Raw genomic sequence first — 54,111 nt, 5'->3', positions numbered from 1 at the left:
TCCGAGGCGAGCGTCCGCACCCCCCAGCCGGAGAACAGTCGTGGCCCGAGCAGGTGCTCGACCACCTTGCCGGCGCGGGACTCGTCCACGATGCCGCTCCACAGCAGGTGCCCGATGTTCGAGGTCAGCGCGTCCACCTGCCGGCCGTCGGCGTCCAGCGCGAGCGCGTAGTGCTCGCGGTCGGCGATCCAGAAGTCGCGGTCGAACCGCCGTTTCAGGTCGGCGGCCTGCCGCTCCAACTCGTCGGCGAACTCCGGGTCGTTCCAGAGGTCCCGAGCCAGCCGGGCGGCCCGGAGCTTCGCGTCGTAGGCGTAGCCCTGCAACTCGCAGGTGGCCCGGGGAAAGCCGGGCAGGTGACCGTCGGCGTACGAGATGGCGTCCCAGGAGTCCTTCCAGCACTGGTTCTGCAGGCCGGTCTCCGGGTTGCGGGTCTGGTACCAGAGGTAACCGGTGCCGAGTAGGTCACCGTAGGTGTCGATCCACTGCAACGCGGCGCGGATCTGCGGTTCCAGCTTGCGGACGAGTGCCGCGTCGCCGGTCCACCGCTCGTACTCGTCGACCAGGATGATGAACAGGGGCGTCGAGTCGGCCGACCCGTAGTACGGCGAGTGTGGCTGCTCCTCGAAGCCGGCGGTCTCCCCGTACCGCAGCTCGTGCAGGATCTTGCCGGGTTCCTCGTCCCGGAAGTCGTCCACCCGTTGCCCCTGTAGTCCGGCCAGCATCAGGATGGTCGGCGGGACCAGTTCCGGCAGGAACGGCAGCACCTGCAACGAGGTGATGATGCTGTCCCGGCCGAACAGGGTCATGAACCAGGGGAGTCCCGCGGCGATCAGCCGTACGCCCAGGGCGATCGACTCGTAGCGCAGCGCGGCCAGGTCGTTGAGGCTGCGCCGGTACGCCCCGGCCAACGGCTCGCAGTCGCAGCCGAGCTTCGGCGCCCGGTCGATCAGCTCCTGCTGTTCGGCCCGGATCGCGTCCGCGCTGCGGCTGCCGCCGTACGGGAGGGTGGCCCGGATGTCCTCGCCCCGGGCACCGAAGACGACGCTGGACACGTGCAGTTTGGTGGTCCAGCTGTCGTTGCGGGCTATCCGGATCCGGAAGGTCATTCCGGTGTCGTCGACCTGCGCCGGCGCGGTGGTGCTGACCACCATCTCCCGGTGGAACGCCTCCCGCCGGTAGGACAGCCGCAATTCGTTCTCGGCGACAGTGACTGTGGTCCGTCCCCGTTTCTGCCGAGAGTTCTTGATCTCGAACAGGTCGGCGAAATCGGCCCCGATCTCGATCCGCAGGGTGCACTCGACCTCCGCGCCGAGGTGGTTCAGCACTGTCAGCTCCTCCTCGAAGCTGCCCACGATCGCCCGGCTGCGGATCACCGACGCCTTGGCGTCCAGATAGTGCGTGGGTTCGCCGGGGGCGAGGAAGAACCGGGTGCGGTACGACTCGGCGTCGTCGACGGAGAGGGCGTGCAGCCGTTCGCCGTCCAGGGTGAGCACCCACGTGGACAGGAAGCGGGTGTCGAAGGAGAACAGCCCGGTGGGGAAGTCGTAGGACGGTTCGATGTCGCCACGCCGGTCGCTGACCAGGAAGGTGTTGCCGTCGAGGATGCTGACGAGGTCCTTCACCGAAGTCGCCCGGCTGCTCGGCGGGCCGTTTCGCGGGGGTCGCGGGTGCCGGGCGGGTTCGGGAAGAACCGGCGGAAGGCGAGGAAGAGGACCACGTTCCCGCTGAACGTGCTCTCGTTGCGCAGCACCGCCGCGACCCCCTGGGCCTCGCCGTTGATCAGCCGGTCGAAGAGGGCGGCGCTGCTGTACCAGATCGCGTCGGCCGGCCCACGCCCTCGGGTGACCTGCACCGACCCTGGCCTCATCCGGACCAGCCAGTGTTCGGTGCGGTGGTCGTCGCCGAGGTCGATCTGGAGGGTGCCATCGGCCAGGCCGCCCAGAACCTCGGCCGAGCGCGACGGTAGTGCCTCGAAGAACCTCTCCGCCGCCTCGGTCACATCCGAATCGTAGGCAGCCGTCCGGGATGTCGGGTCGGTATCGACACTCCGCTCGGATCGGCAGGCCGCCGCCGTGCGGTCAGTAGACGAGGGCCTGCGCGCCCTCGGCCAACGCCTCCTCGACGAAGACCGCGGCACCGGCGATCCGCACGCCGGGGAGCACGTCGTCCGGGCCGATCTCCCGTCGGGCCGCGCACTGCGTGCAGGCGGTCACCCGGCCGCTGGTCAGGATGACGTGCAGCAACTCGGCCAGGGGCGCGGAGTGCGGCAGGTCGAACTGCTGGGCGCGACCGGGCAGCGCGAACCAGGTTGACTCACCGGTCAGCCACAGCGACACGTCCACCCCGGCCGCTACCGCCGTCGCGGCGACGGTGAATGCCTGCGCGCACCGCTCCGGGGCGTCCGCCCCCGCGGTGGCCTTCACGACGAGATTGCGGGCCATGTGGCCCAGCATAAGATGGTCGGGATGGTTACCGAGATCGGGTTCGTCAGCCTGCTGGTCGCTGGCCTGGGCGGGCTCGCCGGTGGCCTGGTCTACCTTGCCGTACGCATGTCGAGAGGACGCTGGTGAGCGAGAACCCGCTGCAGCCGCCGTGGCTGAACGCGCCGCCGGTCGAGGAGTACCCGTTCGAGGAGAGTCACGACCTGCGGGTCGGGCCGAAGCTGCACCCCGCGCTGGACGCCCTGCTGCCGTACATCGGTCTGTGGCGCGGTCGGGGCAAGGGCGGCTTCCCCACCATCGAGGACTTCGACTACGCGCAGGAGATCCGGATCAGCCACGACGGCCGACCGTTCCTGCACTACGAGTCGCGTGCGTGGATCCTCGACGAGCAGAGCAAGCCGGTCCGTCCGGCCGGCCGCGAGGCGGGCTGGTGGCGACCGGTGCTGGTGGACGGGCGGGCGACCGACGAGCTGGAGGCGCTGATCACCACGCCGACCGGGGTGATGGAGCTGCACCTGGGCAAGCGCACCGGCACGCAGATCGAATTCGCCACCGACGCGGTGGTCCGGACTCCGACCGCCAAGGAGGTCACCGGCGGGCACCGGCTCTTCGGCATCGTCGAGGGCGCGCTGCTCTACGCGCAGGAGATGGCCGCCATGGGGCACGGGCTCAGTCCGCACCTGTCCGCCCGACTCGTCCGGGTCGGCGGCTGACCGCTACCCGACGGGGAAGCCCAGCAGTGAGTGCAGGGCGGGGGTGCGCGGGCAGCGGTCCCGGCGCACCCCGTCCAGCGTGTGGACCTCGGCGGCTCCGCGCAGCGACGAGGTGAACCAGACGCCGTCCGCCGCGTGCAGTTCGGCGGGGGTGACCATCCGTTCGCTGGCGCGCAGGCTCAGCTCGCTCGCGTGGGCGAGCAGCCAGGCCGCTGTGGTGCCGGCGAGGATGCCGGTGCTGGCGGCCGGCACCGTGCAGAGTGTGTCGCCGGTGAGCCACACCACATTGGCGGTCGGACCCTCCAGGACGTACCCGTCGGAGGAGGTCCAGAGCACGTCGTCCACGCCGGCCCGGCGGGCCCAGCGGCGGGCGGCGCTGTTGACCGCGTACGACGTCGATTTGATGCCGGCCGGCAGCCAGCCCAACCCGCCGCGGGCGGCGGCGGGCAGCCCCAGCGGCAGGGTGGCCACGGTGATTCCGTCCCGCCGGGCGGCCCTGGAGGCCGCCGGCACCGGGGCCAGCGTCGCGTAGATCGTGGGTGAACCGCCGGCCTCCGGGCCCCGGGTGCAGACCAGCCGAAGTGCCCCCTCCGCAGCTGCTGGCCAGCCTGTCCGCACCTGGTCCAGCAGGTCGATCAGCGCGCTGGTGGGTGGCAGGGGCAGCTCGACGGCGGCGGCCGCCGTGGCCAGGCGGGCCAGGTGTTCGTCGCGCAGCCACGGCTGGCCGTCGCGCAGGTGCATGGTCTCGAAGAGGCCGTCGCCGTGCAGCACCCCGAGGTCGTCACCGCGGAGCACCGGGTCACTGGGCGGCACCGGGCCACGCCCCAGGACGGCGATCCGCGCGGTCGGGTCGGCCGCGCCCTTCCCGACGGACGGCATCACCATGACCGTCGAGCGTAGTGGTGATCGATCGCGGTACGGGGAACAGCCTGGTGGCCGAACTATGATCGGAGCGTGTCCGAATCCTCCCTCGCGGAAATGCTGCGGGCCCGTGGGCTGCGACTGACGGCCCAGCGGCAGCTCGTTCTCCAGGCGGTGCTCGATCTGGGCCACGCCACCCCGGAGCAGGTGCACACCGCAGTCCGGGAGGTGGCCGCCGGCGTCAACATCACCACCATCTACCGCACGCTTGAGCTGCTGGAACGGCTCGGTCTGGTCACCCACACGCACCTGTCGCACGGCTCACCGACCTATCACGCCGCCGGTGAGCACCAACACGTCCACCTGGTCTGCCGGGAGTGTGGCGCGATCGACGAGATCGATCCGGAGCTGCTCCGCCCGCTCGCCGACCAGTTGGCCGCGCAGCGCGGGTTCCGGGTGGACATCGGGCACGTGTCACTCTTCGGCGTCTGCGTACGCTGCGAGAACGGGGACGAGAAATGATCGACATCGCGGGCGCGGTGGCCGTCGAGAGCATCGACGAGGCCAGCCGTGACCAGCCGGATCCGGCGCACGTCGCGGCCGGTGTGCGGGGGGTGGCCGCGCACTACGGCGACCCGCTGCGCGAGCAGCGCACCCTCGACACCGCTGTCGGTCTGGTCGACAGGTCGCACCGGGGGGTCATCGCGGTGCCCGGGGAAGAGCGCGCCAGCTGGCTGCACACGGTCACCTCGCAGCACCTGACCGCGCTCTCCGCGGGCGAGGGCACCGAGTTGCTGGTGCTGTCCCCGCACGGCCATGTCGAGCAGCACGCCATGGTCGCCGAGGACGGCGAGACCACCTGGCTCGACACCGAGCCCGGTGCGACCGAGGGCCTGCTGACCTACCTGGAGAAGATGCGGTTCTTCAGCAAGGTCGAGCCACGCGACGCGACGGCCGAGCGCGCGCTGTTGTCGCTGGTCGGGCCGGCGGCCATGGAGGCGCTCGGCACGCTCGGCGTGACCGGGCTCGCCGCACCGGACGTGGTCGCGGTGCCGGGTCCGAAGTTCCCGCACGGTGCCGTGCCACCCCGGTCGAGCGCGCGGTACGACGTACGACCGCTGCCGATCGGCGGCTGGGCCCGACGTGGTCCGCTCGGGGTGGACCTGCTGGTGCCCCGGTCGGCGATGGACCAGGTGGTGGCGGAGTTGCGCGGGGCCGGGGTGCCGCTCGCGGGGCTGTGGGCGTACGAGGCGATCCGGGTGGCCGCCCGGCAGCCCCGGGTCGGGGTGGACACCGACCACCGGACCATTCCGGCCGAGGTCGACCTGATCGCCCCGGCCGTGCACCTGGACAAGGGTTGCTACCGGGGGCAGGAGACGGTGGCGCGGGTGCACAACCTGGGCCGGCCGCCGCGTCGCCTCGTACTGCTGCATCTGGACGGGGTGACCACCGACCAGCCGCCGGTGGCCGGTACGCCGGTGACGCTCGACGGCCGGGCGGTCGGCTTCGTCGGCACCGCCGTGCTGCACCACGAGCTGGGCCAGATCGCCCTCGCGGTGGTGAAGCGCAACGTCCCGGACGGCGCCACGTTGCTGATCGGCGAGACCGCGGCGGCGATCGACCCCTCCTGAGCGGGCCGTCTAGGATCGCCGGCATGACGACAGGGACGTTGATCACGGTGGCCCCGACCGGCGCTGAGTCGGCCAAGGCGGAGGTGCCGGCGCTGCCGGTGACCCTCGACGAGTTGCTGCTCACCGCCAAGGAGTGCGAAGCGCTCGGCGCCGCCGTGATCCACGTCCACATCCGCGACGACGAGGCCCGACCGACGCTCGACCCGGTGCGGCTGGCCGACACCGTGGCGGCGCTGCGGGAGAGCACCGACCTGATCGTGCAGCTCTCCTCCGGCGGTGCGGTGACCGACCCGGAGGCCACCCGGCTCGCCGTGCTCGACGCCGGTCCGGACATGGCCTCCTGCACCATGGGCACCGTCAACTTCGGCGACGACGTCTTCCTCAACCGTTGGGAGTTCATCGTCGACCTGCACACCCGGATGCAGGAACGCGGGATCGTGCCGGAGTACGAGATCTTCGACCTCGGCCACCTGTCCGCGTTGCAGCGGTTGCTCGGCAAGTACGGGCTGCCGGCCGGCGGGCACGTGCACGTCGACTTCGTGATGGGCGTGCCGGGCGGAATGCCGGGCACCACCGAAACTCTTGTCGCGGCCCACCGGATGCTGCGGGACCTGCCCGAGGGCACCACCTTCTCGGCCACCGGCGTCGGCCGGAGCACCATCGCGGTGCTGCTGGCCTCGCTGTCGACCGGCGGTCACCTGCGGGTCGGCATGGAGGACACGGTGACGTACGCGAAGGGCCGTCCGGTGGAGTCCAACATGCAGTTGGTCGCCCGCGCCGTGGGTTTCGCCCAGCTCGCCCAGCGCCCGCCATTGACCACCACCGAGGCTCGCGAACTGCTCGGGCTGTAAGGGCAGGTCTGTCCCGCGCCCCTGTCACCCGGGCGGTGGACCTCCTGGTCACCCCGCCGCCGGGCACCCCCGGACCGTCGGTACCGTCCACCGCGTGACGAAGACGTACGAGGGTGGCGCGCCGCTCGCCGAGGTGGTCCGGTCCGGGTTCGTGGAGGGTGCGCACCGCGGCTCGGTGGTGGTGCTGGACGCCGCCGGCGTCGCGGTGGCGTCCGCCGGGGACGTGACCTCGCCGATCTTTCCCCGCTCGGCCAGCAAGCCGATGCAGACGATCGGGATGCTCCGGGCCGGTCTGGCCCTGACCGACCCGGCCGACGTGGCGCTGGTCTCGGCGAGCCACGCCGGCGAGGAGTTCCACCTGGCCCGGGTCGGTGCGCTGCTGGAGCGCGCCGGGCTGGACGCGTCGGCGCTGCACTGCCCGCCGGACCTGCCGGTGGGGGCCGCGGCCCGGGAGGCGGTGCTCCGGGCCGGTGGCGGCCCCACCCGGGTGCAGATGAACTGCTCCGGCAAGCACAGCGGGATGCTGTTGACCTGCGAGGCCGCCGGATGGTCGCGGGAGGGCTACTGGCGGCCGGAGCACCCGCTTCAGCAGCGGCTGCGGGCTGCCATCGAGGAGTTCACCGGCGAGCAGGCGGCGGCGGTGGGGGTCGACGGTTGCGGCGCACCGGTCCTCGCGGTGTCGCTGACCGGTCTGGCCGGGGCGTACCTCCGGTTGGTCGACGCCGAGCCCGGCTCGGTGCCGCGCACGGTGGCCGACGCGATGCGGGCGCACCCGGAGATCGTGGGTGGCACCCAGGCCGACGACACCCGGCTGATGCGTGGTGTCCCGGGTTCGCTGGCCAAGGTCGGTGCCGAGGGCGTGATCGCCGTGGCGCTGCCGGGCGTCGGCGCCGTCGCGTTGAAGATCGACGACGGCGCCGACCGGGCTCGGATGCCGGTACTGGTCTCCGCGCTGCGCCGCCTCGGCGTGGACGCTCCGGTGCTGACCGAGTACGCCGAGGTGCCGCTCTTCGGTGGTGGGGTACCGGTCGGGGCGGTCCGCCCGCTCTGGTGAGCGCCCTAGCTCAGGAAGTCGAGCAGTGCGGCGTTGACCGGCTCCGGGCGCTCCAGCGGCAGCAGGTGGGCGGCGTCCGGCACGTCGGGCAGTCGTAGCGCGCCGGGGACCTCGGCGGCGATCCGGTCGGCGAGCCGACTGATGTCCGGCACGTCGGCAGCGCCGGCGGTGACCAGGACGGGGATCTTCAGCTCACCGAGACGACCGATCGCCGGTGGCGACAGCTCCCCCACCTCGACCGCGCCGAGCGCCAGCTCCGCGGCGAGGGCACGCTGGTCCATCTCCTGCGCGAACGCGACCAGCTCCGGGTCGACGTCCTCCGGCTGGCGTCGCGGGCCGACCACCCAGAACCGCACCTCACCGGCCGCGCCGGCGACGAAGTCGTCCGGGTCGACCTCGCCGACCAGGTCGTCCCAGAGGTCGTTCGCCTCGTCCGACCACTCGTTGCCGGAGACCGCCGTGTCGAACAGCGCGAGCGCGCTCACCCGGTCGGGGTGGGCCAGCGCGGTGTCGATGGCGACCGCCCCACCGAAGGAGCAGCCGACCAGGGCGGCCCGGGGCAGGTCGAGCGCGTCCAGCAGCCCGGCCACGTCGTCGTGGTGCGTGAACGGGGCCGGCGGCAGCTCGCTGTCTCCGTAGCCGCGCAGGTCCGGGACGATCACCCGGTGCCGGGTGGCGAGCGCGGCCACCTGCCCCCGCCACATCCGCCGGTCGGCGATGCCGGCGTGCAGCAGGACGACGGGCGAACCGGTGCCGGCCTCGTCGTACGCGATGCTTGCTCCGTTGACTGTGATCTTGTCCACGGTCGGACCGTACGGATCGGCCGAGCGGCGCGCAAACGGGATCCTGAGACGTTGCTAACTATGGTTAGCGTTTTGCTTGCAAGAGCTAGCAAGGGCGGTTAGCGTCGCTGCCATGGCCACACCCAAGGACCTTCCCGACGTCGGCGGGTTCATCCGCGATCTGCGGCGCAACGCCAAGATCTCGCTCCGGCAGCTCGCCGAGCAGGCGGGGGTCAGCAACCCGTACCTCAGCCAGATCGAGCGCGGCCTGCGCAAGCCCAGCGCCGAGGTGCTCCAGCAACTGGCGAGCGCGCTGCGGGTCTCCACGCCGGCGATGTACCTGCGCGCCGGTCTGCTCGACGACAAGGAAGGCCACGGGGTGCTCGCCGCCATCGCCGTGGACGCCGACCTGACGATGGCGCAGAAGCAGTCGCTCAGTCAGATCTACGAGACGTTCCGCCGGGAGAACACCCGACTGGCCGAGGCCCAGGCCGAAGCCGGGACGGCGCAGGCCGCGCAGCCCGGCAGCCAGCCCGGCAGCCAGGCCGCGGACCTGGCCAATGTGGCCGCCACCGGCCCCACCACCGTCGGCGGCACCCCGACCGAGGCCGTGCTCGAGTCGGTCGCCGTCACCGAGGCGGGCACCGCCCCCGCCCCGGGCAGCACCAGCATCCCCCAGAAGAAGAAGGCCGCCGAGGCGGCCGAAGAGGAGACGTCATGAGCGAGCCGAAGACCAACCGCATCCCCACCCCGATCTACGCCGCAGCCGGTGCCGGTGAGCTGGCCATCGAGCAGTTGCGCAAGCTGCCGGCCGTGGTCGGCGTCCTCAGCACCCGGGTCGTCGCCGACCTGGGCGGCCGGGCCGTGCTGACCGGCTTCGAGCTGAAGCAGAAGGCCACCGAGACGCTGCGCACCGCCAACGAGACCGCCGACCTGGCGAAGTTGCGCGAGGCGGCCGACATCGACAAGCTGCGCGCCGCCGCGACCCGCAACGCCGCCCTGGTGGTCGCGAGCGCCCAGGTCGCCCAGGAGCGCGCGTTCGCGGCGTACGGCGCGCTGGTCGCCCGCGGCGAGCGGGTCGTCGGCGCCGGCGTGCTGGAGGCCGCCGAGACGGTCAACGCCGACATCGAGGCCACCGAGGCGGTGACGCCGGCCGCCACCCCGACCGCCGCCACCCCCACCGACGCGCCGACCCCGGCCGACGTGGCGGAGATCGCCGAGGCCAAGCCGGCCGCCGTCAAGAAGGCCGCCCGCGCGCCGAAGGCCGCCAAGCCGGTCGAGACCCCGTCGGCGAAGCTTCCCCGGGCCACCAAGCGGACCCGTCCGGCAGCCGAGTAGTTCACCGTGGCCGCGACCCCGGTGGCGTCCTTGTCGGACGTAGCCGGGGTCGTGGACATAAACTGGCCGGCATGGCCAACGCCGCGCCGATCTTCGCCTTCGCCGTCCGTGAAGTGATCCAGCTGATCCTCCTCGTCTTCGCGCTGATCGTTCAGGGCGTCGCCCTGGTGCACGCGATCACGCAGCGCTCCGACGCCTTCCCCGCCATCGGGACGCTGCCCAAGGGTGGCTGGATCGCCATCCTGGCGGTCTGCCTCGCGCTCACCCTGCTCGGCTTCGGTCCGATCAGCCTCTTCGGACTGGTCGGCATCGCCGCCGGTCTGATCTACCTGCTCGATGTCCGAATCGGCCTTCGCGAACTCGGTGACGGCAAAGGGTTCTGGTGAGAGGTTTTCGCTGGCCGCCCCCGCCCGACAGCGGGCCCCGCACCTGGGGTCCCGGGCCGGGTGGGCCGCGTACCGGCCGACCGGCGCTGCCGGAGCCGGAGACCGAGCTGATCACCACCCCGCACGGCGTGCGGCTGGAACGGCTGGTCACCGGCACCGGTGATCCGGTCACCGTGTTCGCGCACGGGCTGGGCAACGGCATCGCCACCACCCGACCGTTCGGCAGCGGGGTGAACGGTCGCAAGGTGTTCTTCCAGTTCCGTGGGCACGGCCGTTCCGAAGCCCCGGACGGGCCCTGGGACTATCTGGACCTGGCCCGGGATCTGCGGGCGATCGCCGACCTCGGCGGCGCCAGCCGGGCGTTCGGCGCGAGTCTCGGCGCGGGTGCCCTCTGCCGACTCCTCGTGGAGAGCCCGGAGCGCTTCGACAAGCTGGTCTTCTTCCTGCCGGCGGTCCTCGACGAGCCACGCGGGCCGGCCGCCCGGCAGCGCATCACCGACCTGCTGGAGGCGGTGGAGAGCGGGGACGCCTCGGCGGTCGCCGACATCGTCACGCTGGAGTTGCCCCCGGCGGTGCGTAACACCCCGGCCGGCTGGGCCTACCTGCGACAACGCCTCGACCAACTGCTCCGCGACGGTCTCGCCGACGGTCTGGCCACGCTCACCGAGCAGACACCGCTGCGCCAGATCGGTGACCTGACGGCGGTCACCGCACCGGCGCTGGTGATCGGTTGCGCCGGCGACGACCTGCACCCGGTCGAGGTCGCCGAGCAGCTCGCCGTGGCGCTGCCCCAGGCCACCCTGCACGTGTACGACCGGCCCGGCGTGCTCTGGTCGGAACGCGCCGATCTGCGGGACCGCATCTCCGGCTTCCTGAACGAGTAACCTGCCCTGTCATGGGCGTCACACAGCACGGCCGGACGCACCGGCTCGACCTCGCCGACCCGACCCTGCGCGAATGGACGGGCACGGTCCTGCACTCCGATGCCGAGCAGGGCATCGTGTTGGACCGCTCGGCGTTCTACCCGGGCGGCGGTGGCCAACCACCCGACCACGGTGTGCTGCTCTGGCAGGGCGTACAGACCCGGATCGTCGGCACCCGCAAGGGCGACGACCCCTACCTCATTCCCGCCGAGGGTGACCCGCTGCCACCGGTCGGCACCGAGGTCGTCGGCGCGGTGGAGGACGAGCGCCGCACCCGGCTGATGCGTACCCACTCGGGGCTGCACGTGCTCTGCGGTGTGGTGTTCCGCGACTTCGGCGCGCTCGTGACCGGCAACTCGATGGAACCGGGCGAGGCCCGGATGGACTTCAACCTCCCCGAGGTGCCCCCGGACTTCAAGAGTCGCATCGAGGAGCTGGTCAACGCCGAGGTGGCCGCCGACCGCTCGGTCGCCACCCGGGTGCTGCCGCGCACCGAGGCGCTGGCCCTGCCGGACATCATCCGTACCCAGTCCAACCTCATTCCGCCGGATGAGCAGGAGGTCCGGATCGTCGACATCGTCGGGCTGGACGTGCAGGCCGACGGCGGCACCCACGTCGCCTCCACCGCCCAGATCGGCAAGGTCCAGGTGGTGAAGGTGGAGAGCAAGGGCCGGGCCAACCGCCGGGTCCGGGTCCGACTGGTCGACTAGATCCAGTACCGAATTCGGACGTCGGTTGTCAGGTATTCCTGACAACGTCGCTGGCATGACACAACCGCTAACCGGAAAGATCGCGCTCGTCGCCGGTGCCACCCGTGGTGCCGGACGGCAGATCGCCGTGCAGCTCGGGGCGGCCGGGGCCACCGTCTACGCCACCGGCCGCAGCACCCGGGCCGGCCGCTCCGAGATGGATCGACCGGAGACCATCGAGGAGACCGCCGAGCTGGTCAGCGCGGCCGGCGGCACCGGCATCGCCGTCCAGGTCGACCACCTGGTGCCCGACCAGGTCCGCGACCTCATCGCCCGGATCGACGCCGAGCACGGTCGACTCGACGTGCTGGTGAACGACATCTGGGGTGGTGACCCACTGGTCACCTGGGACAAGCCGGTCTGGGAGCAACCGCTCGACGCCGGCTTCCGTACCCTGCGACTGGCCATCGACACGCACATCATCACCAGCCACTTCGCGCTGCCGCTGCTGATCCGCAAGCCCGGTGGCCTGGTGGTGGAGATGGGCGACGGCACCAAGGCGTACAACGACGAGAACTACCGGCAGTCGGTCTTCTACGACCTGGCGAAGGTCTCGGTCAACCGGCTCGCCTTCATTCAGGCGCACGAACTGAAGCCACACGGCTGCACGGCCGTGGCACTCACCCCCGGCTGGATCCGTTCCGAGGCGATGCTGGAGCATTTCGGCGTCACCGAGGAGAACTGGCGCGACGGGGCCGCCACCGACCCGAACTTCCTCATCTCGGAGACCCCGGCCTTCGTCGGCCGGGCGGTGGCCGCGCTCGCCGCCGACGAGGAGAAGGCCCGCTGGAACGGCAGGTCCGTCGACGCCGGCAGCCTGTCCAAGGTGTACGGCTTCACCGACCTCGACGGCAGCCAACCCGAGGGCTTCCGCTACATCACCGAGGTGGTCGACGCGGGCAAGCCGGCGGACGTGACCGGCTACCGGTAGAGCGCGGCGAGCCGCTCGGCGCTCTCCGCGAACAACTGCCGCAGCTCGGGTGGTTCGAGGACCTCGACCTCCGGGCCGAGCCCCAGCAGTTGGTGGTACGCCACCGGGACCGACTCGACGGGCAGCCGCGTCACCACCCAGCCCTGCCCGTCGGGTTGGCCGGCGGCGGCGACCAGTTCGTCGTACACATCGGGGGCATTGACCAGGTGCCGGAGCTGGCGCAGGCCGGCGGGGCTCAGCCGGACGGCGACCTCGGCCCGCAGCATGGTCCGCAGAAACGACCCGGCCTGCTCGCGCCAGTGCCCGGCCAGGTCGAAGCCCTCGTCGCGGTCGAAGTGTTCGTCGCCCACCTCGACCCCGGTGACCCGGTCCACCCGATAGGTGCGCACATCGTTCCCGACCCGGCCGACCAGATACCAGACCCCGCTCTTGAGCACCAGGCCGTACGGCTGGACCTGGCGGGTCACCTCCTGGTCGCCGCGTCGGTAGCGCAGCTCCACCACGGTGTCGCCCCAGACCGCGCGGGCCAGCTCGGGCAGCCAGAGCGGTGGCGCGCTCTGCCGGAACCAGCCCGGTACGTCCAGGTGGAACCGCTGCCCGGTCCGGGCCGGCGCGTCGCGCAGGGCGGGTGGCAGCGCGGCGAGCACCTTCAGCTCGGCGGACGCGACGGCGTCGGCGAGCCCCATCTCGCCGGCCGGTCCGGGCAGCCCGGCGAGGAAGAGCGCCTCCGCCTCGTCCCGGGTCAGTCCGGTCAGCCGAGTGCGGTACCCGCCGAGCAGGCGGTAACCGCCGGTCCGCCCCCGATCGGCGTAGACCGGCACGCCCGCCGCGGAGAGCGCCAGAACGTCCCGATAGACGGTCCGCTCGGAGATCTCCAACTCCCGTGCCAACTCGCTCGCGGTCATCGACCCGCGCGACTGCAACAGCAACAGCAACGAGATCAGTCGGGACGCGCGCATCCGCCCATCCTGCCCGGTGCCGGTCACCGCCCGCCGGGCGTCAGCAACCCCCGGTCGTACGCGGTGGCCACCGCGGCAGCCCGGTCGTTGACCCCGAGCTTGGCGTACAGGTGCAGCAGGTGCGTCTTGACGGTGGCCTCGCTGATGAACAGGCGGGACGCGGCCTCCCGGTTGGAGGCACCCCGGGCCACCAGGGTGAGCACCTCCAGCTCCCGTTGACTGAGCGGTTCCTCGGCGGGAGCGCGCAGCCGACCCATCAGCCGGCCGGCGACGCTCGGCGCCAGCACCGACTCGCCCCGGGCCGCGGCCCGGACCGCCCGAACCAGATCCTCCCGAGGTGTGTCCTTGAGCAGGTAACCGGTCGCACCGGCCTCGATCGCCGGCAGCACGTCCGCATCCGTGTCGTAGGTGGTGAGCACCAGCACCCGGGCGGTGCTGCCGGCGCGAGCCAGCCTGCCGATGGCGGTCACCCCGTCCATGCCGGGCATCCGCAGATCCATCAGCACCACGTCGGGCCGGAGCGACGCGACCAGAGCCAACGCCTCCGAGCCGTCCGACGCCTCGCCCACCACCTCGAAATCGGGGTCACCGGTGAACATCCCCCGCAGGCCGTCCCGCACCACCGGGTGGTCGTCGACGATCAGCAGCCGAACCGGGGCGATCAACCGGCACCTCCGGGCAGCGCGGGAACGGACGCCGAGATGGCGGTGCCGCCGCCCGGTTCGGATTCGACGGCCAACTCGCCACCGACCCTTGTCACCCGTTGCCGCATGGCGGTCAACCCGTACCCACCGCCCGGCTCACGGGGCAGCGGGTCCTCGGTGAGGTCGAAACCCGCCCCGTCGTCACGGACGTCGAGGGTGACGACGTCCGTCATGTACGACAGGGTCAGCCCGACCCGTGACGCGAAGGCGTGCCGGGCCACGTTGGACAGCGCCTCCTGGGCGGCCCGCAGCAGGGTCACTTCGATCTCCGGGTGCAGCGGGCGGGGGGTGCCGGTGGTGCCCACGTCGGCCCGTATCCCGTGCAGCGCCGTCCAGCGCCCGCCCAGATCGACGAGGGCGTCCGGTAAGCGGGCCGTCTCCAACGGTTCCGGACGGACCGCCTGCACCGAACGGCGAGCCTCGGTGAGACTCTCCCGGGCCAGGGCGAGCGCGTTGTCGACGTGCCGGCGCCAGTCGGCGGACCGGTCGCGGGTCTGCTCGGCCGCCTCCAACTGGGTGATGATGCCGGTCAGTCCCTGCGCCAGGGTGTCGTGGATCTCGCGCGCCATCCGTTGCCGTTCGTCGAGCACGCCGGCTTCCCGGGCCTGGGAGAGCAGCTGGGCGTGCAGGCCGGCGTTCTCACTGACCGTCTCGGTGAGTTGGCGGTTGGTCTCGCCGAGTTCCGCCACCAACCGCTTGCGTTTGGCGTCCTCCTGCTCGGCGATCATCGCGAACCAGCTCACCGAGCCGGCCACCACCAGGTTGAACAGCACCAGCACCAGCCAGAGCGGCCAGTGCGACACCACCACCGACAGGCCACCGCCCTGCGAGGTGGCGACGAGAGCGGCCGTGGTGACCACCCCGGCGACCCGCCAGCGCCCGGGCAGCACCGGAAAGGCGTGGATGTAGCCGATCCAGGCGAAGAAGCCGTACCACGGGCTGGCGGCCACCAGTGCGGCGGCGAACGTGAGCAGGCCGGCGTAGTAGACCGCCATCAGCGTGCGCCGGCTGTGCCAGCCGGGGTGCAGAGTGACGAACCAGGCGACCCAGCATCCGGCTGCCACGGCGACAGCAAGGGTGGGCAGTGCCCCGAGATGTCGGGGTGCCGGTGCGACGAGGGCCAGCAGGGTGCCCAGGGCCAACCCGCCGAAGGGGAACACCCGGTAGAGGCCCGCCTCACGCTCCCGCCAACTCGCCAGACGGTCGTGCCCACCGTTGCTGGTCATCGCATCTCCGCTCACTCCCAGCGGAACAGTTTCGCCGCGCCGGCACCGGCCGCCACGGCGATCACCGCCATTATCCCCAGGTGCAGCGGTTGCGGCGGGGTGCCGGTCCAGGCGTCGAGGAGCGCCTGCACTCCGGGCGGCGTGTAGTCGCCGATCCGCGCCACGAAATCCGGGAGCAGGAACCGGGGCAGGTAGACGCCGCCGAAGAACATGGTGACCAGGAACAGCGGCACGGCCAGGGCCTGTGCCGCCTTCGTCGTGCGGGCGACGGCGGCGACCAGCAGGCCCAGCGACAGCAGGGCGGCAGTGCCGAGGATGAACGCCAGCGTGAAGCCGAGCGGGTGCCGGGGGAACGGCACCCCGAACGCGAGCCGGGCGACGACGACGAGCAGCAGCGCGCTGGCCAGGATCCCGGCCAGGGCCAGCACCAGTTGGGCGGCGAGCAGAGCTGCCGGATGCGCCGGGGTGGTCGCCAGCCGACGCAGCACGCCGCGTTCCCGGTAGGTCGCCAGCACGGCGGGCAGGATGTTCACCCCCACCATGGCGAGGGTGACCACCAGCAGCGACGGGGCGAAGTAGCTGACGAAGGTCTGCCCGTCGAAGGTCGGATCCGGCTTACGCAGCGTGGGGATCAACCCGAGCACCACCAGGATCAGGGTGGGCAGCCCGATCGTGGTGAGCAGCGTCGGCAGGTCCCGCAGGTAGAGTCGCGCCTCGGTTCTCAGGATGTTGCGGAAGGCGTGCATGCCGGCTCCCTCTCAGTTGGCGGGCCGGTGCCCGGTCAGCTCGACGAAGGCGTCGTCGAGGGTGGACTGCTCCAGCCGCAGGTCCGCGGCGACGATCTGGTGGCGGGCGAGCATCGAGGTGACGGCGTGCAGCAACTCGCCGGTGCCGGTCACCACCACCTGGCTGCCGGTCCGCTGCACGGCGGTCACCTCGGGCAGATCGCTGAGGAGTCGGTCGTCGACCGGAGTCGAGGGCCGGAACCGGATCCGTTGCTCCGGAGCCACCGCCGACACCAGGCCCGCAGGGCTGTCCAGGGCGACCACCCGGCCCCGGTCGATCACCGCGACCCGGTCGCAGAGCCGTCCGGCCTCCTCCATGAAGTGGGTGACCAGCACGATGGTCACCCCACTGTCCCGGACCTGTTCGATAAGGCCCCAGGTGTCCCGGCGAGCCTGCGGGTCCAGCCCGGTGGTCAGCTCGTCGAGGATGGCGATCTCCGGGTTGCCGACCAGGGCCAGCGCGATGGAGAGCCGCTGCTTCTGGCCACCGGAGAGCTTCTTGTACGCCGTGTTCCGCTTCTCGCCGAGACCCAGCTTGTCGATCAACTCCGCCGGATCAGCCGGGTTGCGGTAGAACGAGGCGTACAGGTCCAGTGCCTCGGCCACCCGCAACCGGTCCGGCAGTTGACTCTCCTGAAGTTGCACGCCGACCCGCTGACGCAGTTGGGCCGCGTCCCCGCGAGGGTCGAGCCCGAGGACCGACACCCCGCCCCCGTCGGGGACACGCAGCCCCGCGACACACTCCACAGTGGTGGTCTTACCGGCGCCGTTCGGACCGAGGACGCCGAAGATCTCCCCGGCCTCCACGGCGAGCGACACGTCGTCCACCGCCACCAGGTCGCCGTACCGCTTCCTCAGGTGGGTCACCTCGATGACCGGCATCGTGTCGCCTTCCGCCGCCGCTGACTTCGTACCCCTCAAGGGTTGTCGGGTTGGCCCGGCGGCGAATCGACCGGTCAGCGACGAACCTCGGCGTCCCCGGTGGATCGCTGCCGTCCGTCAACCGGTTGATGTGTGGGCGGCGGGCCGCTGCTAGGCGTTCTGTCCGGCGGATCCGATCACGGCTGGTTAGGCTGCTCGATCGTGGATGCCAGCAGAATCGCCAGCCCGGTGACCGGGGTCGTCGGACGTTTCCTCGCCGGTGCGGGGCTGCTCCTGCGTGGGTTGGGCCTCTACGTCCGCAGCCCGGGGCTGATGCTGCTCGGCATCGTGCCGGCGCTGATCTCCGGCCTGCTCTTCCTGGCCGCGCTCGCCACGCTGGTGTACTTCGTGGACGACCTCGCCGCGCTGGTCACCCCGTTCGCCGACGACTGGTCGACGACCGGCCGCAGCCTGGTCCGGGTGATCGCCGGGCTGGCCTTCCTGGGGGTCGGTGGCCTGCTCGGCGTGCTCACCTTCACCGCCGTCACCCTGGTCATCGGCGACCCGTTCTACGAGAAGATCTCCGAGCAGGTCGAGCAGCGGTACGGCGGCACGCCGGGCGCGGTGGACGTGCCCTTCTGGTCGTCGCTGCGCCGTAGCCTCGCCGACTCGGTACGCCTGCTGGCGCTCACGGCGTTGGTCGGCATCCCGCTCTTCGTCGCCGGCTTCATCCCGGTGGTCGGCCAGACGGTCGTCCCGGTCATCGGGGCGGCCGTGGGCGGGTGGTTCCTCGCCGTGGAATTGGTGGGTGCACCGTTCTACCGACGGGGAATGCGGCTGCCGCAGCGCCGGACCATCCTGAAGGCCGACCGACCCACCGCGCTCGGCTTCGGAGTGGCCGTCTTCCTGTGCTTCCTGATTCCGCTCGGCGCGGTGCTGATCATGCCGGCTGCGGTCGCCGGTGCCACGCTGCTGGCCCGTCGCTCGATGGGCCAGCCGATCGAGGAGACCTGACATGGAGATCAGCCTGGTCGAGGGAGACATCACCACCCAGCGGGTGGACGCCGTCGTGAACGCCGCGAACTCGTCCCTGCTCGGAGGCGGTGGGGTCGACGGTGCCATCCACCGGCGCGGCGGGCCGGCCATCCTGGCCGAGTGCCGGGCACTGCGGGCGTCCCGCTACGGCAGGGGCCTGCCCACCGGTCAGGCGGTGGCGACAACAGCCGGGGAACTACCGGCCCGCTGGGTGATCCACACCGTCGGGCCGGTCTGGTCGGCTAGTGAAGACCGCTCGGCGCTGCTGCGCGACTGCTACGCCAACAGCCTCCGAGTGGCCGACGAGCTGGGCGCGAGCACTGTGGCCTTCCCGCTGATCTCCGCCGGCATCTATGGCTGGCCGCTCGACGACGCGGTCGGCCAGGCGCTGGCGGTGCTGCGCGCGGCCACCCCGACCACCGTCACCGAGGCCCGCCTGGTCCTCCTGGGCGCCCACACGTACGCCGCCGCCCGCCAGGTTTCCGAGGCCGACTGACCGCCCCGCCGCCCGCGCCCTCGCGCCCCGCCCGCGCCCGCGCCCCGCCGATCTTGCAGTTTGGGTGGTAGATATATAGGGCGATGTTCCTTTTGTCGGGACAGAAAGTGCAAGATCGACGCAGGGGTGGGCCGTCAGGTCAGGTCGGCCAGGCAGGACCACTCGGCTGCCACAGGTCGGTAGCCGAGCCGGGTGTTGATCGCGAGCATCGGCCCGTTCGCCTCGTCGTTCGAGGTGTACGCGACGCGCACGCCGTCCGTGGCGGCCCGGTGCAGCGCCGCCGTCTTGGCGAGCCGGGCCAGCCCTCGTCCCCGGTACGCCGGGAGGGTGCCGGTGAAGTCCGACCACATCCGGTCCCCGTCCCGCTTCACCAGGCTGAACGCGGCGATCTCACCATCGACTTCGGCGGCGACGCTTGCCGTCTTGTCCAGGCCGAGGTTGTCCCAGACGTCGTACTGCCAGGTCTCGTAACTGATCGAGTCGACAGGTACGTCGCCCGGCTCGTCCAGCGCAGCGGCCACGTCCGCCGCGTAGAGCCGGTGCGGGTCCAGGTCCGCGATCTGGAGCAGTCGTACGCCCGGGGGTGGCTCCGGCAGCGCGGGCGCCGGGGTCAGATCGAGCGCCGAGAAACGCAGCTCACGACTGGGCTCGTAGCCGTGCCGACGGGCGAACGGCAGAGCCTCCGGCTGGGCGAAGGCGCGTACACGTCGGACTCCCAGCGGGGCGAGGTGATCTGTCGCGGTCGTCAGCAGCGCGGTGCCGATGCCCCGCCGTCGGTGTTCCGGGTGGACGTGCAGGAGGTTGATGTCACCGAAGTCGGCCGTCGAGGTCGAATCGTTGCGTTGCGCCGTCACCCATCCGACGACCGCGCCGTCGACCTCGGCCACGAAGGCGGCCCAGTCCCTGCCCGGTACCGGCTTGGCGATCATCTTCCGGGTCGACTCGACACCGCGCACCAGGTACGGAAAGACCAGGCTCCGCAGAGCCACCACACCCGGGGCGTCGTCCGGCTGCGCCAAACGGATGCGCATGTCAGGCCCCCGTCCGTACGGCGGCGACCGCCTCGACCTCGACGAGTTGGTCGGGATAGCCGAGCACTGCTACCCCGAGCAGGGTGCTGGGCGGGTCGTGGTCGCCGAAGAAGTCCCGCACCACCTCCCAGACGGTCACCAGGTCGGCCTGTTGCGACGACGCCACGTACACCGTGGTCTTGACGACGTCGGTGAGCCGCGCGCCGGCCGCGTCGAGCGCGGTCGCCAGGTTCGTCATCACCTGCCGGGCCTGCGCGACGTGATCGCCCGGCGCGACCGTGCGCCCTTCCGCGTCCAGCGGGCATGCCCCGGCGGTGAACACCAGCCGGGTAGGTGACTCGACGGTGGCCGCGTAGGCGTACTCGGCGGTGTCGGAGAGGGCGGGGACGTGCAGCAGCGCGACAGGATCCGGCATGCCGGCGAGGCTAACGAGGATCGCCCGTCCGAGCGACGCATTAACCACACGGGCCGCGACCGAGCACCAAGGCAACAACTTCGGGGATGTAGTGGCCTCCCGGCGCGTGGAGACCACTGTTTCCCTGAAGTTGCGCGGATCTTGAAGCGTAAGCGGGCCGCAGGCGGGGTCAGGCGGAGGCGCGGCGGATCAGCTCGGTGGGAAGCATGATCGCCTGCTCGATGCTCTCCCCGGCGGCCAGCCGGAGTAGTTGGCGGGTCATCCGGCGGCCGAGTTCCACTATCGGCTGCCGGACGGTGGTCAGCGGTGGCTCGGTGTAGGCAGCGGTCTCGATGTCGTCGAAGCCGACCACCGCCACGTCGTCGGGCACCCGCCGGCCAGCTTCGCGCAGCGTCCGCAGTGCGGCGTGCGCCATCAGATCGGAGGCGGCGAAGACGCCGTCGAGGTCGGGGTGCTCGGCGAGCAGGCGGCGCATCGCCGCCGAACCGGACTCCCGGGTGAAGTCGCCGATGGCGACCATCTCGGGCAGCCCCGCGTCGGCGACCGTGCTGCGGTAGCCGCTGAGCCGTTCGATTCCGGCGACCATGTCCTGCGGCCCGGCGATGGTAGCGATCCGTCGACGACCGCTGTCGATCATGTGTCGAACGGCCTCGGTCACCCCGCTCACGTGGTCGACGTCGACGTACGGGACGGGCACGTCGCCGAGCGGGCGGCCGCTGACCACCACCGGGATGCCGAGTCGGGCCAGCGTGCCGGGCAGCGGGTCGGCACCGTGCAGCGACGCGAAGAGCACGCCGTCGACGTGCCGGCCGGTGGTGTACCGCTCGACCCGGTGGTGCCCGGCCGGCGAGCCGGCGAGCATCAGCACCAGTTGCTTGTCAGCCGCCTCCAACTCCTGACTGACGCCGCGGATGATGCCGGGGAAGACCTGGTCGTCAGAGAAGACCCGGGTGGCCGCCTCCGGCATGACCAGGGCTATCGAGTCGGTGCGCTGGGTGACCAGGCTGCGGGCCGCCAGGTTGGGGACGTACCCCAACTCGGCGACCGCCCGGGTGACCGCCTCGCGGATCGGTTCGGCGACGGTGGTGGAGCCGTTGACCACCCGGGAAACGGTGGCGCGGGACACTCCGGCCCGCGCTGCCACCGCTTCGAGCGTCGGCCGCTGCGCCGTCGTCATCGCGCTTTCCCCCCGCTCGTCACAGCCCGTTCCGGGAGATCACCTCCTGGTACCACCGGGCGCTGGCCTTCGGTGTGCGCCGCTGGGTCAGGTAGTCGACGTGCACGATCCCGAACCGCTTGCGGTAGCCCTCCGCCCACTCGAAGTTGTCCAGGAATGACCATACGAGATAACCGCGCAGGTCCACGCCCCGGGAGATCGCCTCGTGCGCCGCACGGAGGTGCCCGTCGAGGTAGGCGATGCGATCGGCGTCGATCACCTGTGCCGAACCGTCGGGCGAGTCGGCGCCCGGCTTGTCGGGGAACGCCGCGCCGTTCTCGGTGATCAGCAGCGGCACTCCGGGGTAGTCGGTGGCGATCCGTTCCAGCAGCCGGGTCAGCCCGGCCGGTTCGATCATCCAGCCCATGTCGGTGAGCGGGCCGGTGGGCGGCACGAAGTGCACGGTGCCCTCGGTGCCCGGGTAGGCGGGGTTACCCGCCGCGTCGGGTCGACCCGCCACGTAGCCGGGTGCGTAGTAGTTGATGCCGAGCAGGTCGATCGGGGCGGCGATCAGTTTCTCGTCGCCGTCGCGGATGAACGTCGGATCGACCATCCGGGCCACGTGCTCCCGAACGTCGTCCGGGTAGCCGCCGGCCAGCAGCGGGTCGAGGAAGATCCGGTTGTGCAGGCCGTCGACGAGCCGTACCGCGGCGGCGTCGACAGCGCTCTCCGGGTCGGCCGGGCGTACGTCGGCCGGGTTGAGGGTGATGCCGACGCTGCGCGCGCCGGCCGCCCGCAGCGCCCGCGCGGCCAGGCCGTGCCCCAACAGCAGATGGTGTACGGCGGTGAAGGCCGCCGCCGGACTCTGCTCACCGGGGGCGTGCACGCCGTTGGCGTAACCGAGGTAGGCCGAGCACCAGGGCTCGTTGAGGGTGGTCCACGTGTCGATCCGGTCGCCGAGGCGGGCGTACACGGCGGTGGCGTAGGTGGCGAAGTGCTCGGCGGTGTCCCGGTTGGTCCAGCCGCCCCGGTCGCCGAGGGCCTGCGGCAGGTCCCAGTGGTAGAGGGTCACGATCGGGTCGATGCCCCGGTCGAGCAGCGTGTCGGTGAGTCGGTCGTAGAAGTCCAGCCCTCGCGGGTTGGCCGGGCCGGTGCCGTCGGGCTGGATCCGCGGCCAGGCCACCGAGAACCGGTACGCCCGCAGGCCCAGCTCGGCCATCAACGCCACGTCGTCGGCGTACCGGTGGTAGTGGTCGCAGGCGACGTCGCCGGTGTGACCCTGGTACACCTTGCCCGGCGTACGGCTGAAGGTGTCCCAGATGGACGGACCGCGACCGTCGTCGCGGGCCGCGCCCTCGATCTGGTACGCGGCGGTGGCCGTCCCCCAGAGGAAGTTTTCGGGAAACCGGATCTCGTTGCCGGTCCGGTTGGTTGACTCGCTCCGCTCGTTCACGCCTTGACCGCACCTTCCATGATTCCGCCGATGATCTGCCGGCCGAACAACACGAAGACCAGTAGCAGGGGCAGCGTCGCGATGGCCGTTCCGGTGAACACCTGCGACATGTCCTGGTAATACCCGTCCGACAGTGCCCGTAGGGACAGTTGCACCGTTGGATTCGCCGGATCGTTCAGCACAGCGTACGGCCAGAGGAAGTCGTTCCAGGTGGTCATGAAGGTGAGCAGACCGAGGACGGCGGCGGCGGGACGCAGGGCGGGCAGCACGACGTGCCACCAGATCCGGGCGGTGCCGCAGCCGTCCATCCGGGCGGCCTCGATCAGTTCGTCGCTGATGGCCTGGCCGGCGTACTGCCTCATCATGAACACCCCGAACCCGGTGACCAGCACCGGAACGATGACGGCGGGCAGCCGGTCGTTCCATTGCAGCTTGCTCATGAGCAGGTAGAGCGGGATCACGCCGAGCTGCGTCGGCACCATCATGGTCGCGATGATCACCAGCAGCATGGCGTTACGACCGCGGAACCTGAGCTTGGCGAAGGCGAACCCGGCCAGGCTGGAGAAGAACACCACGGACACGGTCACCGTGGTGGCGACGATCGCCGAGTTGATCAGGCCGGTCAGGAAGTACGCGTCGGTGTTGTCGAACAGGCGGGCGATGTTCGCGCCCAGGTTGCCACCGGGGGTGACCGGGGGTGGGAGTTGGCCCATCGCGTCGTTGCTGCGGCTGGCGACGACGAACATCCACCAGATCGGAAAGACCGACAGGCCGGCGGCGACGATCAGGGCGAGGTAGGTGAGCGGGCTGGCCCGCCAGAGTCGGCTCATCGCGCCGATCCCTTCTGCGATCGGTCCCGGCCGCCGAGGCGGCGCAGGATGAGCACGTTGACCGCCGCGACGATCGCGATGAGCGCGAAGAGCAGCCAGGCCACAGCCGAGCCGTACCCGAAGTTGTAGTGCGGGGCGAAGGCGTTCTCGAACATGTACATGGTCAGCGTCTGCGACTCGCGCATCGGCCCGCCGCGGATCGGGTTGGTGCCGGAGTTGAACATCCGGGGTTCGGTGAAGAGTTGCAGGCCGCCGATGGTGGCGATGATGGTGCAGAAGATGATCGTCGGTTTGAGCAGCGGCACGGTGACCGACCAGAACTGTCGGGCCCGGCTGGCGCCGTCGATCGCCGCCGCCTCGTACAGGTCGCGGGGGATGGCCTGCATCGCGGCCAACAGGATCAGCGCGTTGTAGCCGGTCCACCGCCAGTCGACCATGGCGGAGATGGCCACCCAGGAGGCCAGCCGATTGGACTTCCACTCGATCGCGTCCACCCCGACCAGGTCGAGCAACCAGTTGATCATGCCGAACTCGCGGCCGAAGAGCACCCCGAAGACGATCGCCACCGCGGCCGTGGACGTGACGTTGGGAACGAGCACCGCCATCCGCCAACCGGTACGCCCCCGCAGGCCGCGGTTGAGCAGGTTGGCCAGCCAGAGCGCGGCGAGCAGTTGCGGGACGGTCGAGATCACGAAGATGCCCAGCGTGTTGACCAGCGCGTGCCAGAAGTCGGCGTCGGCCAGCAGCCGGGTGTAGTTCTCCGCCCCGACGAAGGGGTGGTCGGCTCCGAGCAGGTCCCAGTCGTGCAGCGAGACCCAGAAGGTGTACGCCAGCGGGTACGCCCCGAAGATGCCGAAGATCAGGAAGAACGGGGCGATGTAGAGGTACGGCGAGAACCGGGTGTCGAGCCGGCTGAGCCGACCTGACGGGCGCTGAGGCGCCGGTACGACCGGCGGGCGGACGTCGAGCTGGACGGTCATGCCCGGAAACTCCTTTCCGCCGTGCGGGCGGGACCCCTGTCGTCGGAGCCCGCCCGCACGCACGCTGGCTGGGCTACTTGGCGGCGGCCTTCTTCGCGTTGGTCACCGCGTCGGTCCAGCCCTGCGCGGGGCTGCGCTGACCCAGCTCCACGGTCCGTACGGCGTTCTCCACCTCGGTCCGTACGGCCTGGTTCTTCGGGCCCATGTAGACCGGCTTCAGGCTCTTCGCGCCGGTGCCGAAGATGGCGCCGACCGGTGCCCCCGAGAAGTACGCGTTGGTCGCGCCGGTGATCGCCGGGTCGTCGAGCGCCTGCGGCGAGGAGGGCAGCGGGCCCTTGGCCTTGAACGCCCCGATCTGCCCCTTGGCGCTGGTCAGGAACTTGGCCAGCTTGATCGCCTCGGCCTGGTGCTTGCTCTGCTTGGGCACCGCCAGGTGCGACCCACCCCAGTTGCCGCCGTTGCCGGGCACCCGGGCGATGTCCCACTTGCCCTGGGCGCCCGTGCCGGCGTTGGCCTCGATGACGCCGGTCATCCAGGCGGGGCAGGCGATGGTGGCGAACTTCGACTGCTTGAAGGCGGAGACCCACTCCTCCGACCAGGAGCCGTACTTTCCGGAGAGGCCGGAGTCGATGATGTCCATCGTGGTGTCCCACGCCTGCCGGACCGACGGGTTGCTGTCGACGACCAGGTTGTCGCTGGTGTCGTAGTAGCTGTAGCCGGTCGTGTTGCCGGCGGTCTGCAGCAGGATGGTGTTGAAGGTGTTCGTCGCGCCGTCGAGGAACGACGCGCCGGTCTTCGCCGCGGTGAACTTCTCACCGGTGGCGATGTAGTCCGGCCAGGTCGGCCAGAGCTTCGAGACCGCGTCCCGCTCGGTGGGCAGGCCGGCCTTCTGGAAGAGGTCCTTGCGGTAGCAGATGGCGATCCCGCCCACGTCGGTGCCGAGGCCGATGAGCTGCTTGCCGTCGGCGGTCAGGCCGGCGTTCCACTTCCACTCCAGGAAGTTGCCCTTGAGCTCGGCGGCACCGTGGTCCAGCAGGTTGACGAAGTTCGCCGGATTGGCCTTGTACTCGACAAGCAGGCCCTCCTCGATGGCTACCACGTCGCCGGCGCCCCGGCCGGCGGCGAGCCACTGGGTGAGCTTCGGCGAGTACTCGTCGAGGTTGGTGCCGGTGCCGCGCTCGACGACCTTCACGCCCGGGTTCGCGGTCATGTACTCCTGGTACAGCTCCTCGTAGCCGAACTGGCCGAAGACGTCGACGGTCAGGGTGACCGATCCGTCGCCCGGCTCGTCGCCGCCGCCGCAGCCAGCGGTGACGAGCAGGGCGGTGGCGGCGGCGAGGGCCACCGCGGCGAGGCGGCGGCGCGGGAAGACAGCCATGGGTTATCGACCTCTCTCAAGGCGGGCGGGTGATGGCAGATGGCTAAGAGAGCGCTCTCACGACAGGGTGGTGGGTAGCCATCCCAGTGTCAAGAGAGCGCTCTCTCAGCGTTGTGGTCCCGTGATGAACCCTCACCGCCAGTGCGATGGCCGACAGGCGGGGCAACCCCCGACATCGACGAAGGGCGCCACCCCGGATGGGGTGACGCCCTCGCTCGCGGTGGGACGGTCAGCCGGTGCGCAGACCGTCCAACAGCCTGCGGTCACCGACGACGTCCAGCGTCTCGAAGCTCACCCGCCCCCAGAGCGCCAGCAGCAGGTCGCTCGCGGTGCCGCTGACCTGCGCGCGGGCGTGGTGATCATCGTGGTCGAAGATGGTCGCGGTGTCGAGCAGCGCCACCCCCTCGCCGCGCAACCGCAGATACCACTCCTGGTCCGCGTCGGTCGCGCGGAGCTGCACCACCCCGTGCCAGTCACCCGGCACCTTCCGCCGGCCCGCCGGCAGCCAGGTGTCCAGCACCTCACTCACCCCGTCGGCCGCGAGCTTCGCCTCCACCGGGTCGCCGGCGGCGATGGCGAGCTGGGCATCCCAGCGGTGCACAGCCGTCTCGTGCGCCGTCCGGCGCGGCCAGAAACCAGCCTTCTTCGGCTGCGGGGCCCAGTTCCACGCCGGCGCCTCGGGGTCGAGCCCGTCGAAGAGGGTCATCAGGCGGTCGTAACCCTGCTGCCACAGCTGGAGCGCGTTGACCCCCGGGTCGGCCTCGGCCTTCTCCCACCGAGGCGGTTGGCCGGTCTGGCCGGAACCAGCGAACGACGACACCCAGTGGTAGAAGCCGGCCAGGTGCAGTGTGAGGTCGTTGACCGTCCAGCCCGGACAGGACAGCACCGGTGTCTCCGGCGGCGCCTCGGCCACCGCTGCCGCGAAAGCCGGACCCTCCGCCCGGAGCGCCCCGATCCAGAAATCCTTGCTGCCCTGCAGTCTGCTCATCGCCATCCTCCCGGGGGTGCCGGGCGACCAGTGGGTGCCACGGCTACTTGTCAGCCTAAGGTGAAGGGCGTGCCAGACGCCTCCGCCCAGCCGACAACCGACGCCGATCGTGCCATCCCCGGTCCACTCGCCGGCCACACCACCCTGCGAACCGGTGGGCCGGCCCAGCGGATCGTGGCCGCCGGCAGTGCCGACGAACTCGTCCAGGCGGTACGCGCCGCGACCGAGCCGGTCCTGATCCTGGCCGGGGGCAGCAACGTGGTGATCGGCGACGCCGGTTTCCCCGGCACCGTCGTGCTGGTGCGCTCCCGTGGCATACGGGTCATCGCCGAGGACGCCACCTCGGTCACCGTACGGGTCGACGCCGGCGAGCCGTGGGACGACCTCGTCGCCGCCACCGTCGCCAACGGCTGGGCCGGGGTGGAGTGCCTGTCCGGCATCCCCGGCTCGACCGGTGCCACCCCCATCCAGAACGTCGGCGCGTACGGCCAGGAGGTCGCCGAGACGATCACCGGCGTCGAGGTGTACGACCGGGTCCAGGGCACCCGCCAGACCATCCCCGCAGCCGACTGCGGCTTCACCTACCGGGGCAGCATCTTCAAGTACGTGGACCGCTGGGTGGTCCTCTCGGTCGACTTCCGACTCACCAGATCTCCGCTCTCCACGCCGGTGCGTTACGCCGAGCTGGCCCGGACCCTCGGTGTCGAGGCGGGCGAGCAGGTGCCACTGGCCGACGCCCGAACGGTGGTGCTGCGGCTGCGGGCGGGCAAGGGAATGGTGCTCGACGCCAACGACCCGGACACTCGCTCGGTCGGCTCCTTCTTCACCAACCCGGTGCTCGACCGCACGACGTACGAACAGCTCCTGGAACGCTCCGCCGAACTGGGTGACCCGCCCGCCTGGCCCGGGGCGGACGGCCTGGTCAAGGTGAGCGCCGCCTGGCTGATCGACAAGGCCGGCTTCGCCAAGGGCCATCCCGGTGAGGGTGGAGTGGCCATCTCCAGCAAGCACACCCTGGCGTTGACCAACCGCAGCGGCACCGCCCACACCAGCGACCTGCTCGCCCTGGCCCGCGCCATCCGCGACCAGGTCCACGCCCGGTTCGGCGTGACTTTGCACCCCGAGCCGGTCCTCATCAACTGCACCCTCTAGCTCACCCACCCCAGCGCCCCCTGGGCCGTGCCTCAGCCGTGCCCACCCCACTCAGCCCTCGTCTCCCGCCCGCGCGGGGTCTCGCCACCGGGCTCCTGCTAACTCCGGGCCCGCCCCGGCCCGCACTCCGGGCCCGCCCCGGCCCGCACTCCGGGCCCGCCCCGGCCCGCACTCCGGGCCCGCCCCGGCCCGCACTCCGGGCCCGCCCCGGCCCGGCTCAGCCCTCTCCCGGCCCTGGCTGAGCCGGCCCCAGCCCCGGCCCCGGCCCCGGCCGTCGATCTTGCAGTTTCTGCTGAGACATAGGGGTTTTAAGGGGACGAATCGTCGACAGAAAGTGCAAGATCGGCGTGCGTGCGCCCTGCTATCGCCACACGAACCTCGTGCAGCCCTATCGCCCGACAGCCTGACCGCGTCGATCAAGGAGTTGTGGTGGGGGGCAATTGCCTTGTGAGGGGTTAAAGCACCCACCACAACTCCATGATCGACAGGGCGGGGCGAGGCGAGGCGGGGCGGGGCGGGGCGGGGGCGAGCGGGGCGGGCGGGGCGGGCGGGGGCGAGGGTAGGCGAGCGGGGCGAGCAGGGGCGGGGCTGGGAGGGGGGTTAGGGGAGAAGCCAGGGGAGGGTTAGTTCGCCTTGGCGCCAGCGGGTGGGGTTGTCGAGGATGGGCCAGCCGGTTTCGCGGAGGCGGGTCACCGCGCGCAGCCACCGTTGCCGGGGGCCGAAGGTGGCGTACGGGGCGGCCGTCTGCCAGGCGTCGTCCAGGGCCCGGATCAGCGCGTGCACCGGCTCACCGGGAACGTTGCGGTGGATCAGCGCCTTGGGGAGCCGCTCGGCCAGGTCGGCAGGGCTGCCCAGTGTGGTGAGCTTCGCGGCCAGGGTCAGCGTCCGCGGGCCGTCGGCGTCGATCAGGAGCCAGCTGGCGAGTCGCCCCAACTCGTCACAGGTGCCCTCGACGAGCGCTCCGCCGGGGGCGAGCGCGGCGGTCATCGTCTGCCAGGCTTCGGCGACCTCGCTCTCGTCGTACTGTCGCAGCACGTTGAACGCGCGGACCAGCACCGGCCGGAGCCCGGCCAACTCGAACCCACCCCGGGCGAACGTCAGCCCGGGTGGGTCGGCGGCCGGTGCCGCGGCTGCCACCCGGGCCGCGTCGATCTCCAATCCGACCAGCCGTACGTCCGGGCGGACTCCGGCCGCCAGTCGAGCGCGCAACTCCACAGCGGTGACCGGGGTGGCACCGTAGCCGAGGTCGACCACCAGGGGGTCGTCCGCCGTCACCAGCCGGTCGGCGCAGGTGGCGACGATCCAGTTGTCGACCCGACGGAGCCGGTTCGGGTTCGTCGTGCCGCGCGTGACCACGCCGACCGGTCGGCGTCGTGCCGCAGGGCTCATGTCGACCTCAAGGCCAGTCTCCGTTCGCGACAGCGAGGCTCCTGCGGCACGTCGATCTGCACCGGACCGGTCTCCCGAACCCGGCTCACCCCTCGCAACCCCGGCTCACCCTCGCGCAGCACTGCTAGATCCGGTGCACCTTGTGCTGGGCGGCCTGTGCCCGGGGCCGGACCACCAGTCGGTCGATGTTGACGTGCTCGGGACGGGTGGCGCACCAGGCGATGCAGTCGGCGACGTCCTCGGCGACCAGCGGCCCCGGCACTCCGGCGTAGACGGCGGCGGCCCGTTCCGCGTCGCCTTCGAAGCGGATCAGCCCGAACTCGTCGGTCTTCACCATGCCCGGGTCGATCTCGACGACCCGCAGCGGCCGGCCACACAGCTCCAGGCGGAGCGTGCCGGCGATGGCGGTCTGCGCGTGCTTCGCGGCGGTGTAGCCGCCCCCGCCCTCGTACACGGTCAGGCCGGCGGTGGAGGAGACCACCACGATGGTGCCGGAGCCGGAGGCTTCCAGCGCCGGCAGCAGCGCCTGGGTGACCCGTAGGGTGCCGAGCACGTTCACGTCGTACATCCACTGCCAGTCGGCGATCGAGCCGGATTCCACCGGGTCCAGCCCGCGCGCTCCGCCGGCGTTGTTGACCAGCAGGGTGACCGGCCCGGATGCCTGGGCGGCGGCCTCGGCCAGCCGGGCCACCGACTCGTCCGAGGTGACGTCGCAGGTCACGGCGGTGGCCTGACCGCCGGCGGCGGTGATGTCGGCGACCAGGTCGGTGAGCCGTTCGGCGCGACGGGCAGCGGCGAGCACGTGGAAGCCCTCGGCGGCGAGCCGGCGGGCGGTGGCCGCGCCGATCCCGCTGGACGCTCCGGTGACGATGGCGACTGAGGTCATCCCGACATTGTCACCCCGGGCGTACGACCCGCCTCGACCGGGCGTGCGGCAGTCATGGGCGCGTGTTCGGTGATGAGGTCCGTCACGCCGAGGGGCCGCGCCGGGGAATTTCCGAAGCCCGATGGGGAAGATGACATCCGGCGTACAGGTTGACCGAGAAGCGCCGGTCGTGCGAGACGGCATCAACCGTGAAGAAGGAGCGGATGTGGCGGAAATGCACACCGGTGTCGGGCGTCAGCGAGGTGCCCAACCGTGGCCCCGGCCCCGCCGCATCGCGACGCTGTCGGTACACACCTCCCCCCTGCACCAGCCCGGCACGGGTGATGCAGGGGGGATGAACGTCTACATCCTCGAAGTCGCCCGGCGTCTCGCTGAGGCCAACGTGGAGGTGGAGATCTTCACCCGGGCCACCTCCGGTGATCTCCCTCCGGTGGTCGAGATGGCACCCGGAGTGCAGGTTCGACACATCACCTCCGGCCCCCTGGAGGGCCTCACCAAGGAGGAGCTGCCCGGTCAGCTCTGCGCCTTCACCGCTGGGGTGCTGCGTGCCGAGGCGTCCCGTCCGCCCGGCCACTACGACCTGATCCACTCCCACTACTGGCTCTCCGGTCAGGTCGGTTGGCTGGCCAAGGAGCGCTGGGGAGTGCCGCTGGTACACACCGCGCACACCCTCGCGAAGGTCAAGAACGCCCAGCTCGCGGCCGGGGACCGGCCGGAGCCCAAGGCCCGGGTCATCGGCGAGGAACAGGTCGTCGCCGAGGCGGACCGGCTGGTCGCCAACACCCGGGTCGAGGCCGCCGACCTGCTCGACCGGTACGACGCCGATCCGACCCGGGTGTCCGTCGTACAGCCGGGTGTCGACCTGGCCCGGTTCCGGCCCGCGCCGGGTGACAGGTCCGCGGCGGCCCGCCAGGCCCGCCGCCGGCTGGGGCTTCCAGTCGACGGGTACGTGGTTGCCTTCGTCGGTCGGATCCAGCCGCTCAAGGCCCCCGACGTGCTGATCCGTGCGATCGCCGCGCTGCGGGAGCGCGACCCGGCGCTGGCCGATCAGGTGACGGTGGTGATCTGCGGCGGGCCCAGCGGCAGTGGGCTGGACCGGCCGACCGCCCTGATCGAGTTGGCCGCCAAGCTCGGTGTCAGCGACGGGGTGCGGTTCCTGCCGCCGCTCACCGGGGACGACCTTCCGGCCCTGTACCGGGCGGCGGACCTGGTCGCGGTGCCGTCGCACAACGAGTCGTTCGGGTTGGTCGCCCTGGAGGCGCAGGCCTGCGGTACGCCGGTGTTGGCCGCCGCCGTCGGAGGGTTGGTCACCGCCGTGCGCGACCAGGTCAGTGGCGTACTGATCGACGGTCATGATCCGGTCGACTGGGCCCGTGCGATGGGAAGCCTGCTGCCGAACCGGCCGCTGCGGTCGGTGCTGGGGCGAGGTGCCGAGCAGCACGCCCGGCACTTCTCCTGGGAGCGTACGGTCGCCGGGCTGCTCGGGGTCTACGGCGAGGCGATCGCCGGGCACCGCGCCCGGCTCGCGGCCGACCTGGCGGGTGACCCGGCGCTTTCCTGCTCCTGGTGACCCGGGGGCCCGGTTGTCACCCGGTGCGTGAGCCGGGTCGGTCGTAGAGTGGGTCCGGTGAGCCCGAAGAGCGATCTTGAGACCCTGATCGAGTCGGTCTGCGCCGAGCGGGACCTGGCGTGGGAGTCGACCGGCCCCGGCTCGTACGCGGTGACGCTGCCGGGCACCCACAAACTCAAGACGATCTGCAACCTGATCGTCGGCGAGCACGCGCTGCGGATCGAGGCGTTCGTGATGCGCCAGCCGGACGAGCGCCGTGAGGAGCTGTGGGCCTGGCTGTTGCAGCGCAACGCCCGGATGTACGGCGTCTCCTTCTCCACCGACGCGGTCGGCGACGTGTACCTGACCGGTCGGGTCAACCCGGCCGGCGTGGACGCCGACGAGTTGGACCGACTGTTTGGCGCGGTGCTCACGTACGCCGACGAGTCGTTCGACACGATGCTGGAGATCGGCTTCGGCAGTTCGATCCGGCGTGAGTACGAGTGGCGGGTGAAGCGGGGCGAGTCGACAGCCAACCTGGCCGCCTTCGCCCACCTCTTCGAACCCTCCGCCACCACCTGCAACCCAACCTGACCACCCGCCCCCGCCCCGACCCCCGGCCCCCGGCCCCCCGGCCCCCCGGCCCCGCCCGGCCCCGCCCTCCCGCCCCGCCCCGCGCACCCACCCGCACCAGTCGATCATGGAGTTGTGGTGGGTGACAAAGCACGTGCGTCACACCAAACCAGGCACCACAACTCCATGATCGATCAGACGCAGCCGCGATCTTGCACTTGCTGTCCCGGCGTAGAGGGCATTCCTCGCTTTTCCTCGACCGAAAACGCAAGATCGGCGCGGGCGGGGCGTTCCGGCGAGTTGGCGGTGGTTCGGAGTGCTCCTGACGGGTATGCCGCTCCGCGCGGTGCGGCAAGGGACCCCCGCGCGCCGATGACGGAGTGCCAAGGAGCGGAGCGTCCCATGGCTCAGCGGAACAGCTCAGGTCGCGGCGCGACTGCGACCAGGACCAAGCGACAGGCCGGCAATCAGACGCCGGGTACGCCCGGAGTCTCCGAGTCGGAGATTTCCCGGATGCGGGTGGACGACATCCGTGGGCAGCTGCGTAAACGCGGAGTCTCCGGGATCTCCGCTCTGCGCAAGCCGGAGCTGGTGAAACAGTTGGTGCGGTCGATGCGGGCCGGCGCGGGTCGGAGCAGCACGGGCCCGTCGGGTCGGGCCGCCGGCACCCGGGCGTCGGCAGGGCGGGCCGCCGCCACCAGGAAGTCGGCGGCCAGGCCGGCGTCGGGCCGCGCGAAGGCCGCGCCCGCGAACAAGAGCGCGCCTGCGAAGCGGGCCGCCGCCGCGAAGGCGACGGCCGGGCGGAAGTCGACGGCGGCGGCGAAGAGGGCGCCTGCGAAGAAGGCGACCCCCGCGAAGAGGACCACAGCGGCGTCGTCGACGCCAGCCCGCAAGACCACGGCCGCGAGCAAGACCACGGCCGCGAGCAAGACCACGGCCGCGAGCAAGACCACGGCCGCCAGCAAGAGCGCGGCCCGTAAGACCACGGCCGCGAGCAGAACTACTGCGGCGAGCAGGACTACCGCCGCCCGGAAGACCGCCGCGGCGCGGAAGAGCAAGGCGGCGACGGCGCGTACGGCGCCCGCCCGGAAGGCGCCGGCGAAGAAGGCACCGGCGCGGCCGGCGGCGAAGCGCGCCACTCCGGCCAAGAGCACGGCGGCCAAGCGCACCGCATCGGCCACGAGCGCGGCGGCGAAGCGCACGACAGCGAAGCGCACGGCACCGGCCAAGAGCACGGCGGCGAAGCGCACGACAGCGAAGCGCGCCACATCAGCCAAGAGCGCGGCGGCGAAGCGTACGTTGACGCCGTCGACCGGTGGCGGGACGGCGGCGGGCGGGATCCGGACCGGACGGGGTACGGGGCGGTCGGTCCGCAGTTCGCAGGTGATCTCGTCGATCACGGACCGGCCGGAGCGGCCGGGACGGAGTTTGATCACGGCGAACCACGAGGTGATCCAGCGGTGGGCCCGGGACCGCGGGGCCAAACCGGCGACCATCGCCGGCACCGAGCGGGATGGCCGGGCGGGTGTGTTGACCTTCAACATTCCCGGATACCGGGAAAGCAGCCGGATTCGCGAGATCACCTGGGATGAGTGGTTCTACACGTTTGACCTGCGGCGGCTGAACCTGATTTATCAGGAGCAGTTGCGGGACGGCCGCCAGAGCAGCTTCTTCCGGACCGAGTCACCCGATCGGGAAGACGGTTGAGGTGTTTATGGGAATGGCCGACGGGTACCCGGCTGTTGCCAACGGACGAGGCTGGAGCAGCGGATACTCGCCAGTTGTGACCGGCGAGACAGCCGATCTGGGTTGAATCCAGAATCCGGGCGAACTAGCTTTATTGCACCGCGCCACGTTTGGAAACGTTCGGGGGAGCGGCGGATCGATCAGATCCGCGCACCAGACGAGGCGCGAGGGGACGGGTGGAACAACCGTTGGGGGACGGTTCCCACCTGTTTGGACCGGCGGCGTGAGCGGGCGATGCTTACGGGGGTGAGTGTTGCCCGCCGCCGCCGGCCCCGCCGGCGAGCGCCCACCACGACCTCAGGGACGTGGTGGGCGTTTTGCGTCGGTCATCCGATCGGTACGCGGTCCGCGTCGGTTGTCGGCTCCGGGTCGACTGCCCGGCGCAGCGCGGCGACGTGTCGTTCCCGGGGTGGTCCGGCCAGCAGGTGTCCGAGCGCGGCCAGCAGACCCAGCCCGCCCACGATCAGCCAGTGCCGGTCGCCGAGGTGCTGGAGGCTGACCCCGCCGAGGGTGGGTGCGACGAACGCCGCGGCCGGGAACGTCAGGTAGAAGACCGACTGGTAGCGGGCGCGTAGCAGCGGGGGCGCCAGGTCCGCGTTGATCTGCGCGTTGGGCGGGGCGGCCAGCATCGAGCCGACCGTCCAGATCACAGCGGCACCCAGGTAGATGGCCAGTTCGTCGGCGACGGCGAGCGCCCCGAAGCCGAGTGCGAGCAGCGCCGTGGAGGCGGCCAGTACGACGTCCTTGCGGTGCCGGTCGATCAGTCGGGGCACGAACAACTGCCCGACCACGATCAGCGTGCCGCCGAGCGCCACCACCAGCCCGTACGCCGATGGGCCCAGGCCGTCCGCGCGCATGGCCAGCGGCATGATCGTCGACGTCTGCATGGTGAGTACGGCCAGCACGAAGGTCAGCCCGACGAAGGCCAGGAAGGTGCGGTCGGTGAGCGCGGTGTGCAGTCCAGGCCGTCGGGCCCGGACGGATTTCGGTGCCGCGCTGGTGGTGGGCGCGGGGTCGGCTGCTGGCCGGGCGAGGCGCAGGGTTTCGGGCACCTTCCAGCCGATCACGGCGGCGGCGGTCAGCGTGGCGCCCGCGTCGACCAGGAAGAGCGCGGTGAAGCTCGCCTCGGCCAGCACCCCGGCGAGCAGCGAGGCGACCGCCATGCCCAGGTTGAACGCCCAGAACTGGAGGTTGAACGCGCGCGAGCGGCGTTCGGCGGGCACCACGTCGACGATCGCCGCCACGAACGCCGGGCTGGGCATCGAGTGGACCACGCCGATCAGCGCGGAGAGCACCGCGATCAGCAGCAGGGGTCGGGTGAACGCCAGCGCCACCATCAGGCCGACGGTGGCCAGGTGTGCGGCGAGCAGGGTCGCCCGGCGGCCCCACCGGTCGGCGAGCACCCCGCCGAGGAGTACGCCGGCCGCCCCGCCGGCCCCGTACGCGCCGACCACGGTGCCGGCCAGCGCCTCGCTCGCGCCGCGTACGTCGGTGAGGTAGAGCGAGAGGAAGAGCATGGCGAACGCGCCGGCCCGGTTGATCAGCAGGCCGGCCCAGAGGTACCAGAAGGTGGCGGGTAGCCCGCCTGCGGTGTCGTGCCACCAGCGCCGCAGGGCGTGCACCCGGCCTCCCGACAGTTCAGGTTGTTAACTATTTCCCCTGCACAGTAGGAACTCCGGCACCGCCGCGCCAGTCGTTACGCCTCGGCGGGCTGTGCGGAACGGGAGACGGTGGTCGGTGCCAGCGCCTCGCCGGAGCGGCGCAGCGCCGCCGCACGCCGCTCCCGGGCCGGCCCGGAGACCAGGTGGGCCACCGCGGTCAGCAGGCCGAGCGCGGCGCAGCCGTACCAGAGGGTGTCGTTTCCGGCGTGCTCGCGCACCAGGCCACCGAGGATCGGCGCGCTGGCCCCGGCGATCTGCCAGGAGAGGGAGAACACACCCTGGTAGCGCCCGCGCAGCTCGGCCGGGGACAACTCGGCGATCAGCGTGGAGTTGGATGGCGAGTTCAGCATCTCGCCGACCGTCCAGATCAGCACGGTCAGCCCGTAGAACCAGGGGGTGCCGGCGAACGCGGTCAGTCCGAACCCGACCCCCGTCACCACTGACGCCAGCGCGAGCACGTGTGAGCGGCTCCGACCTCGGATCAGTCGGGGCACGAAGAGCTGGCCGACCACGATGAGAATGCCGTTGAGCGCGATCACCGAGCCGTAGGTGGCGGGGCTCAGGCCGTCGTCGCCCATCGCGATCGGCAGCATCGAGATGTGCTGGAGGAACACCAGCGCGGCGAACAGGTTGAGTGCCACGAAGCCGAGGTAGACCCGGTCGGTGAGGATCGTGCGCAGGGCGCCGCGCGGAGCCGCCGCTGCCGTCACGGCGGTGACGGGGCCGGCCTGCCGGGTCTCCGGCACCTTGCTGAAGATGATCAACGCGGTGATCAGCATGGTGGCGGCGTCGACCACGAACAGCAGCAGGTAGTCGGCCTGGGCGGCGAGGCCGGCGAGGACGGCGGCGCAGGCGAAACCGAGGTTGATCGCCCAGTAGTTGAGCGAGAAGGCGCGCAGCCGGTCCTTTGCCGGCACCACGTCGATCATCATCGCCCCGAACGCGGGCCGGGCCGCCTCGGCGAACATGCCGAGCAGCAGCGCGCCCAGCGCCACCGCCCAGAGATCCCGGGCCAGTCCGAGCCCGAGCATCATGGCCGCCGCGCCCACATGGGCGGTGAGCAGCGTCGGGCGGCGACCCCACCGGTCGGCGAGGGTGCCGCCGGCGGTGGTGCCGAACGCCCCGCCGACACCCCAGAGGCCGATCACCAGGCCGGCCTGCGAGGCCGAGAAGCCACGTTCCTGGGTCAGATAGATGGCGAGGAAGACGAGGACGAACGAGCCGAGTCGGTTGATCAGGGTGCCCGACCACAGGTACCAGAAAGTGGTCGGTAAGCCGCCGGTGGTGTCCCGGAACCAACTCCGCATCGTCCGCATATGGCGCCCCGCTTGCAAGTAATGACCGATCTGACTGGCGTGCCTTACGACCCTAGTGGCGGCCGGATCGGCTGGTCATCAGCTTTTTCACGTGGTGGTCGTCACGACGACTGCCCGCGTGTCCGCCGGGCGGTTGAGGCAGGATGATCCGCATGACTGCGAGCGAAGGGCCCACCGTCGGGACGCTGGTCCTGCTGCGACACGGTGAGAGCGACTGGAATGCCAAGAACCTCTTCACCGGCTGGGTGGACGTCGACCTGACCGCGAAGGGCGAGGGCGAGGCGCGGCGCGGCGGCGAGCTGCTGCGCGAGCACAGCCTGCTGCCGGACGTCGTGCACACCAGCCTGATGCGCCGGGCGATCCGCACCGCCGAGCTGGCGCTCAACGCCGCCGACCGGCACTGGATCGCCGTGCGCCGGTCGTGGCGGCTCAACGAGCGGCACTACGGCGCCCTGCAGGGCAAGGACAAGAAGCAGACCCTCGACGAGTACGGCGAGGAGCAGTTCATGCTCTGGCGCCGGTCGTACGACACGCCACCGCCCCCCATCGACGACAACGACGAGTGGTCGCAGGTGGGCGACCCGCGCTACGCGCTGCTGCCGACCGAGCTGATGCCGCGCACCGAGTGCCTCAAGGACGTCGTCGACCGGATGCTGCCCTACTGGTACGACTCGATCGTGCCGGACATCCTGGCCGGCCGGACGGTGCTGGTGGCCGCGCACGGCAACTCGCTGCGCGCCCTGGTCAAGCACCTCGACCAGATCTCCGACGAGGCGATCGCCAAGCTGAACATCCCGACCGGCATCCCGCTGCGCTACGACCTCGACCCGCAGCTGCGTCCGCTCACCCTGGGCGGCACCTACCTCGACCCGACCGCCGCGAAGGCAGCCGCCGCGGCGGTGGCCAACCAGGGGCGCTGAGCCACCGGAAGCTGGAGCCATCAGAAAGGGCCCCTCGTCATCGCGGAGAGCGATGGTGAGGGGCCCTCTGCCTGCCGGTCAGTTACCGCTGGGCGCGCTCTCGCCGGTGATCAGGTAGATCACGTGCTCGCCGGCGTTCACCGCGTGGTCGGCGAAGCGCTCGTAGAAGCGGCCCAGCAGGGTGGCGTCGATCGCCGTCTCCACCCCGTACGGCCAGTCGTCGCCGAGCAGCACGGCGAACAGGTTCTTGTGCAGCTCATCCATGGCGTCGTCGTCGCGGTCCAGCTCGCCGGCGAGGTCGGCGTCGGGCTTCGCCAGCACCGAACCGATCTTGACGGCCATCCGGTCGGCGATCTCGGACATCTCGGTGAAGACCGTCCGCAGCTCGGCCGGGACGGCGGGGGAGGGGTGCCGGCGCAGCGCGGTCTTCGCCACGTGCTCGGCGAGGTCGCCCATCCGTTCCAGATCCGCGGCCACGTGCAGCGCGGTGATCATCGCCCGGAGGTCGGAGGCGACCGGCGCCTGTCGGGCGAGCAGGTCACAGACCCGCTCCTCGACGTGCCGGTAGAGGTCGTCGATCTCGGCGTCCCGCTCGATGACCGTCTCGGCGGCCTGCCGGTCGGCGGTGAGCAGGGCCCGGGTGGCCTGGCGCATGGCGGCGCGGACGCCCTCCGCCATGTCCACCAGCAGTTGGCTGACGATCTGGAGGTCGGCCCGGAACTCGTCGCGCATCATCACGTCCTGTGGTCGGTCGCCGCCGACGGGTGCCGGCGCAGGGGGGTTGAGCAGGTGCGAAGCCAACGGTAGGGCGCGTGGACGGATCCCGGATGAACCACGGTGAACGACGCCAGACGTGGGGGTGAACACTTCCGTAAGTGAGGGTAGTTCGTCCCGTTCTGTGTGGTAGCCAGGTTAACAATGACCCTACGATCGCCGGGTGGAGTGGGCAGTGGCGGTCGTGGTGGCCGTGGCATTGGTGGCCGGGATGGCCGCCGGTTTCCTGCTGCCCCGGATCATGGGGAGGCCCGCGATAGTCGACGAGCAGCAGGCCGGGCTCGGTCGTCGGACGATCGACTCACTCCGGGCCGGCGTCGTGGTTCTGGACAACGACGACATTCCCGTTCTGATCAACCCGGCCGCCCGCGCGATGGGGCTGCTGCGTACCGGCAGCACACCGGGCTCCATCGTCGCGCACCCGCTGATCCGTACCCTCGCCGGTCAGGTGCGACGCACCGGCGTGCGACGCGAGATCGAGCTGGACCTGCCCCGAGGTCGCGACAGCGCGGGGGAGAACCCGCTCGGCGTGCACCTGCGGGCAATGGGTCTCGGCAACGGGTTCATCGCGGTCGAGGCGGTCGACGTGACCGAGTCGCACCGGCTGACCCGGGTACGACGCGACTTCGTGGCGAACGTGAGTCACGAGCTGAAGACCCCGATCGGTGCCCTGCAACTGCTCGCCGAGGCGTTGCTGGACGCCACCGAGCCGGCCGACGCGGCGACGCCCGACCTCTCCGAGGACCTGGTGGCCGCCCGCCGGTTCGCCGAGCGGATCCAGCACGAGTCGACCCGGCTGGGTCGGCTGGTGCAGGAGTTGCTGGAGCTGACCCGGTTGCAGGGAGCTGAGCCGCAGCCGCCACCGGAACCGGTCGCGCTGGACTGGGTGATCGCCGAGGTGGTCGACCGCACCCGCACCACGGCCTCCGCCCGGGGTGTCGCGGTGACTGTGGACGGGCAACGGGGCCTGACCGCGTACGGCAGCGACTCCCAACTCGCCACGGCGGTGGCGAACCTGGTGGAGAACGCCATCAACTACTCCGGCGAGGACACCACGGTGCGGGTGACCCTGCGGGGCGACGACGAACACGTCGAGGTCGCCGTCGCCGACCAGGGCATCGGTATCGCCCCCACCGACGTCGACCGGATCTTCGAGCGGTTCTACCGGGCCGACCAGGCCCGCTCGCGTGCCACCGGCGGCACCGGGCTCGGCCTGGCAATCGTGAAACACATTGCGAGCAACCATGGCGGACGGGTCGAGGTGTCGAGCACTCTTGGTGGTGGGTCGACGTTCACCCTCCGGCTGCCCGCCAGTCCACCGGATGACCTACTGGCGACACTGCCGCCGGTTGGGATCGAGTCCGGTCCGACTGGGCTACGGCAGGTCTGACAGCAGATGGAAAGGAAATCCCCGTTGAGCCGCGTTCTCGTGGTCGAGGACGAGGAGTCGTTCTCCGACGCCTTGTCGTACATGCTCCGTAAGGAGGGCTTTGAGGTTTCGGTCGCCGCGACCGGCACCGACGCCCTCACCGAGTTCGACCGGACCGGCGCCGACATCGTGCTGCTCGACCTGATGTTGCCCGAGATGTCGGGCACCGAGGTCTGCCGGCAGTTGCGGCAGCGCTCCGCCGTGCCGATCATCATGGTCACCGCTCGGGACAGCGAGATCGACAAGGTGGTCGGGCTGGAGATCGGCGCCGACGACTACGTCACGAAGCCGTACTCTCCGCGGGAACTTGTCGCCCGGATCCGGGCGGTGCTGCGCCGGCAGAGCCCGGAGGTGGCCGAGGCGGGTGCGCCGACGCTTGCCGCCGGCCCGGTGCGGATGGACATCGAGCGGCACGTGGTGACAGTCGACGGCGGGGCCGTGCAGCTGCCGCTGAAGGAATTCGAGCTGCTGGAGCTGCTGCTGCGCAACGCGGGCCGGGTGCTCACCCGCGGTCAGCTCATCGACCGGGTCTGGGGCGCGGACTACGTCGGTGACACCAAGACGCTCGACGTGCACGTCAAGCGGCTGCGCTCCAAGATCGAGCCGGAGCCGTCCGCGCCGCGCTTCATCGTTACGGTGCGGGGTCTGGGCTACAAGTTCGAGCCCTGATCGGCGTACCCGAAAGGGGGTCTGCGCTCGGCGCAGGCCCCCTCCGGTCCGTTCCCGCCCGGTCAGCGGACGACCTTGATGTTGAAGGTGGCGGTGTCGAGTCGACCGTAGAGGCGCAACCAGAGCGGCAGCAGCATCTCGGTGCCCCGCGCGGTGGAGAGGTCGCCGAGGTCGATTACGTCGGTGTGGCCGAAGCTGACCAGCAGCCCGGTGACGATCCGCTTGGCCTCCGCGTCGTCGCCGGAGACGAAGACACTGTGCGCGCCTTCGGCCAGCTGATGCGGGTGCACCATCAGCTCGGCGGTCACCGTGTTGAGGGACTTGACCACCCTGGTCTGTGGAAACTCGCGCTGGATGCGTTCGGCGAGGGAGTCGGTGTTGAGCACCGACAGGGTGGGTGGAAAACCCGCACCGAAGTCGAGCGGGTTGGCGATGTCGAGCAGAACCTTGCCGGCCAGGTTCGGTGCGCCGGCCGCGGCCAGTGCCGGGAGCGAGCCGTTGCCGTTCGTGGCGTTCACCACCAGCTCGGCGCCGCTGGCGGCCTCGGCGAGGCTCGCCAGGCCAACCTCGGGGTGCTGCGCCGCCCAGTGGGCGTGGTCGCCGGCCCGGATGGCCGCGACGTCGCGGGTGCCGATGGTCACCTGGTGACCCAGCTCCGCCGTGCGGGCGGCGATGGCTCGACCGACCGAGCCGGTGCCGAGGACTGCGATGCGCATGTCGATCGATCCTCCGTCGGGACATTGAATCGGCTGATGCCGATCGCAGGCAGGCTAACAGACAGGTCTGTCTACCGCAGCCCTCTGATGAGCCGCAGAGGTGGCGGCGGTCGGCCCTCTCTGGACCGCGGAGGGGCAGCCGTGCGGTTGGCAGTCCTTTGGAGCTGATGTCACAAACGAGTCATCCGCCGTCGCCGGCCGGTGCCTTCCGCTGATGTCACAAGCGATTCAGCTCCAAAGCACCCCGAACCCATGTCCCGCCCCTCGTCCGCGAAGGCCGTCGCGACGTCGTCGTGCCACAGACGCGCGGCCCTCGCGAGGTCGCCGAAGCCGGAGGCAGTGCCCCCGTAGACGAAGTCGTCTATAGGATCAGGGCTGCCATCAGCAGAACGAGGGAGCACCGATGCCCGCGCCCCGTACTCCGGCCGGCTCGGCCAGGGACCGGATCCTGGACACCGCGTTCCGGCTCTTCTACGCCCACGGGCCACGCGGCGTGGGGGTGGACACGGTGATCGCCGAGTCGGGCGTGGCCAAGGCGACGCTCTACAAGCACTTCCCGCGCAAGGACGACCTCGTGCTGGCGTACCTCGATCGGGTCGACCAGGCGTGGTTCGGCGCGTTGCGGTCCGCGGCCCGGGATGCCGGCGACGAGCCACGCGACCAACTGGTGGGGATGTTCGACGCGCTGACCGGCGCCTGTCGCCGGGAGGGCTACCACGGCTGCGCGTTCATCAACACCGCGGCCGAGTCCGCCGCTGGGCCGGTGCACGCCCGGACGGTCGAGCACAAAACCGTGGTCCGTGCCTGGGTGACCGAGCTGGCCCGCCGGGCCGGCGCGGCCGACCCGGAACTGCTGGCCCAGCAGCTCACCCTGCTGCTGGACGGCGGGCTCGTCGCCGGTGTGCTCGACGGCGACCCCCTGATCGCCGACGCGGCCCAGCGCAGCGCCCGCACGCTTGTCGACGACGCCCTGCGCTGAGCGACGACCGTCGGAGTAGCGGGAACACTGCCAAGATCCGTCAGAGTTCGTCGGCCGGGTGCGGGGCGATCATGCCCTGCCTCGTCCTGGTCGCGCACAGCTCAGCCAGCCGCTCGTAGGCCGCAACGCCGATCAGCGCGGTCAGCTCCGGCCCGTACGACAGGTACATCGGCTCGGTGCCGACGTGCGCGTCCGTCGAGGAGGTGCACCACCAGTCCAGGTCGTGCCCGCCGGCTCCCCAGCCCCGCCGGTCGAACTCGGACAGGGTGGAGACCAGCACCTTGCTGTCGTCCGGTCGCTTCACCCAGTCCTGATCGCGGCGGATCGGCAGTTGCCAGCAGACGTCCGGCTTGTATTCCAACGGGTGCACCCCGTCGCGCAGCGCTTGGGCGTGCAGGGCGCAACCGCCACCGCCGGCGAAGTCGGCGTCGTTGAGGAACACGCACGGAGCGTCGGGGCTCCGGGTGGCGGTGCGGCGGGCCGGGTTCTTGCCGTCGATGGTGTCCTCGTCGGTCCAGTTCTTGAACCCGCGCCGGAAGTGCTGCCAGGTCGACGGGGTCAGCCGACGGACGGCGTTGCGAACCCGCTTCTCGTCGTCTGAGTCGGTGAAGAACGCGCCGTGCGAGCAACACCCGTCGGCGGACCGGCCGGCGATGATGCCGTGGCAGCCCTTGCCGAAGATGCAGGTCCAGCGGGAGAGCAGCCAGGTCAGGTCGGCCCGGATCAGGTGCGTCTCGTCGGCCGGGTCGGTGAACTCGATCCACTCCCGAGGGAAGTCCAGAGGCACCTCACGGCTGCGCGGGTCACCCGGGTCGTCCACCAGCACACGGAGCTCCATCGTCACTCGGCCCAGCGTACGCGCGGTGACGTCCGCAGGCCGGCGAGCCGCGCAAACGTGTTGCGCCTACTGTCTTCATCATGCGACTGGGTGTCCTCGACGTCGGATCCAACACGGTGCACCTCCTTGTGGTGGACGCGCACCACGGCGCGCACCCATGGCCGGCGCACTCCGAGAAGGTGGTGCTCCGGCTGGCCGAGCAGATCGGCCCCGACGGCGCGCTGACCGAGGCGGGCGCGGACGGCCTGGTCAAGGCCGTGAGCATGGCCAAGGCGGCGGCTGCCGGGCTGGAGGCCGACGACCTGATCGCCTTCGCCACGTCCGCGGTGCGCGACGCCACGAACGCGGCCGAGGTGCTGGCCCGGGTTCGGGACGAGACCGGCGTACGCCTGGCGGTGCTCTCCGGGGCGGACGAGGCGCGCTCGACGTTCCTGGCCGTCCGGCGTTGGTTCGGCTGGTCGGCCGGCCGGCTGCTGGTGCTCGACATCGGTGGCGGCTCGTTGGAGATCGCCGCCGGCATCGACGAGGACCCGGAGGTCGCGGTCTCCCTGCCGCTCGGCGCCGGCCGGCTGACCCGTGAGCGGCTGCGGGTCGACCCGGCGAGCACGGCCCCGCCGTCGGCGGAGGCCGTCGAGAAGCTCCGGGAGTACGTGGACAGCCGGCTGGACAAGGTGGTGGACCAGATCACCCAGGTCGGCTGGGACCGGACGGTGGCCACCTCGAAGACGTTCCGCACGCTGGCCCGACTCGCCGGGGCCGCTCCGTCCGGTGCCGGGCTGTGGGCGCGACGCAGCCTCACCCGGGCCGGTCTGCGGCAGGTGATCGGTTTCATCCGGCACATCCCACCGGCGCAGTTGATGGAGTTGGAAGGGGTCAGCGCGGGTCGGGCGCACCAGTTGCTGGCCGGTGCCGTGGTCGCCGAGGCGGCGATGCGCCGTCTGGATCTGGACTCGCTGGACATCTGCCCGTGGGCGCTGCGGGAGGGCGTCATCCTCCGCCGGCTCGATCAATTGGAGCCGATCTGATCCGGCGGCCGTTTTCGGTCGGTTTGCCGGCGCTCGTCACGATGCCCCCGGCGCTGCCGGGCTACGCTGGCTGATGTGACTTCCCGCGTTCCCGTGCTCCTGTCCAGCTCGTCGGTCTTCCCCGAGCCGACCGCGGCGGCGTTCCAACTGGCCGCGGCGCTCGGCTACGACGGCGTCGAGGTGATGGTCTGGACCGACGTGGTCAGCCAGGACGCGGGCGCGCTGCGCGGCCTCTCCGCGCACTACGACGTGCCGGTGCTCTCGGTGCACGCGCCCTGCCTGCTGGTCACCCAGCGGGTGTGGAGCCCGGACCCGTGGGAGCGCCTGCGCAAGGCCGCCGAGCTGGCCGAGACGCTGGGCGCGCCGACCGTCGTGGTGCACCCACCGTTCAGCTGGCAGCGCGACTACGCGCGTAACTTCGCCGAGGGTCTGGCCACCGTCGCGGAGCGGTTCAGCGGGCTGCGCTTCGCCGTCGAGAACATGTACCCGGTGCGGATGGCGGGCCGGCAGTTCGTCCCGTACGTGCCCGGTTGGGACCCGACCGACGCCGGCTACCCGTCGTACACCCTGGATCTGTCGCACTGCGCGGCCTCGCACAGCGACCCGCTGGAGATGGCCGACCGGATGGGCGCCGGGCTGGCGCACGTGCACCTCGGTGACGGCACCGGCGAGGGCCGTGACGAGCACCTGGTGCCCGGGCGGGGCACCCAGCCCTGCGGGGAGCTGCTCTCCTCGCTGGCTGGCCGGGGCTTCACCGGGGGGGTGGCCGTGGAGGTCGCCACCCGGGGCGCGAAGAGCCGTGCGGTGCGCGAGGCGGACCTGCGCGCCGCGCTGGAGTTCGCCCGCCAGCACCTGACCGCGCCGTCACCTGTCGACGCCTGACCCGTCCGCCCGCGACCGGGCGGTGTGGGTCAGCTGACCGGTGAGAGGGAGTCGGTGGCGGAGGTCGGCTGCGGGGCGACAGTCACCTGCTCGCCGACCGCCGCGCGCTTGCGGGCCCGGTGGGCGGCGACGTGCGAGCGGGTGGCGCAGCGCTCCGAGCAGAACCGCCGGCAGCAGTTGGACGACGTGTCCAGGTAGACGTTGCCGCACCGCTCGTCGGCACAGACCCCGAACCGGGCGCTGCCGTACTCGCAGAGCCAGACCGACAGCCCCCAGGCCGCGCCGGCCAGGTATTCGGCGCTGACCGAGGCGCCCCGGCTCGTGACGTGCATGTGCCAGTCGCTGGAGTCGTGCCCGGAGATGCGCGGCTGCACCGGGAACGCCTCGAGCAGCGCGTTCAGCTCGGTGACCGCCTGGGCGTCCCGGCCCGAGGTGCCGTACTCGAAGACGTCGCGCAACCGTTTCTGCGCCCGGCGGAAGATGGCGACGTCCCGGTCGGCGACCTCGTCGCGCATCCAGCCGTGGTCGTCGGTGAAGAGTGCCCGCAGGTCGTCGAGGTCGTCCAGGCGGGCGTTGACCAGGTCAACACCGGTCCTGGCGTACGCGTCGAAGTTCACACCCCCAACGGTAGACGACTCAGCGGGTGCGCGGCGCGTCGATGTAGTGCGGCAGGAACCGCGCGTAGCCGTCGGTGATCAGACTGGCGCTCTCCCGCACGCCCACGCCTGCCGACTCGCCGTCGACGATCCAGCTGCCCAGCACCATCCGGTTGCCGGCGAACTGCGGCAACGCCCGGAACTCCTGGTAACACCAGCCCTCGTCGCCGTAGATCCCCGGGTTGGTGATTTCCTCGTCGGCGGTGACGATGCGTACCGAACCGCCTTCGCGGCCGAGCAGCGGCTTGGCGACGTACTCCGGCATCCCGCGCGGCGAGTCGAGGTACGCCGGGAGCAGGTACTCGTGGCCGGGGTACAGCTCCCAGAGGACGGCGAGCAACGCCTTGTTGGAGAGCAGCAGTTTCCAGGCCGGCTCGATCCAGGTGGTCGGGGTGCCCGGGGCCAGGGCCGCCGGCCCGTACGGCTCGGCCAGCATCCACTCCCACGGGTAGAGCTTGAAGCAGGTGGTCACCGGGCGGTCGTCGGCGTCGACGAAGCGCCGGCCGTCCCAGCCGATCTCCTGGATGGGTTGGAGCTCGACGCTGAGGCCGGCCTGCCGGGCGGTCTCGGCGAGGTAGCCGGCGGTCATGTGGTCCTCGCCGGACTCCTCCTCGTTCGACCAGAGCACGTGCACCGAAGGGTCGTGCAGCCCAGCCCCGATCTTGGCCCAGGCGCCGACCAGTCGCTCGTGCAGGCTGTTCCACTGGTCCAGCTCCGGCCGGGTCTGCTCCAGCCAGTACCACTGGATGATGCTCGCCTCGACGAGCGCGGTGGGGGTGTCCGCGTTGTACTCCAACATCTTCGGCGGCCAGGTGCCGTCGTACGCGAGGTCGAAGCGCCCGTACAGGGTCGGTGGCGCCTCCCGCAGCGACCGGGCCACCGCCTCGGCCGCCCACTGCGGGATGCCGAACTCGGCGTACCGGCGCTGCGCCACCACGTGCTCGGCGGCGGCCACCGACATCCGGTGCAGCTCCTCGGTGGCCTCCTCCAGCCGCAGCACCTCGTCCAGGTCGAACGCGTACGCGGCGGTCTCGTCCCAGTACGACATGATCCCGCCGTCGGGCAGCTCGGTGTCGACGTAGACCAGACCCTGCGACCGGATGGTGGCGTCCCAGTCGGGGCGCGGCGTGACCGACTCGCGGCGCACGTCAGCCGCCGCAGGCGGCGAGGTGGGTGCCGAATCCGCCGCGTTCGGGCAGGGCGGCGGCGGTCGGCTCCGGGGCGGCGCGACCGGCGGCCGGGTCGCTGACCCGCATCGCCAGCGCGACGGTGTCGCCGCCACCGACCGGCCCGAGGGCGCAGTCGTCGTCATCGTCGTCGTCCGAGGTCATGTTGCAGCCGGAGAGGGCGAGCGCGAGGGCGGTGAGCGCGCCGAGCTGCACGGAGGCCGAGCGGAGTCGGCGGCGGGGGCGTTGGTCCACGGCATCGTTGTAGCCGATCGACGCCACCGCCGCCGCCCCGCCCCCGGGCCGAGGTGGCCCGGCCGCCCCTCGGCGGGGCCCCTCGCAGGGGCGTTACGCTCGGCTCATGCTCCGTTCCGTCATCCTCGCCGCCTCCCGGTCATCCCAGGTCGAGCGGCTCGTCGCGACTGCCCCGTACACCCGGGACGTCGTCCGCCGGTTCGTCGCCGGCGCCGCCACCGACGACGCGTTGCGCGCGACCCGCGGGCTCGTCGACGACGGCCTCGCGGTCACCCTCGACCACCTCGGTGAGGACACCGTCCGCCCCGAGCAGGCCACCGCCACCCGCGACGAATACCTGAAACTGCTGTCGATGCTCGGCGCCGCCGGGCTCACCCCGGCCGCCGAGGTGAGCGTGAAGCTCTCCGCCCTCGGCCAGATGTTCGACGAGCAGTTGGCGTACGACAACGCGCGGGCGATCTGCGCGGCGGCCGACGCGGCGGGCACCACTGTCACCCTGGACATGGAGGACCACACCACCACCGACTCGACGTTGGAGGTGTTGAGCCGGCTGCGCAAGGACTTCCCGTCGACCGGCGCGGTGCTCCAGGCGTACCTGCGGCGGACCGAGTCGGACTGCCGGGAACTCTCCTCGGCCGGGTCGCGGGTGCGGCTGTGCAAGGGTGCCTACAAGGAGCCGGAGTCGGTGGCGTACCAGTCGACCCGTGAGGTGGACAAGTCGTACGTGCGCTGCATGAACATCCTGATGTCCGGCGACGGTTACCCGATGCTGGCCACCCACGACCCGCGGATGATCGCCATCGGTGAGGATCGGGCCCGGTGGTTCGACCGGGGTCCCGAGCGCTTCGAGTTCCAGATGCTCTACGGCATCCGCCCCGAGGAGCAGGCCCGGTTGGCCGGCGAGGGCTACACGGTGCGCACCTACGTCCCGTACGGCGACGAGTGGTACGGCTACCTGATGCGCCGGCTTGCCGAGCGCCCCGCCAACCTGGTCTTCTTCGGCCGTGCCCTGATCTCCAAGAAGTAGTTCCCCCGTTTGGGCGCGACGGGCCGGCGGCGACTCCTCGGGGTCACCGCCGGCCCGTTTCGCTTTCCGGCTTGCCAAGCTTGGCTAAGTGGCTTAGCTTTAAGGCTATGACAGCTAGCCAGGTGCGGCGGGGCGACGGACACATCGCGTACGAGGCGCGGGGCGAGGGGCCGTTGGTGGTCCTCGCGCACGGCATGGGCGAGAACAGGGCGAGCTTCCGGCACCTCGTGCCGCTGCTGGTGGCCGCCGGTCACCGGGTCGCCTCGGTCGACGTCCGGGGGCACGGCGAGTCCAGCGCCGGGTGGCCCACGTACGCCCCGGCGGAGGTCGGCGCGGACCTGCTGGCCGTGGTCCGTGACCTCGACGCCGGCCCGGCCGTGCTGGTCGGCAGCTCGTCCGCCGCGGCGGCGGTGGTGTTCGCCGCCACCGACGCGCCCGAGCTGGTCAGCGGCATCGTGCAGATCGGCGCGTTCGTCGGTCAGCCGAAGCTCAACCCGATGCTGCGGATGGCGATGTGGTCGGTGCTGCACAGCCCTCGCCTGTTCGGGATGTTCCACAACACCCTGTTCCCGGTGCACCGGCCCGCCGACGACGCGGCGTACCGCCGATCGATGGTGGCCAACCTGCGCGAGCCCGGTCGGATGGCCGCGACGCGCGGCGTGATCGCACCGGTGGAGCCGCACTGGACCGCCCGTGCCCGACAGGTGCGGCAACCGGTGCTGGTGCTGATGGGCTCGAAGGACCCGGACTTCCCCGACCCGGGAGCCGAGGCGCGGGCCGCCCGGCGGCTCTTCGGCACCGCCGAAGCTCGGATGATCGAGGAGTCCGGCCACTACCCGCACGCCGACCGGCCGCACCGCACCGCCGAGGAGCTGCTCGGCTTCCTGGCGGTGTGCGCCGGTGCCTAGGGTCGGCCTCAACCAGCAGACCGTCGTACGGGAGGCGGCCCGGCTGGCCGACGAGGTCGGCTTCGAGCAGCTCACCCTCGCCGCGCTCGCCAGCCGGCTCGGGGTGGCGCTGCCCAGCCTCTACAAGCACGTGCGGGGGGCGGACGCGCTGACCCAGAAACTGGCCGCCCTGGCCACCGCCGAACTGGCCACCGAGATGACCACCGCCGCCGTCGGCCGCTCCAGTGGCGACGCGCTCCGCGCCATGGCGGACGCCTACCGTGGCTACGCCCTGCGGCACCCCGGCCGCTACCCGACCACGCAGCGGGTGCCGGACCCGGCCGATGAGGAACACGTGGCGGCCGGCGAACGCGCCGTCGGCGCGGTCTTCGCGGTGCTGCGCGGGTACGGGCTCACCGGGGACGACGCGGTGGACGCGACCCGCGCGCTGCGCAGCGCCCTGCACGGCTTCGTGACCCTGGAGGCCGCGGGCGGCTTCGGTCTGCCCCGTGACGTCGACCGCTCGTACCACCAGTTGGTCGCGAGCATGGACATCTCGTTCCGTTCCTGGCCGCGCACCGGCGGGTGAGCGAGCGGCCGGGGCGGCCTCGCCGCGTCCAGGTAGTGGTCGTACCCTTCGGCGGGTGACTGACGAGGTGCAGCAGCCCGTACCGCGGCGGCTCTGGCCGCTGTGGACGGTGCTCGTGGTGGTCGTCCTGCTGCTGGGCTGCGGCCTGCCGGCGGCGCTCGTCGTCGGAGTGATCCGGGAGACAGGCTCCCGCGCCACTGTCAGCCGGGTCGGCGCCTCGTCGGCGGACGACCCGGCCACCGCCGTGGCCCGGGGGTTGTCCGACCTGATCACCACTCAGCTCCACCGGCAGTCGGCGGCACTGCTGGGCGCTGACCGCGCCGGGTTCCTCGCCGTCGCCGATCCCGCCGCCCACAACGACCTGCGTCGACGCTTCGCCGCACTGCGCGAGCTCAAGGTGACCGGCTGGCGGGCCGAGCCGAGTGGCCTGCCCGTGCCGATCATCGGCAAGCCCGGCGAGTGGCGGCTGCTGGTGCGCTTCCAGTACTGCTTCGTCACACCGAACTGCCGGCCCAGCCCGGTGCTGATCGGCACCCGGTGGCGGGAGAACGGCGACCAGCCTCGGATGGTCGCCATGGAGGAATCCAAGTCGGTGGAGACCGGCACCCGGCCGTGGGAGATCAGCAACCTGGCCGTCGCCGTCGGCGCGCGGACCATCGTCGCCACCACCCCGGCCCTGCGTGGCAAGCTGCCCGGCCTGCTCGCGCAGGCGGAGGCGGCAGCGAAGGTCGCCGACACGTACGCGGTGACCGGCTCACCGCCGGACCGGTACCGGATCTTCTACGCCGGGCGCACCGAGTGGCAACGCTGGTACGGCGGGGATCGTCCGGAATGGACCGGCGGCTACGCGGTGACGGTGGGCGGCGGCCACCACGAGGTGGTGCTCAACGCCGAAGGGCTCACCAACAGCGGCACCGACGACCTGCTGCGGCACGAGCTGACCCACGCGGCGTCGCTGCCGGAGCGCGGATACCCGGGCAAGCTCACCTGGTGGTTGGTCGAGGGCCTGGCCGAGTTCGCCGGCGCCGGCGGCCAGGCGGTCGACCGGTACGAGGGGATCGCCGACGTGCGCAAGATGGTCCGGGGCGGCTGGGACGGCAAGTTGGAGGGCGTCAACCCCGCCGACGACGCCTCCGCCGAACGGGTCGCCGCCAGCTACGGCATCGGCTACCTGGCCGTTCGGCACCTCGTCGACAGGTACGGGCCGCTGCGGTTGCTCACCTTCTTCAAGACCGTGGTGCACGACGGCAGGACCATCGACGCGGCCTCCGAGAAGGCGTTCGGTGAGCAGTGGTCGACGCTGCACGACGAGTGCGTGGCGTACGTCCGCGCCACCGCCGCCTGACGCAGCTCGCAGGCGGTGCGGCGGTGCGCCGTACCATCGATGGGTGCGCCGTTCCCAGTCGTCACGGCCCGCCAGCACCACGCGGCCCCGCCTGCTCATCGCCCTGACCGCCGTCGTCGTCCTCACCGCCACCACCGCCGCCTCCTGCGGCGACGAAGGCCCCGATCTCGCGCTGGCGTCGGCCACCCGCAACCCGGTCACCGAGGTGATCGACGCACCCGCAACGGTCACCGCCCGCGCCGCCGCCACCCTCACCGCTCCCGCCGACGGCACCCTCTCCAGCCTGCGCGTCCAACCCGGACAGCGGGTCAAGCGCGGTCAGGTGCTGGCGGTGGTCGACTCGCCGGGCGCGCACCAGCGACTCCGTCAGGCCAAGGAGGCGCTGGCCGCCGCGAAGCGCGCCGGCCGAGGCGTCGGCGCGGGCAGTCTGACCAGCAGCCGGCGTGGCACCGACAAGGCCGCCGACGAGGCGTTCGACGCGGCCCGCAAGGCCGCCGAGAAGATCGCCGACCGGCAACTGCGCGACGCGCTGCTCACCCAGGTGACGTCCGCGCAACGCCAGTACGCTGCCGCCGCGCGCAGCGCCGACCAGGCGGTCCGCGCCGTGCAGCGGGGGATCAACGGGTTGAGTTCCGCCGTCGGCGCGCTCTCCGCGGCGCAACGGCTCCAGGCCCAGCAGGCGTACGACCTGGCGAAGGCGACGGTCGACGCGCTGACCCTGCGCGCCCCGATCGCCGGGGTGGTGCAGCCCGGCGGCACCCGGGCCGGCGGCGGGGCGAATGCTGGTCTGGCCGGGCTGTTGGAGCAGGCCGGTGGCGCGCAGGCGGCCGGCCTCGACCCGTCCGTGCTGGCACCCAGCCAGGGTGGGCCGCCCCCCGGGGTCGACGACGCCGTCGCGGTCGGTGGTCAGGTCACCGCCGGCACCCCGGTGCTGACCGTTGTGGACACCGGGCAGCTGGGTCTGCTCGCCGAGGTGGACGAGACCGATGTTCTGCTGGTCAAGGCCGGCGTGCCGGCCACCGTCGAGTTGGACGCCGTCACTGGTGCCAGCTACGACGCGGTGGTCCGCTCGGTCGACGTGCTGCCCACCAACTCCGCGCAGGGCGGGGTCACCTACCGGGTCCGCCTGGCGCTGGGCGCCGGGAAGCTGGCCGAGGACGAGCCCGCTCCCACGCCCCGCCCCGGCATGAACGCGATCGTGCACCTGCGGGTACGCGAGGCCGTCGACGCCGTGACGGTCCCCGCGTCGGCGGTGTTCTCCGCCGACGGCCGGGACGCGGTCTGGGTGATCCGTGACGGGAAGGCGGGCCGGGCGCCGGTGACCGTGGGCGTCCAGGGGTCCGACCTGGTGCAGATCCTCAACGGCGTGCAGCCCGGCGACCGGATCGTGGTGCGCGGCGCGGACCAGGTTCGCGACGGCCAGGAAGTCCGGTGAGCGAACCCGCCGTCGCGGATCCGGGCGGCGATCCGCCGAAAGGGGAGCGCGTTCCGGCCATCGAGGCGGTGGACGTGTCCCGGACGTACCAGCTCGACGGGGTGTCGGTGGAGGCGCTGCGCGGGGTGTCGCTCACCGTGCAGCCGGGGGACTACGTGGCGCTGGTCGGCCCGTCCGGCTCGGGCAAGTCCACCCTCATGCACCTCCTCGGCGGGCTGGACCGGCCCACCGGTGGCCGCCTGGTGATCGGTGGACGCGACGTCAACGCCCTCGCCCCACCGGAGATGGCGACCCTGCGCAACGAGACCATCGGCTTCGTCTTCCAGGCGTTCCACCTGCTGCCGCGTACCTCGGCGGTGGAGAACGTGGCGTTGCCGCTGGTCTACCGGGGGGTCCCGGCCCGGCGGCGGCGGGAGCGGGCGGCGGCGATGCTGGGCCGGGTCGGCCTCGGGCACCGGCTGGATCACCGGCCCAACCAGATGTCCGGCGGCGAGCAGCAGCGGGTGGCGATCGCCCGCGCGCTGGTCACCGAGCCGACGGTGCTGCTGGCCGACGAACCGACGGGCAACCTGGACAGTGCCACCGGCGCCGCCGTGCTGGGGCTGTTGGAACAACTGAACGCGGAGTCGGGGGTGGCCCTGGTGATGGTCACCCACGACCAGGAGGTGGCGGCCCGCGCCCAGCGTCGGATCACCATGCGCGACGGGGTGGTGGTGGCGGACAGCGGCGACCCGCGCTCCGCTCATGATCGACCGCCGTCCGTTGATCACGGTCGACCTGCGACACTGGTCCCCGCTCCCAGCGCGGAGCCCCGGTCCGCGTCCGGAAGCGGTCCGGGGCACCCGTCCGGTGGCTCCGGTGGCGCCGCCGGAGCCACCGGGCGCCTTCCGCAAGAGGTCGAGCGACCCGAGGCCGACCGGAGCGAGGCGCGGGAGAGCGCCGCGGGCCCGCGCGCGGTCGAGCGACCCGGAGGTACGGCGTGAGGGTCGCCGAGGCATGGCGGGTGGCACTGGACGCCCTGCGGGCCAACCGGCTGCGCAGCGCGCTGACGATGCTCGGGGTGATCATCGGGGTGGCCTCGGTGGTGCTGCTGGTGGCGATCGGCACCGGTACCAAGCAAAAGGTCGAGCAACAGGTCGAGGGGCTCGGCTCCAACCTGCTGCTGGTCGTCCCCGGCCGCATCGAGGTGGGCAACGCGCCCGTCGTCTCGCCGCTGACCCTCAAGGACGTGGACGCCGTCACCCGGGTGGTCGGCGACCCCGATCGGGTGGCGGTCACCGTCGCCTCGGG

The 54,111-nt window shown here is 71.6% G+C and carries 58 protein-coding genes and 1 pseudogene (2 of these 59 only partly in view); 31 read left to right on the top strand and 28 right to left on the bottom strand.

Annotation, left to right across the window (positions count from 1 at the left end; genetic code table 11):
* The 3 genes from ACZ6NZ_RS15280 to ACZ6NZ_RS15270 form a co-directional block, all read right to left on the bottom strand.
* A protein-coding gene (locus tag ACZ6NZ_RS15280) for an amylo-alpha-1,6-glucosidase (RefSeq protein WP_465858669.1) crosses the window boundary here: on the bottom strand, positions 1–1,622 show its 5' portion. It extends 433 nt beyond the left edge of the window; only the first 1,622 of its 2,055 coding nucleotides appear in the window; it begins with the start codon at positions 1,620–1,622; the stop codon falls past the left edge of the window.
* Positions 1,619–1,999 (bottom strand): SCP2 sterol-binding domain-containing protein, encoded by a 381-nt coding sequence (locus tag ACZ6NZ_RS15275; RefSeq protein WP_366610775.1) that lies wholly within the window; start codon positions 1,997–1,999, stop codon positions 1,619–1,621. Before ACZ6NZ_RS15275 ends, ACZ6NZ_RS15280 begins: the two co-directional genes overlap by 4 nt.
* A gap of 79 nt (positions 2,000–2,078) precedes the next feature.
* Entirely contained in the window at positions 2,079–2,453 is a 375-nt protein-coding gene (locus tag ACZ6NZ_RS15270) for a DsrE family protein (protein WP_124820325.1), read from the bottom strand.
* A 12-nt stretch (positions 2,454–2,465) separates the two neighbouring features.
* On the opposite strand from ACZ6NZ_RS15270, the gene mtfM reads away from it, so the two are divergent.
* Both mtfM and ACZ6NZ_RS15260 read left to right on the top strand, forming a co-directional pair.
* Positions 2,466–2,570 carry a small membrane protein MtfM gene (mtfM, locus tag ACZ6NZ_RS15265; RefSeq protein ID WP_282264268.1) on the top strand — a complete coding sequence of 35 codons (105 nt, stop codon included), beginning with the start codon at positions 2,466–2,468 and terminating at the stop codon, positions 2,568–2,570.
* Positions 2,564–3,154, top strand: coding sequence for a heme-binding beta-barrel domain-containing protein (locus ACZ6NZ_RS15260; RefSeq protein WP_465858876.1), 591 nt, complete (start codon positions 2,564–2,566; stop codon positions 3,152–3,154). The genes mtfM and ACZ6NZ_RS15260 overlap by 7 nt, the downstream gene beginning before the upstream one ends.
* A 3-nt stretch (positions 3,155–3,157) precedes the next feature.
* Here the strand turns inward: ACZ6NZ_RS15260 and ACZ6NZ_RS15255 are convergent, their stop codons facing one another.
* Positions 3,158–4,039, bottom strand: a complete 882-nt coding sequence (locus ACZ6NZ_RS15255) for an aminotransferase class IV (protein ID WP_465858668.1) — start codon at positions 4,037–4,039, stop codon at positions 3,158–3,160.
* Positions 4,040–4,108: 69 nt separating this feature from the next.
* Here ACZ6NZ_RS15255 and ACZ6NZ_RS15250 point away from each other — a divergent pair, with 69 nt between their 5' ends.
* The 4 genes from ACZ6NZ_RS15250 (at position 4,109) to ACZ6NZ_RS15235 (ending at position 7,551) form a co-directional block, all read left to right on the top strand.
* The gene (locus tag ACZ6NZ_RS15250; protein WP_091402843.1) at positions 4,109–4,537 is read left to right on the top strand and encodes a Fur family transcriptional regulator; all 429 of its coding nucleotides are present in this window, start codon (positions 4,109–4,111) and stop codon (positions 4,535–4,537) included.
* Entirely contained in the window at positions 4,534–5,646 is a 1,113-nt protein-coding gene (ygfZ, locus tag ACZ6NZ_RS15245; RefSeq protein ID WP_465858667.1) for a CAF17-like 4Fe-4S cluster assembly/insertion protein YgfZ, read from the top strand. The genes ACZ6NZ_RS15250 and ygfZ overlap by 4 nt, the downstream gene beginning before the upstream one ends.
* A gap of 23 nt (positions 5,647–5,669) precedes the next feature.
* The gene (locus ACZ6NZ_RS15240; RefSeq protein ID WP_465858666.1) at positions 5,670–6,497 is read left to right on the top strand and encodes a beta-keto acid cleavage family enzyme; all 828 of its coding nucleotides are present in this window, start codon (positions 5,670–5,672) and stop codon (positions 6,495–6,497) included.
* Positions 6,498–6,591: 94 nt separating this feature from the next.
* Positions 6,592–7,551 (top strand): asparaginase, encoded by a 960-nt coding sequence (locus ACZ6NZ_RS15235; protein ID WP_465858665.1) that lies wholly within the window; start codon positions 6,592–6,594, stop codon positions 7,549–7,551.
* 5 nt (positions 7,552–7,556) lie between these two features.
* Here the strand turns inward: ACZ6NZ_RS15235 and ACZ6NZ_RS15230 are convergent, their stop codons facing one another.
* Positions 7,557–8,354, bottom strand: a complete 798-nt coding sequence (locus ACZ6NZ_RS15230) for an alpha/beta fold hydrolase (protein WP_465858664.1) — start codon at positions 8,352–8,354, stop codon at positions 7,557–7,559.
* A 112-nt stretch (positions 8,355–8,466) separates the two neighbouring features.
* Between ACZ6NZ_RS15230 and ACZ6NZ_RS15225 the strand changes: the two genes are divergently transcribed.
* The 6 genes from ACZ6NZ_RS15225 to ACZ6NZ_RS15200 all read left to right on the top strand — a co-directional run bounded on the left by ACZ6NZ_RS15225 (position 8,467) and on the right by ACZ6NZ_RS15200 (position 12,660).
* Complete coding sequence (locus ACZ6NZ_RS15225; protein ID WP_465858663.1) at positions 8,467–9,054, top strand: helix-turn-helix domain-containing protein; 588 nt, start codon at positions 8,467–8,469, stop codon at positions 9,052–9,054.
* The gene (locus ACZ6NZ_RS15220; RefSeq protein WP_465858662.1) at positions 9,051–9,671 is read left to right on the top strand and encodes a hypothetical protein; all 621 of its coding nucleotides are present in this window, start codon (positions 9,051–9,053) and stop codon (positions 9,669–9,671) included. The genes ACZ6NZ_RS15225 and ACZ6NZ_RS15220 overlap by 4 nt, the downstream gene beginning before the upstream one ends.
* A 71-nt stretch (positions 9,672–9,742) precedes the next feature.
* A complete protein-coding gene (locus ACZ6NZ_RS15215) occupies positions 9,743–10,057 on the top strand; it encodes a DUF2516 family protein (RefSeq protein ID WP_465858661.1) in 315 nt (104 codons plus the stop codon).
* The gene (locus ACZ6NZ_RS15210) at positions 10,054–10,941 is read left to right on the top strand and encodes an alpha/beta fold hydrolase (protein ID WP_465858660.1); all 888 of its coding nucleotides are present in this window, start codon (positions 10,054–10,056) and stop codon (positions 10,939–10,941) included. Before ACZ6NZ_RS15215 ends, ACZ6NZ_RS15210 begins: the two co-directional genes overlap by 4 nt.
* Before the next feature lie 11 nt (positions 10,942–10,952).
* Positions 10,953–11,690, top strand: coding sequence for an alanyl-tRNA editing protein (locus tag ACZ6NZ_RS15205; protein WP_465858659.1), 738 nt, complete (start codon positions 10,953–10,955; stop codon positions 11,688–11,690).
* Between the two features lie 55 nt (positions 11,691–11,745).
* Entirely contained in the window at positions 11,746–12,660 is a 915-nt protein-coding gene (locus ACZ6NZ_RS15200; protein WP_465858658.1) for an SDR family oxidoreductase, read from the top strand.
* On the opposite strand, the gene ACZ6NZ_RS15195 is transcribed toward ACZ6NZ_RS15200, so the two are convergent.
* Genes ACZ6NZ_RS15195 through ACZ6NZ_RS15175 form a run of 5 tightly spaced genes read right to left on the bottom strand, consistent with a single transcriptional unit; the run spans position 12,651 to position 17,216 of the window.
* Positions 12,651–13,619: a helix-turn-helix transcriptional regulator gene (locus tag ACZ6NZ_RS15195; RefSeq protein WP_465858657.1), complete on the bottom strand. Its 969-nt coding sequence runs from the start codon at positions 13,617–13,619 to the stop codon at positions 12,651–12,653. The two genes, ACZ6NZ_RS15200 and ACZ6NZ_RS15195, sit on opposite strands and share 10 nt — an antisense overlap.
* Positions 13,620–13,642: 23 nt before the next feature.
* A complete protein-coding gene (locus ACZ6NZ_RS15190) occupies positions 13,643–14,284 on the bottom strand; it encodes a response regulator (RefSeq protein WP_465858656.1) in 642 nt (213 codons plus the stop codon).
* On the bottom strand, positions 14,281–15,549 hold the full coding sequence (locus tag ACZ6NZ_RS15185; RefSeq protein WP_465858655.1) for a sensor histidine kinase: 1,269 nt from the start codon (positions 15,547–15,549) through the stop codon (positions 14,281–14,283). The genes ACZ6NZ_RS15190 and ACZ6NZ_RS15185 overlap by 4 nt, the downstream gene beginning before the upstream one ends.
* An 11-nt stretch (positions 15,550–15,560) precedes the next feature.
* Positions 15,561–16,295, bottom strand: coding sequence for an ABC transporter permease (locus ACZ6NZ_RS15180; protein WP_465858654.1), 735 nt, complete (start codon positions 16,293–16,295; stop codon positions 15,561–15,563).
* A 12-nt stretch (positions 16,296–16,307) separates the two neighbouring features.
* Positions 16,308–17,216 (bottom strand): ABC transporter ATP-binding protein, encoded by a 909-nt coding sequence (locus tag ACZ6NZ_RS15175; protein ID WP_465858653.1) that lies wholly within the window; start codon positions 17,214–17,216, stop codon positions 16,308–16,310.
* 201 nt (positions 17,217–17,417) lie between these two features.
* On the opposite strand from ACZ6NZ_RS15175, the gene ACZ6NZ_RS15170 reads away from it, so the two are divergent.
* A complete protein-coding gene (locus tag ACZ6NZ_RS15170; RefSeq protein WP_465858652.1) occupies positions 17,418–18,209 on the top strand; it encodes an EI24 domain-containing protein in 792 nt (263 codons plus the stop codon).
* 1 nt (position 18,210) lies between these two features.
* Complete coding sequence (locus tag ACZ6NZ_RS15165) at positions 18,211–18,726, top strand: O-acetyl-ADP-ribose deacetylase (protein WP_465858651.1); 516 nt, start codon at positions 18,211–18,213, stop codon at positions 18,724–18,726.
* A 134-nt stretch (positions 18,727–18,860) separates the two neighbouring features.
* On the opposite strand, the gene ACZ6NZ_RS15160 is transcribed toward ACZ6NZ_RS15165, so the two are convergent.
* The 8 genes from ACZ6NZ_RS15160 to ACZ6NZ_RS15125 form a co-directional block, all read right to left on the bottom strand.
* A complete protein-coding gene (locus tag ACZ6NZ_RS15160) occupies positions 18,861–19,757 on the bottom strand; it encodes a GNAT family N-acetyltransferase (RefSeq protein ID WP_465858650.1) in 897 nt (298 codons plus the stop codon).
* A gap of 1 nt (position 19,758) precedes the next feature.
* Complete coding sequence (locus tag ACZ6NZ_RS15155; RefSeq protein WP_465858649.1) at positions 19,759–20,172, bottom strand: RidA family protein; 414 nt, start codon at positions 20,170–20,172, stop codon at positions 19,759–19,761.
* Between the two features lie 169 nt (positions 20,173–20,341).
* Positions 20,342–21,349, bottom strand: a complete 1,008-nt coding sequence (locus ACZ6NZ_RS15150; RefSeq protein WP_366610751.1) for a LacI family DNA-binding transcriptional regulator — start codon at positions 21,347–21,349, stop codon at positions 20,342–20,344.
* 19 nt (positions 21,350–21,368) lie between these two features.
* Positions 21,369–22,781, bottom strand: a complete 1,413-nt coding sequence (locus ACZ6NZ_RS15145; RefSeq protein ID WP_465858648.1) for a GH1 family beta-glucosidase — start codon at positions 22,779–22,781, stop codon at positions 21,369–21,371.
* Entirely contained in the window at positions 22,778–23,611 is an 834-nt protein-coding gene (locus ACZ6NZ_RS15140; protein WP_366610748.1) for a carbohydrate ABC transporter permease, read from the bottom strand. The genes ACZ6NZ_RS15145 and ACZ6NZ_RS15140 overlap by 4 nt, the downstream gene beginning before the upstream one ends.
* Positions 23,608–24,591 carry a carbohydrate ABC transporter permease gene (locus ACZ6NZ_RS15135; protein WP_465858647.1) on the bottom strand — a complete coding sequence of 328 codons (984 nt, stop codon included), beginning with the start codon at positions 24,589–24,591 and terminating at the stop codon, positions 23,608–23,610. The genes ACZ6NZ_RS15140 and ACZ6NZ_RS15135 overlap by 4 nt, the downstream gene beginning before the upstream one ends.
* A gap of 73 nt (positions 24,592–24,664) precedes the next feature.
* Complete coding sequence (locus tag ACZ6NZ_RS15130; protein WP_366610744.1) at positions 24,665–25,969, bottom strand: ABC transporter substrate-binding protein; 1,305 nt, start codon at positions 25,967–25,969, stop codon at positions 24,665–24,667.
* A 229-nt stretch (positions 25,970–26,198) separates the two neighbouring features.
* Positions 26,199–26,957 (bottom strand): maleylpyruvate isomerase family mycothiol-dependent enzyme, encoded by a 759-nt coding sequence (locus tag ACZ6NZ_RS15125; RefSeq protein WP_465858646.1) that lies wholly within the window; start codon positions 26,955–26,957, stop codon positions 26,199–26,201.
* A gap of 114 nt (positions 26,958–27,071) precedes the next feature.
* Between ACZ6NZ_RS15125 and ACZ6NZ_RS15120 the strand changes: the two genes are divergently transcribed.
* The gene (locus ACZ6NZ_RS15120) at positions 27,072–28,109 is read left to right on the top strand and encodes a UDP-N-acetylmuramate dehydrogenase (RefSeq protein WP_465858875.1); all 1,038 of its coding nucleotides are present in this window, start codon (positions 27,072–27,074) and stop codon (positions 28,107–28,109) included.
* A gap of 600 nt (positions 28,110–28,709) precedes the next feature.
* Here ACZ6NZ_RS15120 and ACZ6NZ_RS15115 read toward each other — a convergent pair.
* Both ACZ6NZ_RS15115 and ACZ6NZ_RS15110 read right to left on the bottom strand, forming a co-directional pair.
* Positions 28,710–29,498 carry a class I SAM-dependent methyltransferase gene (locus ACZ6NZ_RS15115; RefSeq protein ID WP_465858645.1) on the bottom strand — a complete coding sequence of 263 codons (789 nt, stop codon included), beginning with the start codon at positions 29,496–29,498 and terminating at the stop codon, positions 28,710–28,712.
* A gap of 124 nt (positions 29,499–29,622) precedes the next feature.
* A complete protein-coding gene (locus tag ACZ6NZ_RS15110; protein WP_465858644.1) occupies positions 29,623–30,384 on the bottom strand; it encodes an SDR family oxidoreductase in 762 nt (253 codons plus the stop codon).
* Between the two features lie 205 nt (positions 30,385–30,589).
* Between ACZ6NZ_RS15110 and mshA the strand changes: the two genes are divergently transcribed.
* The 3 genes and pseudogenes from mshA to ACZ6NZ_RS15095 all read left to right on the top strand — a co-directional run.
* Positions 30,590–31,954: a D-inositol-3-phosphate glycosyltransferase gene (gene mshA / locus ACZ6NZ_RS15105; RefSeq protein ID WP_465858643.1), complete on the top strand. Its 1,365-nt coding sequence runs from the start codon at positions 30,590–30,592 to the stop codon at positions 31,952–31,954.
* A 57-nt stretch (positions 31,955–32,011) separates the two neighbouring features.
* On the top strand, positions 32,012–32,527 hold the full coding sequence (locus ACZ6NZ_RS15100; RefSeq protein WP_465858642.1) for a type III secretion system chaperone family protein: 516 nt from the start codon (positions 32,012–32,014) through the stop codon (positions 32,525–32,527).
* 1,248 nt (positions 32,528–33,775) lie between these two features.
* Positions 33,776–34,213 (top strand): annotated as a pseudogene (locus tag ACZ6NZ_RS15095) (hypothetical protein); the annotation flags it as partial.
* A 365-nt stretch (positions 34,214–34,578) separates the two neighbouring features.
* Here the strand turns inward: ACZ6NZ_RS15095 and ACZ6NZ_RS15090 are convergent.
* Complete coding sequence (locus tag ACZ6NZ_RS15090) at positions 34,579–35,874, bottom strand: MFS transporter (protein WP_465858641.1); 1,296 nt, start codon at positions 35,872–35,874, stop codon at positions 34,579–34,581.
* A 74-nt stretch (positions 35,875–35,948) separates the two neighbouring features.
* Complete coding sequence (locus ACZ6NZ_RS15085; RefSeq protein ID WP_465858640.1) at positions 35,949–37,229, bottom strand: MDR family MFS transporter; 1,281 nt, start codon at positions 37,227–37,229, stop codon at positions 35,949–35,951.
* A gap of 152 nt (positions 37,230–37,381) precedes the next feature.
* Here ACZ6NZ_RS15085 and ACZ6NZ_RS15080 point away from each other — a divergent pair, with 152 nt between their 5' ends.
* On the top strand, positions 37,382–38,149 hold the full coding sequence (locus tag ACZ6NZ_RS15080; RefSeq protein WP_357229052.1) for a phosphoglyceromutase: 768 nt from the start codon (positions 37,382–37,384) through the stop codon (positions 38,147–38,149).
* 78 nt (positions 38,150–38,227) lie between these two features.
* On the opposite strand, the gene phoU is transcribed toward ACZ6NZ_RS15080, so the two are convergent.
* Complete coding sequence (gene phoU / locus ACZ6NZ_RS15075) at positions 38,228–38,881, bottom strand: phosphate signaling complex protein PhoU (protein ID WP_238666950.1); 654 nt, start codon at positions 38,879–38,881, stop codon at positions 38,228–38,230.
* A 253-nt stretch (positions 38,882–39,134) separates the two neighbouring features.
* Here phoU and ACZ6NZ_RS15070 point away from each other — a divergent pair, with 253 nt between their 5' ends.
* On the top strand, positions 39,135–40,313 hold the full coding sequence (locus ACZ6NZ_RS15070; RefSeq protein WP_465858874.1) for a sensor histidine kinase: 1,179 nt from the start codon (positions 39,135–39,137) through the stop codon (positions 40,311–40,313).
* A gap of 24 nt (positions 40,314–40,337) precedes the next feature.
* Positions 40,338–41,021, top strand: a complete 684-nt coding sequence (locus tag ACZ6NZ_RS15065; RefSeq protein ID WP_030329696.1) for a response regulator transcription factor — start codon at positions 40,338–40,340, stop codon at positions 41,019–41,021.
* A gap of 62 nt (positions 41,022–41,083) precedes the next feature.
* Here the strand turns inward: ACZ6NZ_RS15065 and ACZ6NZ_RS15060 are convergent, their stop codons facing one another.
* The gene (locus ACZ6NZ_RS15060) at positions 41,084–41,737 is read right to left on the bottom strand and encodes an NADPH-dependent F420 reductase (RefSeq protein ID WP_465858639.1); all 654 of its coding nucleotides are present in this window, start codon (positions 41,735–41,737) and stop codon (positions 41,084–41,086) included.
* 403 nt (positions 41,738–42,140) lie between these two features.
* Here ACZ6NZ_RS15060 and ACZ6NZ_RS15055 point away from each other — a divergent pair, with 403 nt between their 5' ends.
* On the top strand, positions 42,141–42,716 hold the full coding sequence (locus ACZ6NZ_RS15055; protein WP_366610726.1) for a TetR/AcrR family transcriptional regulator: 576 nt from the start codon (positions 42,141–42,143) through the stop codon (positions 42,714–42,716).
* Between the two features lie 40 nt (positions 42,717–42,756).
* Here ACZ6NZ_RS15055 and ACZ6NZ_RS15050 read toward each other — a convergent pair whose 3' ends face one another.
* Positions 42,757–43,554, bottom strand: a complete 798-nt coding sequence (locus ACZ6NZ_RS15050) for a DUF3109 family protein (protein WP_465858873.1) — start codon at positions 43,552–43,554, stop codon at positions 42,757–42,759.
* 80 nt (positions 43,555–43,634) lie between these two features.
* Here ACZ6NZ_RS15050 and ACZ6NZ_RS15045 point away from each other — a divergent pair, with 80 nt between their 5' ends.
* Positions 43,635–44,579, top strand: coding sequence for a Ppx/GppA phosphatase family protein (locus ACZ6NZ_RS15045; protein WP_366610725.1), 945 nt, complete (start codon positions 43,635–43,637; stop codon positions 44,577–44,579).
* Positions 44,580–44,654: 75 nt separating this feature from the next.
* Positions 44,655–45,461, top strand: a complete 807-nt coding sequence (locus ACZ6NZ_RS15040; protein ID WP_465858638.1) for a sugar phosphate isomerase/epimerase family protein — start codon at positions 44,655–44,657, stop codon at positions 45,459–45,461.
* A 29-nt stretch (positions 45,462–45,490) separates the two neighbouring features.
* On the opposite strand, the gene ACZ6NZ_RS15035 is transcribed toward ACZ6NZ_RS15040, so the two are convergent.
* Genes ACZ6NZ_RS15035 through ACZ6NZ_RS15025 form a run of 3 tightly spaced genes read right to left on the bottom strand, consistent with a single transcriptional unit; the run spans position 45,491 to position 47,538 of the window.
* Positions 45,491–46,078, bottom strand: a complete 588-nt coding sequence (locus ACZ6NZ_RS15035; protein WP_366610721.1) for a CGNR zinc finger domain-containing protein — start codon at positions 46,076–46,078, stop codon at positions 45,491–45,493.
* A 19-nt stretch (positions 46,079–46,097) separates the two neighbouring features.
* Positions 46,098–47,264 (bottom strand): glutathionylspermidine synthase family protein, encoded by a 1,167-nt coding sequence (locus ACZ6NZ_RS15030; protein ID WP_366610720.1) that lies wholly within the window; start codon positions 47,262–47,264, stop codon positions 46,098–46,100.
* A 1-nt stretch (position 47,265) separates the two neighbouring features.
* Positions 47,266–47,538, bottom strand: coding sequence for a hypothetical protein (locus tag ACZ6NZ_RS15025; RefSeq protein ID WP_465858637.1), 273 nt, complete (start codon positions 47,536–47,538; stop codon positions 47,266–47,268).
* A gap of 106 nt (positions 47,539–47,644) precedes the next feature.
* On the opposite strand from ACZ6NZ_RS15025, the gene ACZ6NZ_RS15020 reads away from it, so the two are divergent.
* The 7 genes from ACZ6NZ_RS15020 to ACZ6NZ_RS14990 form a co-directional block, all read left to right on the top strand.
* Complete coding sequence (locus ACZ6NZ_RS15020) at positions 47,645–48,565, top strand: proline dehydrogenase family protein (RefSeq protein WP_366610716.1); 921 nt, start codon at positions 47,645–47,647, stop codon at positions 48,563–48,565.
* 107 nt (positions 48,566–48,672) lie between these two features.
* The gene (locus ACZ6NZ_RS15015; RefSeq protein ID WP_465858636.1) at positions 48,673–49,473 is read left to right on the top strand and encodes an alpha/beta fold hydrolase; all 801 of its coding nucleotides are present in this window, start codon (positions 48,673–48,675) and stop codon (positions 49,471–49,473) included.
* Positions 49,466–50,041, top strand: coding sequence for a TetR/AcrR family transcriptional regulator (locus ACZ6NZ_RS15010; protein ID WP_465858635.1), 576 nt, complete (start codon positions 49,466–49,468; stop codon positions 50,039–50,041). Before ACZ6NZ_RS15015 ends, ACZ6NZ_RS15010 begins: the two co-directional genes overlap by 8 nt.
* 55 nt (positions 50,042–50,096) lie before the next feature.
* Positions 50,097–51,386, top strand: a complete 1,290-nt coding sequence (locus ACZ6NZ_RS15005) for a hypothetical protein (RefSeq protein WP_465858634.1) — start codon at positions 50,097–50,099, stop codon at positions 51,384–51,386.
* A 43-nt stretch (positions 51,387–51,429) separates the two neighbouring features.
* Positions 51,430–52,821 carry an efflux RND transporter periplasmic adaptor subunit gene (locus ACZ6NZ_RS15000; protein WP_465858633.1) on the top strand — a complete coding sequence of 464 codons (1,392 nt, stop codon included), beginning with the start codon at positions 51,430–51,432 and terminating at the stop codon, positions 52,819–52,821.
* Positions 52,818–53,804, top strand: a complete 987-nt coding sequence (locus ACZ6NZ_RS14995) for an ABC transporter ATP-binding protein (protein ID WP_465858632.1) — start codon at positions 52,818–52,820, stop codon at positions 53,802–53,804. The genes ACZ6NZ_RS15000 and ACZ6NZ_RS14995 overlap by 4 nt, the downstream gene beginning before the upstream one ends.
* Positions 53,801–54,111, top strand: the start of a protein-coding gene (locus ACZ6NZ_RS14990; RefSeq protein WP_366610705.1) for an ABC transporter permease. 874 nt of this gene lie beyond the right edge of the window; only the first 311 of its 1,185 coding nucleotides appear in the window; its start codon is at positions 53,801–53,803; its stop codon lies beyond the right edge, outside the window. Before ACZ6NZ_RS14995 ends, ACZ6NZ_RS14990 begins: the two co-directional genes overlap by 4 nt.

The sequence above is a fragment of the Micromonospora sp. NPDC047756 genome, from assembly GCF_055587245.1.
The sequence above is the reverse complement of the archived record's forward strand: the minus strand, read 5'-3'. Positions and strand labels throughout refer to the sequence as shown.

Bases quoted from the DNA above. Each gene is read 5' to 3' on its own strand.
- ACZ6NZ_RS15110 (WP_465858644.1), bottom strand. From the start codon at position 30,384: ATGACCTCAGTCGCCATCGTCACCGGAGCGTCCAGCGGGATCGGCGCG.
- ACZ6NZ_RS15220 (WP_465858662.1), top strand. From the start codon at position 9,051: ATGAGCGAGCCGAAGACCAACCGCATCCCCACCCCGATCTACGCCGCA.
- ACZ6NZ_RS15070 (WP_465858874.1), top strand. From the start codon at position 39,135: ATGGCCGCCGGTTTCCTGCTGCCCCGGATCATGGGGAGGCCCGCGATA.
- ACZ6NZ_RS15155 (WP_465858649.1), bottom strand. From the start codon at position 20,172: ATGCCGGATCCTGTCGCGCTGCTGCACGTCCCCGCCCTCTCCGACACC.
- ACZ6NZ_RS15080 (WP_357229052.1), top strand. From the start codon at position 37,382: ATGACTGCGAGCGAAGGGCCCACCGTCGGGACGCTGGTCCTGCTGCGA.
- ACZ6NZ_RS15160 (WP_465858650.1), bottom strand. From the start codon at position 19,757: ATGCGCATCCGTTTGGCGCAGCCGGACGACGCCCCGGGTGTGGTGGCT.
- ACZ6NZ_RS15130 (WP_366610744.1), bottom strand. From the start codon at position 25,969: ATGGCTGTCTTCCCGCGCCGCCGCCTCGCCGCGGTGGCCCTCGCCGCC.
- ACZ6NZ_RS15150 (WP_366610751.1), bottom strand. From the start codon at position 21,349: ATGACGACGGCGCAGCGGCCGACGCTCGAAGCGGTGGCAGCGCGGGCC.
- ACZ6NZ_RS15085 (WP_465858640.1), bottom strand. From the start codon at position 37,229: ATGCGGACGATGCGGAGTTGGTTCCGGGACACCACCGGCGGCTTACCG.
- ACZ6NZ_RS15125 (WP_465858646.1), bottom strand. From the start codon at position 26,957: ATGAGCAGACTGCAGGGCAGCAAGGATTTCTGGATCGGGGCGCTCCGG.
- ACZ6NZ_RS15115 (WP_465858645.1), bottom strand. From the start codon at position 29,498: ATGAGCCCTGCGGCACGACGCCGACCGGTCGGCGTGGTCACGCGCGGC.
- ACZ6NZ_RS15050 (WP_465858873.1), bottom strand. From the start codon at position 43,554: ATGGAGCTCCGTGTGCTGGTGGACGACCCGGGTGACCCGCGCAGCCGT.
- ACZ6NZ_RS15200 (WP_465858658.1), top strand. From the start codon at position 11,746: ATGACACAACCGCTAACCGGAAAGATCGCGCTCGTCGCCGGTGCCACC.
- ACZ6NZ_RS15215 (WP_465858661.1), top strand. From the start codon at position 9,743: ATGGCCAACGCCGCGCCGATCTTCGCCTTCGCCGTCCGTGAAGTGATC.
- ACZ6NZ_RS15185 (WP_465858655.1), bottom strand. From the start codon at position 15,549: ATGACCAGCAACGGTGGGCACGACCGTCTGGCGAGTTGGCGGGAGCGT.
- ACZ6NZ_RS15045 (WP_366610725.1), top strand. From the start codon at position 43,635: ATGCGACTGGGTGTCCTCGACGTCGGATCCAACACGGTGCACCTCCTT.
- ACZ6NZ_RS15165 (WP_465858651.1), top strand. From the start codon at position 18,211: ATGGAGATCAGCCTGGTCGAGGGAGACATCACCACCCAGCGGGTGGAC.
- ACZ6NZ_RS15240 (WP_465858666.1), top strand. From the start codon at position 5,670: ATGACGACAGGGACGTTGATCACGGTGGCCCCGACCGGCGCTGAGTCG.
- ACZ6NZ_RS15270 (WP_124820325.1), bottom strand. From the start codon at position 2,453: ATGCTGGGCCACATGGCCCGCAATCTCGTCGTGAAGGCCACCGCGGGG.
- ACZ6NZ_RS15195 (WP_465858657.1), bottom strand. From the start codon at position 13,619: ATGCGCGCGTCCCGACTGATCTCGTTGCTGTTGCTGTTGCAGTCGCGC.
- ygfZ (WP_465858667.1), top strand. From the start codon at position 4,534: ATGATCGACATCGCGGGCGCGGTGGCCGTCGAGAGCATCGACGAGGCC.
- ACZ6NZ_RS15180 (WP_465858654.1), bottom strand. From the start codon at position 16,295: ATGCACGCCTTCCGCAACATCCTGAGAACCGAGGCGCGACTCTACCTG.
- ACZ6NZ_RS15225 (WP_465858663.1), top strand. From the start codon at position 8,467: ATGGCCACACCCAAGGACCTTCCCGACGTCGGCGGGTTCATCCGCGAT.
- ACZ6NZ_RS15015 (WP_465858636.1), top strand. From the start codon at position 48,673: ATGACAGCTAGCCAGGTGCGGCGGGGCGACGGACACATCGCGTACGAG.
- ACZ6NZ_RS15055 (WP_366610726.1), top strand. From the start codon at position 42,141: ATGCCCGCGCCCCGTACTCCGGCCGGCTCGGCCAGGGACCGGATCCTG.
- ACZ6NZ_RS15255 (WP_465858668.1), bottom strand. From the start codon at position 4,039: ATGGTGATGCCGTCCGTCGGGAAGGGCGCGGCCGACCCGACCGCGCGG.
- ACZ6NZ_RS15020 (WP_366610716.1), top strand. From the start codon at position 47,645: ATGCTCCGTTCCGTCATCCTCGCCGCCTCCCGGTCATCCCAGGTCGAG.
- phoU (WP_238666950.1), bottom strand. From the start codon at position 38,881: ATGCGCGACGAGTTCCGGGCCGACCTCCAGATCGTCAGCCAACTGCTG.
- ACZ6NZ_RS15175 (WP_465858653.1), bottom strand. From the start codon at position 17,216: ATGCCGGTCATCGAGGTGACCCACCTGAGGAAGCGGTACGGCGACCTG.
- ACZ6NZ_RS15140 (WP_366610748.1), bottom strand. From the start codon at position 23,611: ATGAGCCGACTCTGGCGGGCCAGCCCGCTCACCTACCTCGCCCTGATC.
- ACZ6NZ_RS15060 (WP_465858639.1), bottom strand. From the start codon at position 41,737: ATGCGCATCGCAGTCCTCGGCACCGGCTCGGTCGGTCGAGCCATCGCC.
- ACZ6NZ_RS15205 (WP_465858659.1), top strand. From the start codon at position 10,953: ATGGGCGTCACACAGCACGGCCGGACGCACCGGCTCGACCTCGCCGAC.
- mtfM (WP_282264268.1), top strand. From the start codon at position 2,466: ATGGTTACCGAGATCGGGTTCGTCAGCCTGCTGGTCGCTGGCCTGGGC.
- ACZ6NZ_RS15135 (WP_465858647.1), bottom strand. From the start codon at position 24,591: ATGACCGTCCAGCTCGACGTCCGCCCGCCGGTCGTACCGGCGCCTCAG.